Annotated in this window: 69 protein-coding genes and 1 pseudogene (1 of these 70 only partly in view); 62 read left to right on the forward strand and 8 right to left on the reverse strand. The window is 36.9% G+C overall.

Annotation, left to right across the window (positions count from 1 at the left end):
* The 7 genes from BN3004_RS08430 to BN3004_RS03175 form a co-directional block, all read left to right on the forward strand.
* The coding region (locus BN3004_RS08430) for an S-layer homology domain-containing protein (RefSeq protein ID WP_196792474.1) at positions 1–1,285 on the forward strand (1,285 nt) is incomplete at its 5' end.
* Between the two features lie 125 nt (positions 1,286–1,410).
* Complete coding sequence (locus tag BN3004_RS03150; RefSeq protein ID WP_058259821.1) at positions 1,411–1,992, forward strand: hypothetical protein; 582 nt, start codon at positions 1,411–1,413, stop codon at positions 1,990–1,992.
* A 525-nt stretch (positions 1,993–2,517) separates the two neighbouring features.
* On the forward strand, positions 2,518–3,720 hold the full coding sequence (locus BN3004_RS03155) for an ATP-binding protein (RefSeq protein ID WP_058259822.1): 1,203 nt from the start codon (positions 2,518–2,520) through the stop codon (positions 3,718–3,720).
* A gap of 356 nt (positions 3,721–4,076) precedes the next feature.
* On the forward strand, positions 4,077–4,265 hold the full coding sequence (locus BN3004_RS03160) for a hypothetical protein (RefSeq protein ID WP_058259823.1): 189 nt from the start codon (positions 4,077–4,079) through the stop codon (positions 4,263–4,265).
* 364 nt (positions 4,266–4,629) lie between these two features.
* Positions 4,630–5,151 carry a ribosome hibernation-promoting factor, HPF/YfiA family gene (gene hpf, locus BN3004_RS03165; protein ID WP_058259824.1) on the forward strand — a complete coding sequence of 174 codons (522 nt, stop codon included), beginning with the start codon at positions 4,630–4,632 and terminating at the stop codon, positions 5,149–5,151.
* A 1-nt stretch (position 5,152) separates the two neighbouring features.
* On the forward strand, positions 5,153–7,114 hold the full coding sequence (locus BN3004_RS03170; protein WP_058259825.1) for a S9 family peptidase: 1,962 nt from the start codon (positions 5,153–5,155) through the stop codon (positions 7,112–7,114).
* 192 nt (positions 7,115–7,306) lie between these two features.
* Positions 7,307–8,482 (forward strand): ISL3 family transposase, encoded by a 1,176-nt coding sequence (locus BN3004_RS03175; protein WP_058259271.1) that lies wholly within the window; start codon positions 7,307–7,309, stop codon positions 8,480–8,482.
* 187 nt (positions 8,483–8,669) lie between these two features.
* On the opposite strand, the gene BN3004_RS03180 is transcribed toward BN3004_RS03175, so the two are convergent.
* Together BN3004_RS03180 and BN3004_RS03185 are read right to left on the reverse strand one after the other, a co-directional pair.
* Positions 8,670–9,188, reverse strand: coding sequence for a ClbS/DfsB family four-helix bundle protein (locus BN3004_RS03180; RefSeq protein ID WP_058259826.1), 519 nt, complete (start codon positions 9,186–9,188; stop codon positions 8,670–8,672).
* A gap of 67 nt (positions 9,189–9,255) precedes the next feature.
* Positions 9,256–9,483 (reverse strand): BRO-N domain-containing protein, encoded by a 228-nt coding sequence (locus BN3004_RS03185; protein ID WP_058259827.1) that lies wholly within the window; start codon positions 9,481–9,483, stop codon positions 9,256–9,258.
* A 141-nt stretch (positions 9,484–9,624) separates the two neighbouring features.
* Between BN3004_RS03185 and BN3004_RS03190 the strand changes: the two genes are divergently transcribed.
* Entirely contained in the window at positions 9,625–10,308 is a 684-nt protein-coding gene (locus BN3004_RS03190; protein WP_058259828.1) for a trimeric intracellular cation channel family protein, read from the forward strand.
* A 375-nt stretch (positions 10,309–10,683) separates the two neighbouring features.
* A complete protein-coding gene (locus tag BN3004_RS03195; protein WP_058259829.1) occupies positions 10,684–12,225 on the forward strand; it encodes a hypothetical protein in 1,542 nt (513 codons plus the stop codon).
* 55 nt (positions 12,226–12,280) lie between these two features.
* On the opposite strand, the gene BN3004_RS03200 is transcribed toward BN3004_RS03195, so the two are convergent.
* Positions 12,281–13,051 carry a DUF3841 domain-containing protein gene (locus BN3004_RS03200; protein ID WP_082244064.1) on the reverse strand — a complete coding sequence of 257 codons (771 nt, stop codon included), beginning with the start codon at positions 13,049–13,051 and terminating at the stop codon, positions 12,281–12,283.
* Between the two features lie 221 nt (positions 13,052–13,272).
* On the opposite strand from BN3004_RS03200, the gene hutH reads away from it, so the two are divergent.
* From hutH to BN3004_RS03220, 4 genes are read left to right on the forward strand one after another with little or no spacing between them, the layout of a single operon-like run.
* Positions 13,273–14,802, forward strand: coding sequence for a histidine ammonia-lyase (hutH, locus tag BN3004_RS03205; RefSeq protein WP_058259830.1), 1,530 nt, complete (start codon positions 13,273–13,275; stop codon positions 14,800–14,802).
* A 22-nt stretch (positions 14,803–14,824) separates the two neighbouring features.
* The gene (hutU, locus tag BN3004_RS03210; protein ID WP_058259831.1) at positions 14,825–16,864 is read left to right on the forward strand and encodes a urocanate hydratase; all 2,040 of its coding nucleotides are present in this window, start codon (positions 14,825–14,827) and stop codon (positions 16,862–16,864) included.
* Positions 16,842–18,104, forward strand: a complete 1,263-nt coding sequence (hutI, locus tag BN3004_RS03215) for an imidazolonepropionase (RefSeq protein ID WP_058259832.1) — start codon at positions 16,842–16,844, stop codon at positions 18,102–18,104. The genes hutU and hutI overlap by 23 nt, the downstream gene beginning before the upstream one ends.
* Positions 18,094–18,732: a helix-turn-helix transcriptional regulator gene (locus BN3004_RS03220; RefSeq protein WP_058259833.1), complete on the forward strand. Its 639-nt coding sequence runs from the start codon at positions 18,094–18,096 to the stop codon at positions 18,730–18,732. The genes hutI and BN3004_RS03220 overlap by 11 nt, the downstream gene beginning before the upstream one ends.
* Positions 18,733–19,050: 318 nt before the next feature.
* On the opposite strand, the gene BN3004_RS03225 is transcribed toward BN3004_RS03220, so the two are convergent.
* A complete protein-coding gene (locus tag BN3004_RS03225) occupies positions 19,051–20,520 on the reverse strand; it encodes an IS1182 family transposase (RefSeq protein WP_058259270.1) in 1,470 nt (489 codons plus the stop codon).
* Between the two features lie 292 nt (positions 20,521–20,812).
* On the opposite strand from BN3004_RS03225, the gene nrdD reads away from it, so the two are divergent.
* The 7 genes from nrdD to BN3004_RS03265 all read left to right on the forward strand — a co-directional run bounded on the left by nrdD (position 20,813) and on the right by BN3004_RS03265 (position 26,642).
* Complete coding sequence (nrdD, locus tag BN3004_RS03230) at positions 20,813–22,933, forward strand: anaerobic ribonucleoside-triphosphate reductase (RefSeq protein ID WP_058259834.1); 2,121 nt, start codon at positions 20,813–20,815, stop codon at positions 22,931–22,933.
* Positions 22,933–23,442: an anaerobic ribonucleoside-triphosphate reductase activating protein gene (gene nrdG / locus BN3004_RS03235; protein ID WP_058259835.1), complete on the forward strand. Its 510-nt coding sequence runs from the start codon at positions 22,933–22,935 to the stop codon at positions 23,440–23,442. Before nrdD ends, nrdG begins: the two co-directional genes overlap by 1 nt.
* A gap of 183 nt (positions 23,443–23,625) precedes the next feature.
* Positions 23,626–23,916: a 30S ribosomal protein S6 gene (gene rpsF, locus BN3004_RS03240; RefSeq protein ID WP_058259836.1), complete on the forward strand. Its 291-nt coding sequence runs from the start codon at positions 23,626–23,628 to the stop codon at positions 23,914–23,916.
* Positions 23,917–23,927: 11 nt separating this feature from the next.
* Positions 23,928–24,383: a single-stranded DNA-binding protein gene (locus BN3004_RS03245; protein WP_058259837.1), complete on the forward strand. Its 456-nt coding sequence runs from the start codon at positions 23,928–23,930 to the stop codon at positions 24,381–24,383.
* Between the two features lie 17 nt (positions 24,384–24,400).
* Positions 24,401–24,625, forward strand: a complete 225-nt coding sequence (gene rpsR / locus BN3004_RS03250; protein ID WP_058259838.1) for a 30S ribosomal protein S18 — start codon at positions 24,401–24,403, stop codon at positions 24,623–24,625.
* 644 nt (positions 24,626–25,269) lie between these two features.
* A complete protein-coding gene (locus BN3004_RS03260; protein WP_058259840.1) occupies positions 25,270–26,163 on the forward strand; it encodes a copper amine oxidase N-terminal domain-containing protein in 894 nt (297 codons plus the stop codon).
* A gap of 110 nt (positions 26,164–26,273) precedes the next feature.
* Complete coding sequence (locus BN3004_RS03265; RefSeq protein ID WP_058259841.1) at positions 26,274–26,642, forward strand: hypothetical protein; 369 nt, start codon at positions 26,274–26,276, stop codon at positions 26,640–26,642.
* Between the two features lie 64 nt (positions 26,643–26,706).
* Here the strand turns inward: BN3004_RS03265 and BN3004_RS03270 are convergent, their stop codons facing one another.
* The gene (locus tag BN3004_RS03270) at positions 26,707–28,452 is read right to left on the reverse strand and encodes an NADH-dependent [FeFe] hydrogenase, group A6 (RefSeq protein ID WP_349267118.1); all 1,746 of its coding nucleotides are present in this window, start codon (positions 28,450–28,452) and stop codon (positions 26,707–26,709) included.
* 9 nt (positions 28,453–28,461) lie between these two features.
* Positions 28,462–30,525, reverse strand: a pseudogene (locus BN3004_RS03275) (NAD(P)H-dependent oxidoreductase subunit E).
* Positions 30,526–31,075: 550 nt separating this feature from the next.
* Here BN3004_RS03275 and rpsJ point away from each other — a divergent pair.
* The 40 genes from rpsJ to BN3004_RS03480 all read left to right on the forward strand — a co-directional run bounded on the left by rpsJ (position 31,076) and on the right by BN3004_RS03480 (position 54,288).
* On the forward strand, positions 31,076–31,390 hold the full coding sequence (gene rpsJ / locus BN3004_RS03285; protein ID WP_019214284.1) for a 30S ribosomal protein S10: 315 nt from the start codon (positions 31,076–31,078) through the stop codon (positions 31,388–31,390).
* Positions 31,391–31,439: 49 nt separating this feature from the next.
* The gene (gene rplC / locus BN3004_RS03290) at positions 31,440–32,066 is read left to right on the forward strand and encodes a 50S ribosomal protein L3 (RefSeq protein ID WP_058259844.1); all 627 of its coding nucleotides are present in this window, start codon (positions 31,440–31,442) and stop codon (positions 32,064–32,066) included.
* An 18-nt stretch (positions 32,067–32,084) separates the two neighbouring features.
* Positions 32,085–32,705 (forward strand): 50S ribosomal protein L4, encoded by a 621-nt coding sequence (rplD, locus tag BN3004_RS03295; RefSeq protein WP_058259845.1) that lies wholly within the window; start codon positions 32,085–32,087, stop codon positions 32,703–32,705.
* Complete coding sequence (gene rplW, locus BN3004_RS03300) at positions 32,705–33,001, forward strand: 50S ribosomal protein L23 (RefSeq protein ID WP_058259846.1); 297 nt, start codon at positions 32,705–32,707, stop codon at positions 32,999–33,001. Before rplD ends, rplW begins: the two co-directional genes overlap by 1 nt.
* 18 nt (positions 33,002–33,019) lie before the next feature.
* Complete coding sequence (rplB, locus tag BN3004_RS03305; protein WP_058259847.1) at positions 33,020–33,853, forward strand: 50S ribosomal protein L2; 834 nt, start codon at positions 33,020–33,022, stop codon at positions 33,851–33,853.
* A 10-nt stretch (positions 33,854–33,863) separates the two neighbouring features.
* Entirely contained in the window at positions 33,864–34,148 is a 285-nt protein-coding gene (gene rpsS / locus BN3004_RS03310) for a 30S ribosomal protein S19 (RefSeq protein ID WP_058259848.1), read from the forward strand.
* 16 nt (positions 34,149–34,164) lie between these two features.
* Complete coding sequence (gene rplV / locus BN3004_RS03315; protein WP_058259849.1) at positions 34,165–34,500, forward strand: 50S ribosomal protein L22; 336 nt, start codon at positions 34,165–34,167, stop codon at positions 34,498–34,500.
* An 11-nt stretch (positions 34,501–34,511) separates the two neighbouring features.
* On the forward strand, positions 34,512–35,315 hold the full coding sequence (rpsC, locus tag BN3004_RS03320; protein ID WP_058259850.1) for a 30S ribosomal protein S3: 804 nt from the start codon (positions 34,512–34,514) through the stop codon (positions 35,313–35,315).
* An 18-nt stretch (positions 35,316–35,333) separates the two neighbouring features.
* Positions 35,334–35,765 carry a 50S ribosomal protein L16 gene (gene rplP / locus BN3004_RS03325; RefSeq protein WP_058259851.1) on the forward strand — a complete coding sequence of 144 codons (432 nt, stop codon included), beginning with the start codon at positions 35,334–35,336 and terminating at the stop codon, positions 35,763–35,765.
* Positions 35,755–35,961, forward strand: coding sequence for a 50S ribosomal protein L29 (rpmC, locus tag BN3004_RS03330; RefSeq protein ID WP_058259852.1), 207 nt, complete (start codon positions 35,755–35,757; stop codon positions 35,959–35,961). The genes rplP and rpmC overlap by 11 nt, the downstream gene beginning before the upstream one ends.
* 4 nt (positions 35,962–35,965) lie before the next feature.
* The gene (rpsQ, locus tag BN3004_RS03335; protein WP_019214294.1) at positions 35,966–36,220 is read left to right on the forward strand and encodes a 30S ribosomal protein S17; all 255 of its coding nucleotides are present in this window, start codon (positions 35,966–35,968) and stop codon (positions 36,218–36,220) included.
* 28 nt (positions 36,221–36,248) lie between these two features.
* On the forward strand, positions 36,249–36,617 hold the full coding sequence (gene rplN / locus BN3004_RS03340) for a 50S ribosomal protein L14 (protein ID WP_058259853.1): 369 nt from the start codon (positions 36,249–36,251) through the stop codon (positions 36,615–36,617).
* 17 nt (positions 36,618–36,634) lie between these two features.
* The gene (rplX, locus tag BN3004_RS03345; RefSeq protein WP_058259854.1) at positions 36,635–36,949 is read left to right on the forward strand and encodes a 50S ribosomal protein L24; all 315 of its coding nucleotides are present in this window, start codon (positions 36,635–36,637) and stop codon (positions 36,947–36,949) included.
* Between the two features lie 14 nt (positions 36,950–36,963).
* A complete protein-coding gene (gene rplE, locus BN3004_RS03350) occupies positions 36,964–37,506 on the forward strand; it encodes a 50S ribosomal protein L5 (RefSeq protein ID WP_058259855.1) in 543 nt (180 codons plus the stop codon).
* Between the two features lie 13 nt (positions 37,507–37,519).
* Positions 37,520–37,705 carry a type Z 30S ribosomal protein S14 gene (locus BN3004_RS03355; protein ID WP_058259856.1) on the forward strand — a complete coding sequence of 62 codons (186 nt, stop codon included), beginning with the start codon at positions 37,520–37,522 and terminating at the stop codon, positions 37,703–37,705.
* Between the two features lie 21 nt (positions 37,706–37,726).
* Positions 37,727–38,119 carry a 30S ribosomal protein S8 gene (gene rpsH / locus BN3004_RS03360; protein WP_278315531.1) on the forward strand — a complete coding sequence of 131 codons (393 nt, stop codon included), beginning with the start codon at positions 37,727–37,729 and terminating at the stop codon, positions 38,117–38,119.
* A gap of 21 nt (positions 38,120–38,140) precedes the next feature.
* Positions 38,141–38,677, forward strand: coding sequence for a 50S ribosomal protein L6 (gene rplF, locus BN3004_RS03365; RefSeq protein WP_058259858.1), 537 nt, complete (start codon positions 38,141–38,143; stop codon positions 38,675–38,677).
* A 12-nt stretch (positions 38,678–38,689) separates the two neighbouring features.
* Positions 38,690–39,052: a 50S ribosomal protein L18 gene (gene rplR, locus BN3004_RS03370; RefSeq protein WP_058259859.1), complete on the forward strand. Its 363-nt coding sequence runs from the start codon at positions 38,690–38,692 to the stop codon at positions 39,050–39,052.
* A 16-nt stretch (positions 39,053–39,068) separates the two neighbouring features.
* Complete coding sequence (gene rpsE / locus BN3004_RS03375; RefSeq protein WP_058259860.1) at positions 39,069–39,575, forward strand: 30S ribosomal protein S5; 507 nt, start codon at positions 39,069–39,071, stop codon at positions 39,573–39,575.
* An 11-nt stretch (positions 39,576–39,586) separates the two neighbouring features.
* Positions 39,587–39,763 (forward strand): 50S ribosomal protein L30, encoded by a 177-nt coding sequence (gene rpmD / locus BN3004_RS03380; protein ID WP_019214303.1) that lies wholly within the window; start codon positions 39,587–39,589, stop codon positions 39,761–39,763.
* 16 nt (positions 39,764–39,779) lie between these two features.
* Complete coding sequence (rplO, locus tag BN3004_RS03385; protein ID WP_058259861.1) at positions 39,780–40,235, forward strand: 50S ribosomal protein L15; 456 nt, start codon at positions 39,780–39,782, stop codon at positions 40,233–40,235.
* Position 40,236: 1 nt separating this feature from the next.
* On the forward strand, positions 40,237–41,496 hold the full coding sequence (secY, locus tag BN3004_RS03390) for a preprotein translocase subunit SecY (protein WP_058259862.1): 1,260 nt from the start codon (positions 40,237–40,239) through the stop codon (positions 41,494–41,496).
* Between the two features lie 10 nt (positions 41,497–41,506).
* Positions 41,507–42,154 carry an adenylate kinase gene (locus BN3004_RS03395; RefSeq protein ID WP_058259863.1) on the forward strand — a complete coding sequence of 216 codons (648 nt, stop codon included), beginning with the start codon at positions 41,507–41,509 and terminating at the stop codon, positions 42,152–42,154.
* A gap of 8 nt (positions 42,155–42,162) precedes the next feature.
* The gene (locus BN3004_RS03400) at positions 42,163–42,447 is read left to right on the forward strand and encodes a KOW domain-containing RNA-binding protein (RefSeq protein WP_058259864.1); all 285 of its coding nucleotides are present in this window, start codon (positions 42,163–42,165) and stop codon (positions 42,445–42,447) included.
* Positions 42,448–42,456: 9 nt separating this feature from the next.
* The gene (gene infA, locus BN3004_RS03405) at positions 42,457–42,675 is read left to right on the forward strand and encodes a translation initiation factor IF-1 (protein WP_019214308.1); all 219 of its coding nucleotides are present in this window, start codon (positions 42,457–42,459) and stop codon (positions 42,673–42,675) included.
* An 11-nt stretch (positions 42,676–42,686) separates the two neighbouring features.
* Positions 42,687–42,800 (forward strand): 50S ribosomal protein L36, encoded by a 114-nt coding sequence (gene rpmJ, locus BN3004_RS03410; RefSeq protein ID WP_019214309.1) that lies wholly within the window; start codon positions 42,687–42,689, stop codon positions 42,798–42,800.
* A gap of 16 nt (positions 42,801–42,816) precedes the next feature.
* Complete coding sequence (gene rpsM, locus BN3004_RS03415) at positions 42,817–43,170, forward strand: 30S ribosomal protein S13 (RefSeq protein WP_058259865.1); 354 nt, start codon at positions 42,817–42,819, stop codon at positions 43,168–43,170.
* Between the two features lie 14 nt (positions 43,171–43,184).
* Positions 43,185–43,583, forward strand: a complete 399-nt coding sequence (gene rpsK, locus BN3004_RS03420) for a 30S ribosomal protein S11 (protein ID WP_058259866.1) — start codon at positions 43,185–43,187, stop codon at positions 43,581–43,583.
* Between the two features lie 37 nt (positions 43,584–43,620).
* Entirely contained in the window at positions 43,621–44,574 is a 954-nt protein-coding gene (locus tag BN3004_RS03425; RefSeq protein ID WP_058259867.1) for a DNA-directed RNA polymerase subunit alpha, read from the forward strand.
* A gap of 10 nt (positions 44,575–44,584) precedes the next feature.
* Positions 44,585–44,926 carry a 50S ribosomal protein L17 gene (gene rplQ / locus BN3004_RS03430; protein ID WP_058259868.1) on the forward strand — a complete coding sequence of 114 codons (342 nt, stop codon included), beginning with the start codon at positions 44,585–44,587 and terminating at the stop codon, positions 44,924–44,926.
* A gap of 62 nt (positions 44,927–44,988) precedes the next feature.
* Positions 44,989–45,510 carry a HutD family protein gene (locus BN3004_RS03435; RefSeq protein WP_058259869.1) on the forward strand — a complete coding sequence of 174 codons (522 nt, stop codon included), beginning with the start codon at positions 44,989–44,991 and terminating at the stop codon, positions 45,508–45,510.
* 9 nt (positions 45,511–45,519) lie between these two features.
* Positions 45,520–46,473, forward strand: a complete 954-nt coding sequence (locus BN3004_RS03440; protein WP_058259870.1) for a hypothetical protein — start codon at positions 45,520–45,522, stop codon at positions 46,471–46,473.
* Between the two features lie 173 nt (positions 46,474–46,646).
* Positions 46,647–47,822, forward strand: coding sequence for an ISL3 family transposase (locus BN3004_RS03445; RefSeq protein WP_058259271.1), 1,176 nt, complete (start codon positions 46,647–46,649; stop codon positions 47,820–47,822).
* Between the two features lie 436 nt (positions 47,823–48,258).
* Positions 48,259–48,594: a hypothetical protein gene (locus BN3004_RS03450; RefSeq protein ID WP_058259871.1), complete on the forward strand. Its 336-nt coding sequence runs from the start codon at positions 48,259–48,261 to the stop codon at positions 48,592–48,594.
* 70 nt (positions 48,595–48,664) lie between these two features.
* Entirely contained in the window at positions 48,665–49,378 is a 714-nt protein-coding gene (locus BN3004_RS03455) for a class I SAM-dependent methyltransferase (protein WP_058259872.1), read from the forward strand.
* A gap of 4 nt (positions 49,379–49,382) precedes the next feature.
* Complete coding sequence (locus tag BN3004_RS03460; protein ID WP_058259873.1) at positions 49,383–50,567, forward strand: cation diffusion facilitator family transporter; 1,185 nt, start codon at positions 49,383–49,385, stop codon at positions 50,565–50,567.
* Positions 50,568–51,791, forward strand: a complete 1,224-nt coding sequence (locus BN3004_RS03465; RefSeq protein ID WP_058259874.1) for a glutamate-cysteine ligase family protein — start codon at positions 50,568–50,570, stop codon at positions 51,789–51,791. It abuts the gene before it with no gap.
* Complete coding sequence (locus BN3004_RS03470; RefSeq protein WP_489884271.1) at positions 51,781–53,106, forward strand: glutathionylspermidine synthase family protein; 1,326 nt, start codon at positions 51,781–51,783, stop codon at positions 53,104–53,106. The genes BN3004_RS03465 and BN3004_RS03470 overlap by 11 nt, the downstream gene beginning before the upstream one ends.
* Before the next feature lies 1 nt (position 53,107).
* Entirely contained in the window at positions 53,108–53,914 is an 807-nt protein-coding gene (locus BN3004_RS03475; protein ID WP_058259876.1) for a hypothetical protein, read from the forward strand.
* 116 nt (positions 53,915–54,030) lie between these two features.
* The gene (locus BN3004_RS03480) at positions 54,031–54,288 is read left to right on the forward strand and encodes a hypothetical protein (RefSeq protein ID WP_058259877.1); all 258 of its coding nucleotides are present in this window, start codon (positions 54,031–54,033) and stop codon (positions 54,286–54,288) included.
* Between the two features lie 137 nt (positions 54,289–54,425).
* Here the strand turns inward: BN3004_RS03480 and fdxA are convergent, their stop codons facing one another.
* Entirely contained in the window at positions 54,426–54,593 is a 168-nt protein-coding gene (gene fdxA, locus BN3004_RS08225) for a 4Fe-4S ferredoxin (RefSeq protein ID WP_082244065.1), read from the reverse strand.
* Positions 54,594–54,656: 63 nt separating this feature from the next.
* On the reverse strand, positions 54,657–54,917 hold the full coding sequence (locus BN3004_RS03485) for a DUF1294 domain-containing protein (protein ID WP_058259878.1): 261 nt from the start codon (positions 54,915–54,917) through the stop codon (positions 54,657–54,659).
* Between the two features lie 79 nt (positions 54,918–54,996).
* Here BN3004_RS03485 and BN3004_RS03490 point away from each other — a divergent pair, with 79 nt between their 5' ends.
* On the forward strand, positions 54,997–55,692 hold the full coding sequence (locus BN3004_RS03490) for a tRNA1(Val) (adenine(37)-N6)-methyltransferase (RefSeq protein WP_058259879.1): 696 nt from the start codon (positions 54,997–54,999) through the stop codon (positions 55,690–55,692).
* Positions 55,679–56,489 carry the 5' portion of a 16S rRNA (cytidine(1402)-2'-O)-methyltransferase gene (gene rsmI, locus BN3004_RS03495; RefSeq protein WP_058259880.1) on the forward strand. It continues 26 nt past the right edge of the window, so the window shows 811 of its 837 coding nt (coding positions 1–811); it begins with the start codon at positions 55,679–55,681; the stop codon falls past the right edge of the window. The genes BN3004_RS03490 and rsmI overlap by 14 nt, the downstream gene beginning before the upstream one ends.

The following is a 56,489-nucleotide window of genomic DNA, read 5'->3' on the forward strand; positions in this document are numbered from 1 at the left end:
ATTTGACAAATGGACACCAGCTTTAGATAACAAAACAGCAGTAGATAAAGACCTAACAGTAACAGGAACATTTACAAAGGGCGGAACAACACCATCTGATAAATCAGAAACACCTACTATTGATCAACCAACTGAAGGCGACGGCAAAATTACTGGTAAAGGTGTACCAGAAGCTGAAATTGTAGTTAAAGACAAAGACGGCAATGAAATTGGTAAAACAACTGTTGATAAAGATGGCAATTGGAAAGTAACAGTACCAGCAGATAAGCCATTAAAGAAGGATGACGTTATAACTGCAACTCAAACTGAAAAAGGTAAGAAACCATCTGATCCAGCAAGAGAAACTGTTAAGGGTAAAGTAACTCCACCATATTTCAATTATTTAACTCTTACTCTAGACGAAAACTACAGAGGTGGCGAAATTACTCACTACGACGTTTATGAAGATGAATTAATTGAACGTTATTTATACACTCCTCGTAGAAGAGGTTATGTATTTGAAGGTTGGAGCTACAGAAGTGATTATCTTGACGAAGTAAGACCTGGCGACAGAATTTACTACTCAACTACTCTATATGCAATTTGGTCTAAGGATAGGTACTACGATCGTGATGAACGTGAAGAAGAACCTGAAGATACTAGAGAAGTATTAGAGCACAAGGCTTACATGTTCGGTTACACTGACGGAACTGTAAGACCTAACGGCAACATAACTAGAGCTGAAGCTGCTGCTTTAGTAACTAGACTTCTTGGTATTGAATCTATCGGCGCAGCTACTAGACCTATGTTTACTGACACTCCAAGTGCTTGGTACAACAAGGCCATCAACGCGGCTGTTCAAAGGGGTATCATGAAGGGTTACCCTGACGGAAGATTTAGACCTAACGCACCTATTACAAGAGCTGAATTCACTCAAATGATTGCTCAAATTGACAACAAGCCTTATGGTATTGCACCATTCGCTGATGTTAAGGGTCACTGGGCTGAATTGGCTATAGGTAGAGAATATCAAGCTAAGAGAATCATGGGTTACCCTGATGGAACATTTAGACCAAACGCTAATATCACTAGATGTGAAGCGGTTGTAATTCTAAATAAGATGTTCGAAAGAAATTATGATGATATGTCTGCTATTAATGCTATGAACAGACACTTAATCAAGAGTTTCTTAGACTTATCTCAAAGTTTCTGGGGTTACAATGACATGGTTGAAGCAACTAATGACCACGACTTCAAGAGAAGAGTTAAGGGAAGAATTGAAGAGGACTGGACTTTAGTTAAATAATAAAAATTTTGCGTTAAAAGCGCAAGAGAAATAAGATACAATTATAAATAAATAATTGGCATAATGACAAGGCATGTGGGAGCAAATCTCACATGCCTTTGTTATTAGATAAGGAGGGGTGAATTTTGTGGTATCCAAAGGATACTTATGATAAGACTGGGAAGACAGAATATAATACATTATTTAGTTGTAGCTCCTGCAATATAGTTTCTTTAATTACAAGCAAGAAAGGTGGAAATTTAAGTAGCAGCTATAGGGTTTTACTTAAGGACTTTTATTATGCTGGCTTAGATGAGTTACGAACGTATAAAAAAATTGATTTAGCGATTAAATATATGAATAATAATTGTGAATTGAAAACTTTAAGAAATATAAGAAATAAAGTTAAATCAGAGTTAAATTATTCGGAAAGAATTAATGCTATGTATGAACCATCTTTGAATATATTTAATATAATGACAATAATCATAGGTCTATTCGTGCTGATAAGTGATATAATTTTTAATGATAGTAATTTATTTTGGGAAAAGTTTATTGTAATTTTTGGAGTTTATATAATAATGATAATAATAGCATTTGGAAACAAAATCGACAGATACAGCGCTAATAAATATCAACTTTCAACAAAATTTTTAAAATATTTAGAAGCTGAAATTGAAGATATGATTTATATTAAAGAAACTACCGAAAAAAAGGAGATTTATTAAACAATCTATTTCAATTTAAAACCTATTTCCAACTTACAAAAAATGAAAAATATTCGAGTTTTGAAAGTCGCTCAAACATTTTACTATTATGACTGCTTAAGCGGTCCTTTTCAATTATTTACAGTTTTATTATTTAATAATTGGGTATATAATAAAAAATAGCTAGTTAAACGTCTTGGTGCAATTCCAAGTATTGCCATAATTGTAAATGCCTTGATAGATATTATCATTTCAGGTTTACTGTATGATTTCATTAAGTCAAAGGAAGTGATAAATATAGGCACTTTATTATTAATTATAACGGGAGTTTGTGGCGATATCATTTGAGATGTGCGTTAACAAGACTTTTAAAATAGACAAGCTCTCGATTATATTAAGGGGTTACAAATTTGTAGCCCCTTAACTCATTTCATTTAAAATCATTTCCACTTTCAAAACATAAAAATATTGCAAGTTTTGAAAGTCTGTGATATAATACTTTCAAGAAATGAAAAAAATTAAAGTTTTGAAAGTGAGGTGTAAACATTGAAAATTATTGATAGGCCTTTGTATTTAGATAGGTTAAAGAGGCTCTACGGTACTCCTGACATCAAAATTGTAACGGGTTTACGAAGGTCTGGCAAGTCTGAGCTCTTGCGGTCTTTTGTAAATTATTTGAAGGAGTCTTACACTGACACTAATATAATACGTATTGATTTTGGCGATTTAATGTTTGATTCTCTAAAAAATTATAAAAGTCTTTACGATTATGTTGAAAAAATGTATGATGATTCTCTTAAGAATGTTTTAATTGTTGATGAGGTTCAGCTATGTGAGAAATTTGAGCTAGCGATAAACAGTTTTCATAATAGTAAGAACTATGACATTTACCTAACTGGCTCTAACGCTTTTTTATTGAGTTCTGATTTGGTGACTCTTTTCACTGGAAGGTTTATAGAGATTCCGATCTATCCTTTTAGTTTTGAAGAGTATTGCTCTTACTTTGATATAGACAGGGACTATTCTGAACATTTACAGGATTATCTCGCTATTGGCGGGCTTTCTGGTTCTTATGTTTATGATAATAAGGAAGATAGGGCGGCTTATATCAATGATGTATATAAAACTTTGATTAAAAGGGATTTGATTGACAGGTACAATTTAAGTGATGAGGCGCTTCTTGATAACTTAGCAGAGTTTTTGATGGATAATATTTCGAATTTGACAAATGCTAATAATATAAGTAAAGTCTTAAATTATAATAATATTGCGACTAATCACGTTACTATCGGCAACTATATTAAGTACTTGTGTAATGCCTTTATGTTCTACAAAGTTAAAAGATATGATATTAAGGGTAAAAAGTATCTTGGAACAAATGATAAGTATTATTTATCTGATCTTTCATTTCGCTATGCTATCTTAGGTGTTAGAAATATTGATTATGGAAGGGCTTATGAAAATATTGTGGCTATTGAGCTATTAAGAAGGGGTTATGATATATATGTTGGTACGCTTTATCAAAAAGAAATAGATTTTGTCGCTATGAAGGGCGATGAGAAAATCTATATACAAGTTAGTGATGATGTATCTAGTGAAAAAACAATGCAAAGAGAGCTTGATCCGTTATTATCAATAAGGGATGCGTATCCAAAGATGATTCTTTCTAACACAAAGCATCCAATGAGCCTGATTGATGGTGTGAAACACATTGATATAGCTAGGTGGCTTATGAAGGATGAATCTTGATTTGTATATGTATATTTATTTTGCTTAAGTAGTAATTTTGCATTCTTTTGCGCAAAAATCACGCCTTTTCTTCACTACAATCTTTTAATCGCTCCAATGTACTCATCTGTACTATTTCGCTCATAAAAGTTCTCCGTAAAGAAAATTCATTGATTTTATCTGCAAAATAATTGCAAAATTGGGTGAGAGGATTGCTTCTTATAAAAAATATACAAACAATATATAATTAGTTATTTGACATAATAACTGGGCATGTGAGATAAGGCTCATGTGCCTTTCTTTTGCTTAATTCATTTTAATTAAGTATTGCTAAATGCAATACAAAGTGTTATTATACATATATAGGAAGTGATTTTATGTCAAAAATATCAAATGATTATATAAATCTTGAACATGAAGTGAAATTACCAAGCGAAAAACCACTAGTTTATGAAGATTTAAGAGAAGAAGACTTTGATCACGAGATGCAAAAAGCGATGGATGATCTTGATAATGGCAGGACATATACTTCAGAAGAAGTAGAGAAAGAGTTAGAGGATATTTAATACTAGTAAAAAATATTGACAATTAATACATTTTAATCAATATTAACTCAACAGAACCTCCCCACGCTTAATGTTTTCACATGCGGACCAAGGGGAGGACATTTTTACATTACTATATCTATTCCCACTTTCAAAACTCAAATATTTTTAAGGTTTTGAAAGTGACAAAACATTTTACTATCAAGGACTGCTTATGCGGTCCTTTTCTATTGCCATAAGTGTAAACAAAACCATAATCAAAGCCATTCCACTCATAGATTTATAAACTATTTCACACTTTCTCTTAATAAATTCATAAAGTTGTTTTAATTTTTCTATCTCTCGGGTATATATTAAATAGAAAATCAATTAAGGAGGTAAGCTTATGAGAATCGAATTTGTAGGAAAGAACATTGAACTAACTCAAAGTTTAAAGGATGTGGCTGAAAAGAAGTTCCAAAAGCTTGACAAGTTTATTGGCAAGGATGTGGACGCGAAGGTTGTCTTCTCGGCTGTTAGAAACACTAAGTGTGTTGAAGTAACTATCTTCCTAGACAGGACTATACTTAGAGCTGAGGAAGATAGTGACGACATGTACACATCTATCGACAGGGCGGTTGATGTTTTGGAAAGACAGGTTAGAAAGTACAAAACTAAGCTTCAAAACAGATACCAAAAGAACGAGTCGATCAGGTTTGAAAATGTTAAGCCTATGGATGAGCCGGATGAGGCTAAGCTTGTAAAGAACAAGAAATTTAAGGTGGTACCTATGTCTTCTGACGAGGCTATCCTTCAAATGGAACTACTTAGACACAATTTCTTCGTATACCAAAACGCTAAAACTGAAGCCATCAACGTAGTATACAAGAGAAAGGACGGCAACTACGGCCTTATTGAAGTTGAATAATATGAATATTAATATAGATGATTTTAAATTGAACAAACCCATATCCTCGGTGAAGATTTCGCCGGACGGTCGTCACAAGGTTTTCACTGTGACTTGCGTGGATATGGCGGCGAATGAGTACAAACACTCATTTTACATGCTTGATGAAAATGATTCTTTGAAGAGACTGTCTACTAATGACGTCTCTTCTACTTATGCTGTGGACAATGGCGGGATCATTTTCGCAAAGTCTGACGAGAAAAGGAAGTATGCGTCTATCGTTTACCGTCTAAGCTTCAGTGGCGGTGAGAGGGAGGAGCTTTTTAGGTTAAACTACCCGATTAATGGTATTCGCATCATGGATGAGGAAAGGCTAATCCTCTCTATCAGCAATTCTGAGAAGATCAGGCACTTTAAGGACATGGATCAAGAGACTTACGAGAAGAAAGCGGCTGAAATTAAGGAAGAGGACGACTACACTATATATGATGAGATTCCTTTCTACCTTAACGGCGCTGGCTACATCAACAAGATCCGTACTTCGCTTGCGGTCTACAATATGACGAGCGGCGCACTTAAGATTATTACTGATGACTTTACTAGTGTATCGAGCTACGACATAGCCCCTGACAAGTCTGAAATTGTCTACACTTCTGAGTCTTACACTGACAAGGCGCCTGCAAAGAGCCAGCTTTACGTTTATAGCTTTGCTGACGATAAGTCTGTGAAACTTGATTATGGCATGGGTCTTAGCTATTATGGACCTAAGTTTGCAGATGGCGATGTTTTTGTCTTCGCGACTGACCAAGAGGCTCATGGAATGAATCAAAATATGAAGGTCTACCTAATTGATAAGAGCAAAGAAGATATTAAGTGTATTAATGATGACTTCGATATGTCTTTGGGCTCATCTGTGGGCAGTGACCTTCGTTATGGCGGCGGCTACTCATTTAGGGTGATGAAGGACAAGCTTTACTTTATATCAACCCTTGCGAATAGCGCAGACCTATTCGCCATTGACAAGGCGGGTAAATTGGAAAGGCTAAGTAAAGTAGTAGGCTCTGTTGATGAGTTTGACGCCTGTGATAATGGCGGCATCTACGCTATAGGCATGTTGGACTACAATTTACAAGAAGTTTATAAATTTGAAGAGGATAAATTTAAGAAAGTGACTGCCATAAACGAGGCTTTACAAAAGACTTGGGGCGCTGAAAAATATGACAAGATCACGTTTAAGAATGACGATATAGATTTCGAGGGCTTTGTAATTAAGCCGGATGGATACAAGCCGGGCAAGAAATATCCTGCGATACTTGAGATTCACGGCGGTCCAAAGACTGTTACGGGCGAGGTTTTATACCACGAGTACCTTTACTTTGCAAAGCAAGGCTACTTTGTCTTCTTCACTAATCCGAGGGGATCGGACGGCCGCGGCAATGATTTTATGAACATCAGGGGTAAGTACGGCACTATCGACTACGACGATTTGATGAAGTTCACTGACACTGTTTTGGAAAAGTACGAGGATATCGACAGGGACAACGTTCATGTGACTGGTGGCAGCTATGGCGGCTTCATGACTAACTGGATCATCGGCCATACCAACAGATTTAGGTCGGCTGCGTCGCAACGCTCTATATCGAACTGGCTAAGCTTTTTCGGCGTATCGGATATAGGCTACTATTTCGCGACTGATCAAAATTTGGCAGAGCCATTCGCATCGCATGAAGCGCTATGGGAACGCTCTCCACTTAAATACGCGAGCGAGGTCAAGACGCCGACATTATTTATTCACTCGGACGAGGACTTCAGATGCCCTCTAGAGCAAGGCGTGCAAATGTTTACAGCGCTTAAGTACTTCGGAGTCGACTCGAAGATAGTTATCTTTCACGGCGAAAACCACGAGCTAAGCCGCTCTGGCAAGCCAAAGCACAGACAAAGAAGACTTGACGAGATAATCACATGGATTAAAAAGAGATCATAATATAGAAAAAGCCTGGTTACTTTTGTAACTAGGCTTTTTGCTTGGATATGTTTTTTAAATTGGCTGTATAATATCTATTGGGGAGTAAAACCTCAATAGATATTTTTTTGATAAAATTACAAAAAAAAGTTGCACTTGCACACATTTTATCCTATACTTAAAATACCACTACAACATAGGAGGTGTGTACAAGTGCAAGAATATAATACCATAAATTTGCTAGCTTGTAAAGATGTAGTTGTTAACAATTTTAAAGAAGGTGAAAATGTAGTAGTTATAGAAGCACAGACAAAAAAGTTAAAAAGCTGCCCATACTGTGGTTCTAAACATATCTGGGTTCATGATCACAGAACTCAAAAGATAAAAGATACACAGATGCATGGTAAAAAATGCATAATAAACCTAAGAAAAACTAGGTACAACTGTAAGTGCTGCGGGAAAAGAATTGATAGCAAAACAGAACTAGTAGCAAAGAAAATGACCATGACAAAAAGACTAGTAGCATCCATAGCTAGAGAGTTTAGAGAACTTTACTCAATAAAGTCAATATCAAGAAGATACTCAGTAAGCACATCAACAGTTACAAGAGTCCTATCTTACCTATCAGTAGAGAGAAAAAGTCTTCCAAAAGTACTTTTAATAGACGAGTTTAAAGGCGACAGCGGTTCATACAAGTATCAATGCTCACTTCTAGATGGCATAACACATGAAATCATAGACATAGTTAAAAGTAGGCAAGAAAATATTTTGTTTGAATACTTTAAAAACATACCAAAAGAAGAAAGAGAAAATGTAAAGATATTTGTTAGCGATATGTCAAAAACATTTAAAAACGTTAAAAACGCATACTTTAAAAACGCAGTACACATAGCAGACAAATATCACTTCGTAAGACAAGTCTCTTGGAGCTTAGAAAACGTAAGAAAGAGAATACAAAAAGATACATCAGCAGAAATGAGAATATACCTAAAAAGAAGTAAAAGCATACTTACAAAACCAATGCCAAAACTTAATGATGATCAAAAGCGAGAAGCAGCTCTAATGCTAGAGATAAGCGAAGAGCTAAGACTAGCATATGGCTTAAAAGAATCCTTCTATCAAGAAGTTCTAGTGCAGAAAAACAAAGAACAAGCACAATACAAGGTAAACGCATGGATAGACATATGTAAAAAATCAAAACTTAAAGAGTTTAAATCATGTATAACAGCCTTTACAAACTGGTCTGATGAAATTACAAACTCATTTGACTACAAACATTCAAATGGAGCACTAGAAGGAAAACATACAAAGATAAAGACACTAAAAAGAAACAGCTTTGGTATGAGAAACTTCGAGAGGTTCAGAAAAAGAATAATGCTTTTAGACTAAAATATATATATAAAACATCATAAAAACCTAATAAGCCTATATAGGTTTATTAGTCATGCAAAAATTACATAAATTTGTGTTATTTTAAGTATATAAATTAAAAACGTGCAAATGTTAGTTTTAACATAAAAAGAGAGACTTAAATCAATAAGTCTCCCCAATATTTGACATAGAGCCTTTAAATTTCTTATAGAGCAAGCTTTTTCCACTTGCGGATTTTCGTTCTAAAAGTGCCAAATGGAGCGACTGTATTTACGTGAATAAACTTGTAAACTTCCCATGTAGCTGTTTTTGTTGCTTCATCAGCCCACTTCCTCATATGAGGCTTAAATAATTCATCATCGCTTAATGAGTCAATCATTTCACATATGGCAGCAACATTGTCAATTAGCTTATCTTTTAGTTCACTAAGAGATAGACTTGCATACGTATCAGTAAAGTATTGGTATAGTTTGCCGAGCTCATTCCATTTGAATTTATCTGATGGAGTTTTTGCTTCAATGCCATTTCTTTCATCACGCTCCCATTGTAATAAGAGAGATGTCCATCCGAGCTGATAGGCAAGGTTCTCAGCAGGCGTTCTATCTACTTCATCTACTCGTGTATCCTTTAGATTTTCTGGAATATTTCCAAATTCAGCGATGTATTTTTCAAAGCTTTTATTGATTTCTGATTTTAATTCTTCTTTATTTTTATAAGTTCTCATTTTTTCTTCCTTATTATTATAATATTGGTAATACGTTTCTTCGGTTTGTGATAATTTGTCATGAACTCTATATTTTACCGTCAGCAGCTTCCATTTTCAACTGGATACAATTTGTAGCCAGTTCATTTCCTTCATTATTTAGCCTTGTCTTCAAAACGCTCCAATATTTTTGCGGATTATCACTTTCTGTAAGTACACCTAAAATATCAACAATAGAAAAGTACCACTCTTCTTTTTCGTTATCCCATGCTGAACGTATTTGTCTTCCTTCAAATAATTTAATTTCGTTATCCATTTTACACCTCAATAGTATCTTTTAAAATAAATTCATATCTATATTTATATTATATCATATTTATAAGTTTAAAACATTTACAATATTTCCATAGATAAAAAACGAATTTTGTAGTATAATCATTAGAGGAGGAGATTCTAGGTGAATTACGAAAAATTTTACTACATAGCAGAAATCATCGGTACCGTGGCCTTTGCCTCATCGGGCACGCTTGTCGCAATCAGAAAGGGCATGGACGTCTTTGGCATCGTGGTTCTTGCGATAATCACAGCTATTGGAGGCGGTGTCATTCGTGACATCACCGTAGGTATCACGCCGCCCATGGCATTTAGAGACAACACATACACAGTAGTTGCCATCGTTACTGCGCTCGTTTTGATACTATTTTTGTCGAAAAAAATCAAATTTCTAAGATTAAATACAGTTAACAGAAACTTTATGATTAAATACACACAAGTCGCGTCAGTGCTCGACGCCATCGGCCTTGGCCTGTTCACAGTCAGCGGCGTAAGCGTCGCCATGGTCAGAGGCTACTCGAACAACCCATTTTTGATGATCTTCGTCGGAGTCATCACCGGTTGCGGCGGCGGAGTTTTGAGAGACCTTCTTTCAGACACCATCCCGATTATATTCACGAAAAACACCATATACGCAGTTGCCTCGCTTTTGGGCGCAGTCGTGTTTATAGTTTTGAGACCATATGGAGCGAACTTCTCCTTCTTTATGGGCGCCCTAACCACTGTTGTTATCAGACTTCTGTCGATGAAGTATAGGTGGAGTCTGCCAGACGTTTCATCTGACCTTGTCGATGGGGACGACGCTTAAGCAAATTTAATACAGATTTTACTTTAGAAAGCTTTGTTTATGCATGAACAAGGCTTTTTCTATGCGAATGGCTGGGCCACTGTGTATAAAACTGTGGATAAGTCTGTGGATAGATTATAAATCACAAGAAAATAGCTTTGTCAAGTGCTATTTTTGTGAAAAATGCCTGTGGATATTGTGGATAAGCTTGTGTATAAATGTAAAATAGCAATTTCCAGTGTGGATATCTATGTGAGTAAGTAAATTATTAAATTTTTTAAATATTTGTAAGCTTAGTATTAAAAATATTTATAAGGAATAAGACCATTTCCATTGCTTTTATATTTCTTTAGTAGTATAATAAAGTTAATAAATCTATTAAGGAGGAATTATATTATGAAGAAGAAAATTTCACTGTTACTTGCTATCTTAATGCTTGTAACACTAATCCCAACAGCATTTGCTGAATCAAAAACAGTAGATGCAGTCAAAAACACTAAAAAGGTGACACTTGACGGAGAAGAAGTCATGGTCGGCGCATACGACGTAGAAGGCTACAACTACTTAAAGCTTAGAGACGTAGCAGCAATACTTAACGGCAAAAAATGCCAATTCGATGTAGGATATGACAAGCCAACAAAATTAATCACAGTTGAATTAGCAAAAGGCTATGAAAAAGTTGAAGGCAATTTAGTCGAAATTAAGGACGAAAAAGCAAAAGCAATCGTATCAGTTAAGAAGATACTTGTTAATGGCGAAGAAAAAGAAGTAAAAACAGCACTAATTAACGAAAACAATTACATGCAATTAAGAGACCTTGGTACACTTGTAGGACTAGGTGTTGGATACGACAAAGTGAACAAAGTTATCCAGCTAAAGAGTGATGCAGAAGCAAAAGAAGAATCTCCTCGTTATGTAATGATTAAGTCTAAGCTTTATAAAGATACAGGCGAAATCAACAAGAATATGACTTGTGGAACTATGGATGGAAAGATATTAACAACTGTTGATGCTAAAGAAATGCCTAAAAAAGATAATGAATCAAACTTTGGTATTGGATATGAATATCAAATTGGCGGCGAAGATGGCAGCATAACAGTAGAGATTGATGACAAGTGCTTAATTTTTAAAGAAGTAAAAGAAGAAGAAAAGACTGAAGATAAAAAAGATGAAAAGAAAGAAGAAAAGAAGGAAGAAGCTAGTGAAAAAAATATAAAAGTGCTTAAGACTGATAATTTTGATGAGCTTGAAACTACTAAATTAGATGCTATAATCAAGCTTCATGATATGTTTGCAGCTTATACTAAAGATGATTACATTGTTGGAGGGAGTGCGATTTTAGATGCAATACCATTCTCTGAATATATGATTACTTTAAAGAACATGGCTAAGCTAGTTGGTACTGATATTTACCTAGAAGATCGTACAGTTAGTAAGAGAATAGAAGAAATTGATGGCAAAAAATATTATGTTGCTGAGATTAAATATGCTAATGGCTCTTCTATAATACAAAAATTACCTTTTGAACAAGATGGCGATAACATCACTATGGCAACTACTGCCGGTATTATGGCTTTAATTGCTAAAGATTATGAAAAAGATTCTATATTAAAGAAAGGATCAGAATTTATCACTACTAAAGTAAAAGCTTTCCATGACGCTTTATGTGACAAGAATTATAAGACAGCTGCTGAAGCGCTTAATGAGTTAAACTTTAAAGCTGATGAAGAAAATGTTAAGAAGACAGCTGAACTAAGACTTAAAAATGCAAAAGAGCTTGGCGAAGAAGTTTTTGTAAAGGATTATGATTTTACATTTAAAGAATATGAATCTGGTGTTGTATGTAAGTTTAAATACAAGAACGGAGCAAGCTTTGAAGTATATATTGGTGATCAATTCTCTGGTTTAGGAACTTTTGTTTTACCAAAAGAACAATAGTTGATAGTATCAATTAAATCAAAAAATTGGGAGCGGAAAGCTCCCTTTTTTAGTCTTATATACTAAATCCATTAGCAAATTGAATTTTGCGAAATATTTTGATGAATAAGGCGAAGTACAGTGAGTGAGCGACTGAGCTGTACAAGTGCGTACGCGGAAGGAACGAGCGAGCGAAACGAGCCGCATTCGCAAAATAGACGCAAAATTTACTTATCCAAGTCTCTTCCATATCCTTCACCACTTCAAAAAAGTCATCTCCCGGATAAATTATATGCTTAATCCACTCTTCCTTGATCTGCCAAAGATTTGCCTGAACGACGAACTCGCTTCTATCGGTAATCTCGAAGATCCTCTCCCAGCTATTTACAATTTTCTCTCTTATATCGTCATACATCTCATTATATTTTCTATCAAATATATTGAAGCTGTGGTCTATGCCGCGCGACTTGAGCTCTTTTTCAAAGCGTTTTTCATCACCCGCATCAAGTGGCACGTACTGATTATTTAAAACGAGGTCCCACTTAGCTCCATCGAAGTAGATGACTTCGCTCTTCGGAACTGTCATCGCATAAACTACTTCTTTGTGAATGGGCTTGAGGCAGTTCTCTTTCGAGACGCTGCACCATATTGGGTAGCTGATCTCGTCTGGTTTAGGAACTATTTGCGAAGCCATTTTCACGAAGTAATCATATTTTTCTAAGAAAAAGTCCGAAATGTCTTTCATATGTAAGCCGACATAGAGCCTTTTGTTTTGTATGACGCCTTTGTTTTTTAGCTCGTATATGCTATTCTCATGTTGTCTTGTGTAAAGATTAACGTATTCCATGTTTATCACCTAAGTATTTATACCCAATATTTCGATTTTGGAATTTTAATCCTTGACTATAAATAATTTCTATGATATAATACTTAAGGATGAGGTGAGGGGTATGATGTACATACATTTTAATTTTATTGCTCACAATTTTAATAATAATAGATAAGAGGAACGCCACGTGCGTTCCTTTTTACTTTATCAGAGTACTAACTTAGTAAAAGGAGGATATTATGGACAAGATCGTTATCAATGGAAATGACCTTACTATCGAAGATGTTGTAAAGGTAGCAAGATGTCACGCAGAGGTTGAAATCTCTAAGGATGCAAAGGAAAGAATCATTGCATCAAGAAAACTTGTTGACAAGTTTGTTGAAGAAGAAAGGGTTATCTACGGAATCACAACTGGTTTCGGTAAATTCTCTGAAGTACATATCTCTAAGGATATGACTAAGAATTTACAAAAGAATTTAATTATGTCTCACTCATGTGGTGTTGGCGAATTATTTGACGAAGACATCGTTAGAGCCATCATCTTATTAAGAGCTAACTCTTTATCAAAGGGTTATTCTGGTGCAAGACTTGAAACTATCGAAACACTAGTTGCTATGCTAAACAAGGGTGTTACACCATGTATACCTGAAAAGGGTTCACTAGGTGCATCTGGAGACTTAGCTCCACTTGCTCACATGGTTTTACCTATGCTTGGTCTAGGCGAAGCTTTCTATGAAGGCAAGAAGATGACTGGTAAGGAAGCTATGGACAAGGCTGGTATCGAAACTATTGAATTAACTAGCAAGGAAGGCCTAGCTCTTATCAATGGTACTCAAGTACTAACTGCTGTTGGTACATTAACTTTATATGATGCTATGAAGCTTGCAAAATTAGCTGACGTTGCTACATCTCTTACAATGGAAGCTATGGGCGGCATCATCGATGCATTTGATGAAAGAATCGCTGACGTTAGGAAGCATCAAGGCATGTATGACACTTCATACAATGTAAGAGCGATACTTGAAGGATCAAAGAACATCACTCGCCAAGGCGACTTAAGAGTACAAGATGCTTACTCACTAAGATGCGTTCCACAAATTCACTGCGCTTCAAAAGATACATTCAATTTTGTAAAGAATAAAGTTGATATCGAAATCAACTCTGTTACTGACAACCCAATCATCTTCCCTGATGATGAAGCAGTTATCAGTGCTGGTAACTTCCACGGCGAACCAATGGCTCTACCATTTGACTTTTTAGGTATTGGTATTAGTGAAATAGCTAACGTATCCGAAAGAAGACTTGAAAGACTAGTAAACCCAGCATTATCAGAAGGTCTACCAGCTTTCTTAGTTAAGGAAGGCGGAGTAAACTCTGGCTACATGATAGTTCAATACGCTGCTGCAGCTCTTGTTAGCGAAAATAAGGTTTTAGCTCATCCAGCAAGTGTTGACTCTATCCCAAGTTCAGCTAACCAAGAAGACTTAGTATCTATGGGTACTATAGCTGCTAGAAAGGCTAGAGAAATCTATCTAAACGCAAGAAAAGTTGTAGCTATGGAAATGTTTGCTGCATGCCAAGCTATTGACATAAGAGGAGACAAGGGTCTTGGTAAAGGTACTAAGGCTGCTTACGACGAAGTAAGAAAAGTAATAGACTACATCGACAAAGACAAGGTTATGTACTTTGAAATCAATAAGGCTGAAGAATTATTAGCTGATGACAAGGTTCTTAACGCTGTTGAAGAAGCTGTAGGAGCACTTAAATAGATATTAAGTAAGGAGGTTACTTATGAAATTTGATGTTAAAGATGCTATGACAATCAAGCTTGATCCAGTTTTACCTGAAATGCATAAGATTGATCCAAAGGTTAGAAGAGCACCTGTAAGGGATTTAACTCTTTCAAAGCATGAGATCGAGCTAGCTTTAAGGAATGCACTTAGATACATTCCAGAAGAATTACACGAAGAATTAGCTCCAGAATTTATGGAAGAGCTAATGACTAGAGGAAGAATTTACGGTTACAGATTTAGACCTGAGGGCAATATCAAGGCTAAATCCATTGATGAATACAAGGGTAAATGCATCGAAGGTAAGGCAATACAACTAATGATTGACAATAACCTTGACTTTGACGTAGCACTATACCCTTATGAACTTGTTACTTACGGTGAAACAGGACAAGTTATGCAAAACTGGATGCAATACAGACTAGTTAAGAAGTACCTAGAAAATTTAACTGATGAACAAACATTAGTTATGGAATCAGGTCACCCACTAGGATTATTCAGAAGCCACAAGACTTCACCAAGGGTTATAATCACAAACTCATTAATGATAGGTGAGTTCGACGATCAAAAACATTGGCACAAAGCAGTTGCTATGGGCGTTGCAAACTACGGACAAATGACTGCTGGCGGCTGGATGTACATTGGACCACAAGGTATAGTTCACGGCACATACAATACAGTTCTTAACGCTGCTCGTCTAAAATTAGGCGTTCCACACGATGGCGACTTAAGAGGCCACATCTTCATTTCATCAGGTTTAGGAGGAATGAGTGGTGCTCAAGGTAAGGCAGCCAAAATTGCTAACGGTGTTGGCGTTATCGCTGAAGTTGATATCTCAAGAATCAATACAAGACTTGAACAAGGCTGGATAGATGAATGTTCAGACGACCTTGACCAAGTATTCAAATGGGCTAACGAAGCAAAAGAAAGCAAAACTCCTAGAGCAATCGCTTACCATGGCAATATCGTAGACCTACTAGAATACTGCGTTAAAAACAACGTTCATGTAGAACTACTTTCTGACCAAACATCATGCCACGCTCAATACGACGGCGGCTATTGCCCACAAGGCTTAACATTTGAAGAAAGAACAAAGATGCTTGCTGAAGATAAAGAAGGCTTCTGCAAATTAGTTGACAAAACATTAAAGCATCACTTTGAATTAATCAAAACACTAGTAGATAGAGGAACATATTTCTTTGACTATGGTAACTCCTTCATGAAATCAGTTTTTGATGCAGGCGTTAAGGAAATAGCTAAGAACGGCATTGACGAATCAGAAGGATTCATCTTCCCAAGCTATGTTGAAGATATCATGGGACCAATGCTATTTGACTATGGTTACGGACCATTCAGATGGGTTTGCTTATCAAATAAGGAAGAAGACCTAATCAAGACTGACCACGCAGCTATGGAATGCATCGACAAGGACAGAAGAGGCCAAGACCTTGATAACTACATCTGGATCAGAGATGCTGAAAAGAACCAATTAGTAGTTGGCTCACAAGCAAGAATTTTATACCAAGACGAAATCGGTAGATTAAAAATTGCTCTTAAGTTCAACGACATGGTTAGAAAGGGCGAAGTAGGTCCAATCATGCTAGGCCGTGACCACCATGACGTATCAGGTACTGACTCACCATTTAGAGAAACATCAAACATCAAAGACGGCTCAAACATCATGGCAGACATGGCTACACAATGCTTCGCAGGTAACTGCGCAAGAGGTATGTCCATGGTAGCTCTACACAACGGCGGCGGCGTTGGTATAGGTAAATCAATCAACGGCGGCTTCGGTATGGTTCTAGACGGATCAGACAGAGTAGATACTATCTTAAAGGCAGCTATGCCATGGGACGTTATGAGCGGTGTAGCAAGAAGAAGTTGGGCTAGAAACGACCACTCAATCGAAACAGCAATACAATATAACAAGGATCACAAAGACACTGACCACATTACTATTCCTTATCTAGTAGACGACAAGATTATAGAAAAAGAAATGGCAAAGGTGGATGAATATGAAGCAAAGCGTCATAATTAAAAATATAGCTTCGCTTTTAGCAACAAAGGCTCATGGCACAGTCAGAGCTGGTAAAGCACAAGGCGAAGTAGAAATAATCAAAAACGCATATATAATAACAGAAGACGACAAGATAAAAGCACTAGGTACTATGGATGAGTACAAGGCTATGAACATAGATGAGAGCGGGGCTACAGTCATCGACGCGACAGGTAAATTAGTTACACCAGGTCTTGTAGACTCACATACACACCTTGTTCATGGGGGCTCGAGAGAAAATGAGCTCTCCATGAAACTTCATGGCAAGACATACATGGACATAATGAACGCAGGTGGGGGCATACACGCTACACAAAGACATACTAAGGAAGCAAGCTTCGAAGAGCTTTATGAAAAAGCGAAAAAATCACTAGACATCATGCTAAGCTATGGAGTTACGACAGTTGAAGCCAAATCAGGCTACGGCATAGAAGACTTCGATACAGAGCTAAAGCAATTAGAAGTAGTGAAAAAATTAAACGAAGATCATCCAATCGATTTAGTATCAACATTCATGCCATGTCACGCAATGCCAGATGAGTACAAAAATGACAGAGAAGCCTTTATTAATAAGGTTATCAATGAATACAATCCAAAAGTTATGGAAAAGGGCCTCGCAGAATTTGCTGACATCTTCTGTGAAGACGGTGTTTACACTATAGACGAGTCAAGAAGAGTACTTCAGGCATCAAGAGATGCTGGCTTTAAGCTTAAGATACACGCAGACGAACTAATTAGCTTCGGTGGAGCTGAACTAAGCGCTGAACTAAAATGCGTTTCAGCAGACCACTTGATCGGAGCTTCAGATGAAGGTATCAAGGCTATGGCAGCTAATGGAGTCGTAGCAAACGTACTTCCATCGACAGCATTTAACCTAAACACAGGCAAATACGCAAGAGCTAGAAAGATGATAGAAGAAGGCTGCCCAGTAAGTATCTCAACAGACTACAATCCTGGCTCATGCCCATCTGAAAATATTCAATTAGCTATGCAAATAGCCTCAATCAAAATGAGAATGACAGCAGAAGAAGTATTCAATGCAGCAACTATAAACGCTGCAGCAAGCGTACTTAGAACGGAATCCATAGGTTCGCTTGAAGTAGGTAAGAAGGCCGACATCGCCATCTTTAACTGTGAAAATATTGATTACTTCGTATATCACTTCGGTATAAACCACACTTATAAAGTGATTAAGAGCGGAAAAATAGTTTATGGCGCTTAAATCATTTAGAGTATTAATAGTTGGCGGTTCAGATATATACGCCCTAGGCGTAGATGCTTCTCTATCAGCTTTTAACGATATGCATGTCGTTGAGAGCTTTAGAGATGCATCTGATGCTCAAGACTACTTAACAAGGAAGAGCGTAGACTTTGTTATATACGTCGATGATGAGCTGGATGAAAGTAAAAGGATAGTCGATCTACAAAGACTAGCCTTTAAGGACAGGCGCTACAGAATACTCTTTATGACAAACAGACCAAGCCTCGAGATGATTATCTCACCAAAAGACTTTCACCTAGACGGCATCATGGACAAAGAGCTTAAAAGAGATGAACTTAGAAAGGCACTTCTTGACATGAGAAAAGGGGTAGTAGTCGTGTCGAAGAAAAAGAACTTCAGCGTTAAGACGGAACAAAAATTGGGGGATTTTTTGGACCGCAAGGAGCTCTACGACACACTAAGCTCACGCGAGAAGCAAATCCTACTAAGCATAAAAGAGGGCTTAAGCAACCAAGAGATAGCCGACAGGTTTTACATCACTTTATCGACTACCAAAACGCATACGAGAAATTTGTATAAAAAGTTGGGAGTTAAGTCACGCTCCCAGGCTATAAAATTCTTAAATTAGTTTCGCATTCAAGCGCGCCCTTGCGCTCGTTCCTTCCTTAGCAATGCTCATGTACGCTTAGTACATTCCGCTTGCTTCGTCGGTCCACTTCGCACAATCATCTCGCTTGCTCTGCAAAACTTGTGAATAAAAATAATTTTATCTAATAAATTAGTGAATAAAGAAAATTTTATTTCATACAATTATTAAACTTGCAAAAAAATACAAATAAACAATAAATTTAATTAATTTACGTGAAGCATATATGAGCGGAAAAGCTTTGCGTAAAGTCATTTTAAACTTCTTTTTTTAGGATGCACCTATGTATATGGGTGCATCTCAGAGTGAAGACAAACCCAGGAATTTTTTCCTGGGTTTGCTTATTTTTATTAAATTTAGTAAAAAATCAAATTTTTTATGTATTTTTGCAAATAAACGAGTAAATACCTCCTTATTTGGATCCATCCTATACATCATTAGTGCTAGTTTTTTCATATTTAAGCATGCAAAAGTAAGCGCAGCTTTCATATCCATCTTAGCTTTGCCCTTCATGTTTGTATATCTAAAACTATGATACTCTTTTGCGCTTCCAAATTGTCTTTCTATTGTTTCTTTTCTTCTTGCGTATTCTTTCTTGCCTTGATTTGTATATCTATATTCTTCTGTTATGTCAAGGTAGTCTTGCCATATATGTCTTGTTATTACTTTTTGTTTGTTTTTACTATGTGTGCATCTATCTATGTTAGGACAGTTCTTGCAGTCGTTTATATCACTTTTATACTGTCTGTATCCTTCTCTATCTGTAGTTTTGTAATTTAAAAGTTTTCCTTGTGGACATATGTAGCAGTCATAATATTCGTCGTATATGTAGTCTCTTTTGTAGTATGGATTTTCTATTTGTAAGTTTCTCTTTTGTCTTGTATATGGAAATACTGGGAGTATTTTATCGTCTATTAATGTTTTTGCTATGGCTGGTATTTTGTAACCTGCATCCATAACTATCTTTTGGGGTTTCATCTTTTTTAGTTTTTCTTCATAGAATGGTAAAAATGTTGTGCTGTCATGTAAATTTCCTGGAAATGATTTGTATGCTAGTATCCAGCCGTTTTTATCGCATGATGTTTCTACGCAATAGGCGAATACTTCTTTATGTTCTCCTTTGTGAAAGAGGCCGCTTTCTGGATCTGTTGTTGACTGAACTATCGTTTGCCTCTCTTTATCTTCTTTCTCTTTTAAGGGCTTTTTTCCGTTTTCTTCTCTTTCTTGTGCTATTTCTTTGTCTAGCTGTGCTTGATATCTTCTTGCTTTTTTCTCTATTGTTACTTTTTTGTTTTTATGTCTGTTTGCATGTGCTTTAACATGTGTTGAGTCTACGAATTGAATCTTCTCATCCACAAAACCTTGTTCTAGTGCTTGGTTTAATATGTTTTGGAAGATGTTTTCAAATATGTCTGTATCTTTGAATCTTCTTCTATAGTTTTGGCTGAATGTTGTAAAGTGTGGAATCTTGTCGTAGAAGTCATATCCTAAAAACCATCTGTATGCAATGTTTACTTCTATCTCTTTTATTGTTTGCCTTATGCTTCTTATGTTGAATAGGTATTGTATGAATATTATCTTCATTAGCACTACTGGATCTATGCTTGGTCTTCCGTTATCTAATGAGTATTTATCTTCTACTAAATCATAGATAAAGTCAAAGTCTATATACTTATTGATCTTTCTTAGTATGTGTTCTTGTGGAACTAATTCTTCAACTGAAATTATTTGTGCTTGATCTGTTTTTGATTTACTATTTTTATGTAACATTTTATCACCTTCTATGTATTATATATACCCAATAGATGTGTATTTTAAGAGGTTTTCAAGTAAAAAAGTAGGCGTATTTTTATAAAAATACGCCTACTTTGTCAACAGTCTGAGAAGGCAATTGCCTTCTTTTTTTGTGCCTATCGCATAATGATACAGCTATTTAACTTACGAAAATATATGAAGAAATCTTAACAATTTATTTATATTTTACTATTGCTAATCGCCACTATATGTAGTATAATAATATTTGCGAAGAGGAGAAGCAATCAAAATATTGTGGAGGTATGAGATGTATATATTCAAGAGAAGCGGCGAAAAAGTGCCATTTGACGAATCTAAAATTGTTGTAGCTATTAAAAAAGCGATGAATTCTTCAACAGGGGTATATGAAGAAGGTCTTGCTGAAAAGATAGCTGACGAGATCAAGAGGGAAGCTGTTGTAGCTGAGAGACCTCTTTCGATTTATGATATCGAAGACAAGGTTTACTACAAGCTTATCGAGAACAAAAATCCGGCTACTGCCAGAAGTTATGAGAACTACAAGGCTGTTCAAGCTTTCAAGAGAAAGATCAATACTACTGACGAGAGCATTATAGGTCTTCTTGACAGAAAAAACAGCGACTTAATGAAGGAAAACTCTAATAAAAACGCTCACATCGCATCTACTCAAAGAGATTTGATTGCTGGTGAAGTATCTAAGGACATTGCTAGAAGGTTAATGATTGATGATGACCTTCTTCAAGCGCACGATGAAGGCTCCATCCATTTGCACGATATGGACTACATCATCCAACCTATGTTTAATTGCTGCCTTGTTAATATGAAGGACATGCTTGACAACGGCACTGTGGTTAATGGCAAACTGATTGAAAGCCCAAGATCGTTCCAAGTTGCCTGCAATGTCATGACGCAAATCATTGCACAAATCGCATCAAACCAATATGGTGGCCAATCCATTGACATAAAATGTCTTGCGAAGTACTTAAGACGCAGCTATGACAAGAATTTGAAGCTTGCTAAGGAAATGTTTGATGACGAGGCAAAGCAAGATGAATTAGCAAGAAAACTTACTCAAAGGGATCTTGAAAGCGGCATACAAACTATACAATATCAAATAAATACACTTATGACCTCGAATGGTCAAGCGCCTTTCGTTACTCTTTTCATGCACATGGAAGATGATTTTGAGTACGCGGACGAGCTTGCGATGATCATCGAAGAGATTTTGAAGCAAAGAATTCAAGGCATCAAGAATGAATGCGGCGTTTATGTGACACCTGCTTTTCCAAAGCTTGTTTATGTGCTTGATGAAAACAACGTTCACAAGGACTCGAAGTACTATTACTTAACTCAAACTGCTATTAAATGTACTGCGAAAAGAATGTACCCTGACTATATCTCTGCTAAAAAGATGAGAGAAAATTACGAAGGAAATGTTTTTGCGCCTATGGGCTGCAGAGCATTTCTATCGCCATGGAAGGATAAGGACGGAAATTACAAGTTTGACGGCAGATTCAACATGGGAGTTGTTTCTCTAAACTTACCGCAAATAGCTATCGTTAGCGGCGGCGATGAAGAGAAATTCTTTGAAATTCTTGACAAGAGACTTGACCTATGCAGAAAGGCTTGTCTGCTTAGATACGATATTTTAAAGAATGTTACAAGCGATTCATCTCCAATTCACTGGAGACACGGCGCTATCGCTAGACTTAACGAGCATGAGCCAATCAGACCACTTCTTGAAGGTGGTTATGCCACAGTAACTTTGGGCTACATTGGTCTTTACGAAGCGACTTATCTAGTTCGCCACACGCCTCACACTGATGAGCACGCGACTGATTTTGCTCTTAAGGTTATGAGAAAAATGAATGAAAAATTACAAGCGTGGAAGAAGGAAGATGACCTTGGTTATGCGCTTTACGGCACTCCTGCTGAAAGCCTTTGCTATAGATTTGCGAAGAAAGACCTTGAAAGATTTGGCGAGATAAAAAACGTTACTGACAAGGGCTACTACACAAACTCTTTCCACGTTGATGTTAGAGAGCATATATCTGTATTTGATAAGTTTAAGTTTGAAGCACAATTCCAAGCACTATCAAAGGGCGGCTGCATCAGTTACGCTGAAATACCTAACATGGGCCATAACCTAGAAGCGCTTGAAACTATAGTTGATTACATTTATGACAATATTCAATATGCAGAATTCAATACAAAATCCGACTATTGCCACGTTTGCGGTTATGATGGCGAGATTATAATTAATGATCATAACGAATGGGAATGCCCACAATGTCACAACAAAGACCAAGCTAAGATGAATGTTACAAGAAGGACATGCGGCTACCTTGGCGAAAACTTCTGGAATGAAGGAAAAACTAAGGAGATAAAGCAAAGGGTACTTCACATATAATGAATTACGCGCAAATTAGGAAATACGACATAGCGAACGGCCCAGGCGTTAGAACGACTATATTCTTAACGGGCTGCACCTTGAATTGCAAAAACTGTTTCAATAAAGAGTACCAAAACTTTAATTTCGGAAGCGTCTTTGATGAAAAAGCCTTTGATGAGATTATTGACTGCTTAAATGATGACAATATCCGCGGTCTATCGGTTTTAGGGGGCGAGCCCTTTGATAATCTTGATGGACTTAATGATCTTATCAAAAACGTGAGAGAGAGGTCTGAGAAAGACATTTGGGTCTACTCCGGCTACACATTTGAAGAGCTAGTTCAAAAAGACGGGGCTATGGACGTCTTGAAGAATATAGATGTTTTGGTGGACGGACGCTTCGTAGAAGACTTAAAGGATTTGAAGCTAAAGTTCAGAGGCTCCTCTAATCAAAGAATCATCGATATGAAGAGGACGCTTGATGAAGGTAAAATTTTACTCATGGATAAATATATGAAGGAAGATTGATTATTCAGTCTTCTTTTTTTATGCTTAATTTTACAAAGTGGCAAATCCATTAACATAGACTTGATAAATAGAAATTTATTTTTGTAAAAAATTCTTGACAAAGAGGGGAATTTATTGTATACTTACAAGGTAACCTTGCTCTTTATTTATTAAAGAGCCATAAGTCCAAAAGGAGGTGGAAAGATGAAAAAATATGAAGCAATGTATGTTTTTTATCCTGAAACAAGTGAGGAAGCTAGAAATAAATTCCTTGATAGGGTAAAATCAATAATCGAAGCTGAAGAAGGTAAAGTAACTAACACTGATGATTGGGGCCTAAGAAAATTAGCATACCAAATCAAATTCAAAACAGAAGGCTACTACTTCTTAATGAACTTTGAAGCAGAAGAAGACACTATTCTAGAACTTACTAGAGTAGCAAGAATCACTGACGTACTACTACGTCACATGATAGTAACAGACGAAGATAAATAAGAGGTGAAGAGATGAACGTATGTAGTTTAATCGGAAGATTAACAAGAGATCCTGAGCTTAGATACACACCTAACACAAATCAAGCAGTTATCACATTTACTATAGCTGTTGATAAGGGCCTATCTAGAGAAAAAAGAGAAGAAATGGAAGCAAAAGGCATGCCAACAGCAGACTTTATTTCCATCGTAGCTTGGGGAAGAACTGCAGAGAATATCAGTAATTATGTTTCAAAGGGCAACATGGTTGGAGTAACAGGTCGTATTCAATCTAGAACATACGAAGCTAAAGACGGTACAAAAAGGTACGTAACAGAAGTCATAGCTTCATCCGTAGAGTTCCTAGAAAGAAAGAACATCACATCACAAGCTCCAAATCAATCACATGAAGATTACTTCAATTCAGACGAAGATTTTTCAAACATTGACGACGGCTTTGCTCCTGGAAGCAATAGGGATATTCCATTTTAATTAAAGGAGGGAATATAATGCAAAGAAGATTCAGACCTAGAAAAAAAGTATGTGCTTTCTGCCAAGAAAAGAATGAACACATCGACTATAAAGATGTAGCAAAACTAAGAAAATACATCACAGAAAAGGGTAAAATCTTACCAAGAAGAATAACAGGCACTTGCGCTAAACACCAAAGAGAAATCACAAGAGCTATTAAGAGAGCTAGACAAGTGGCACTATTGCCTTACACTCAAGATTAGTACGTTTACGTGCTAAAATTGCGGTATAGCGAAATAATTAAATTATTGAAATATTTAGGATTTTCATTAAGCTCCATGCAAATGGAGCTTTTTTGACGGGAAACGCAAATCTCATCATAGCGTAAAGGTTCTAAGTCCATGCACCAAGAGAACGAGTGAAACGAAGTTCGATTGGATATGCATGCCTTATGCCAGAGTTTACAAAGGTATGGAGCGTAGCGAACATAGCTTTGAATAAACTTACGGCTCGGCTGTTTACAGTCGGGGTTCTTCTTTTATCTACGAAATCACTGTATAGCAAAATAAATAAATTATTAAAAGCTTTCACTTTGGTGGGAGCTTTTTTAAAAGCGCTTCGCCTAATCCATCGTAGTGCAAAGCACCAAGGTTACCGGGTACCCGCCCGATGCGAAGCATCGTGGAAGGGTGGGGTTCTTCTTTATAACAAAAAATCACTATAAATTTTTGAAATATACAGAAATTTTTGAATATAAAAATTATTAAAGCTTTCACTTCGGTGGGAGCTTTTTTTACTATCTTTCTTACAAATTTGTTAAAAATTACGAAAATCCATTTACTTTTGATTGCGCGGGTATATAATATATATAAGTAAAGTAATAAAAAGTGATAAAAGGAGGTTTATTATGAAAAAGTTTTTATCATTTATTTTAGTATTTGTACTAGTTTTATCAATGTCTATGAACATTTCTATGGCGAAGCTTGACGAGACTGGTGTGAAAGAAATTAGTTTTGGAACTGATAGGGGACCTGAAGATGCCATTATTAGAATTGCTGACAAAACTTATCCTATTAAGAACGGAACTATATTATTTATCAACGGAGAAATAATTCCTGAAGCTGAAGTTGTTATGGACGGTGGCAAGGCCATGCTACCACTAAGGCTTATTGCTGAAAAGCTTGGTTACGAACTAGGCTGGAACGGCGCTGAGAAAAAGGTTACGCTTAAAAAAGCTGATAAGAGCATTGACATTGCCACTACTAAGAATGAAATGGCTAAGCTTATCAATAATACTACTTATGTATCTAGCGATTTCGTTGAAAAGAATCTTGCTGAAAGCGCTATAGTGACTGAAAGCCTAGGCAAGGACTTCGAAAAATTCTATGATACACAGATGCCTATAACTCAAGATAAGACTATTGAAAGAAGCTTAAGAAATGTCATCATCGATGAAAAGCATGAGTACAAGGACAATATTAGTTCGGATGACGCGATGAAGCTAGTAAAAGAGAAATGTCTTGAAGGTCTAAATAACTTTGCAAAGACTTTGAAGGAAAAAACTAAGGACGAGCCAAATAGATTTGACGATGACATAAAATTAATAGAAAAAGATATCAATAGAATGATCTACATTGGAGAAGTATCTAAGTTTTATAGATACACAATAGGACCTTATGATGTTTTATATGACAGAACAGATGGCAAAATCTACTTCCAAATATATTCATCAGAAACTTATATCAAGGAAATGGATGTAAATGATGAAAATCTGTATATGCCAATATTTATAGTAGGATAGCAATATTCAATTAAGCTCCATTAATTTGGAGCTTTTTTCACGTCTACACAATTTGCAAAAATGATTTTTTAGTATTATAATATAAATAGTTTATTAGGGGGGGTGTCAAAATGACGGAACTTAATAAAATAAATTCAAAGGGCAAAGTAAGTAAGATATATAATTACACTGTTTTAGGCATATATGCTGCAGTTTTGCTAGCGTATGTAATTTTTAGACTTATGGGTAATGATGTAAAAGCAGCTAATATCTTTCTTAATGGTGTATTTCTGAGTTTAATATTTGCTCTAGTGGGATTAATATTTATTAAGAAAAACACTTTTACTTGGATAAACATTATCTTGCCTGTATTAATAAATCTACCATACTTCTTAGGTCTTGTAGCTGTTACGCATGCTTTGGATATTATGGGGATTGCATCTTATTACTTGGAGCAAGTGATTAATTCACCAATAAATTTAATAAAAGCGTTTTTCTAAATTTTGCGCATAAAAATGCAGCTACATCATCATGTAGCTGCATTAATTTTTATCTATTATCTAATTACATTTTTGGATCGGCTTCGTAGTGTGTGTGTAAAAGTTCGTGTGCTAATTCGCCGCCAACTTCGCCAAGGTATTCATCATACAATTGTTTGATTTTTGGATTGGCGTGTGACTTTCTAATTGTCTTGTGCTCGTCTATATTGTATATGGCTTCGGCTCTCTTCTTAAGTGTTGAGATTTTGCCGTTGTGGAACGGTTGACCGCCTCCACCTATGCATCCGCCTGGGCAAGCCATAACTTCTATAGCGTCGTATTCTTTTTCGCCTGATTTAACCATGTTTAGTAGCTTTCTTGTATTACCAAGGCCATTGGCAACGGCGATTCTAATTTTTCTTCCGTCTATATCTATGCTTGCTTCCTTGATGCCGTTTAGGCCTCTAAGTGCAGTGAATTCAATCTCTTCAAGCTCTTTTCCTGTGATTGTTTCGTAAGCTGTTCTGCATGTTGCTTCGATAACGCCGCCTGTTGCTCCAAAGATAGCGCCTGCTCCTGTTGATTCACCCATCGGGTCGTCGAATTCTTCATCTTTAAGGTCTTTAAAGCTGATACCTGCTTCTTTAATCATAGCGCCTAGTTCTCTTGTTGTAATTACTATATCAACATCGCTGTGGCCCTTATTTTTAAGCTCGTCTCTTGCTGATTCATACTTTTTCGCAAGGCAAGGCATGATTGATACGACTACCATATCCTTAGGATCTACATTAAGCTTTTCAGCAAGATAAGTCTTTGCAACGGCTCCGAACATTTCGTGAGGGCTCTTGCATGAAGACGGTATGTCTATCATATCTGAGAACTGTTGTTCCATAAAGTTTACCCAACCAGGGCAGCAGCTTGTAAGTATCGGCATCTTGCCGCCTTTTGTAAGTCTTTGAACAAATTCGTGTGCTTCTTCAACTATAGTTAGGTCGGCTGCGAAGTTTGTGTCGAAAACTTTGTCAAAGCCAAGTTTTCTAAGTGCGCTAACCATTTTCCCAGTGACTATAGTTCCTGGCTCCATGCCAAATAGCTCGCCTAGAGCAACTCTAACTGCTGGAGCTGTTTGAACAACAACGTATTTCTTTGGATCTGAAAGTGCTTTCCACACTTTTCTAATATAGTTCATGCCGTGAAGTGCGCCTGTAGGGCAGACTGTAACGCATTGACCGCAGAAAGTACATGTTGTTTCGAACATGCTTCTGTTAAATGTTGAGCCGACGTGGCAGTCAAAACCACGGCCAACCTCAGCAAGTGCGCCAACTGTTTGCACTTCGTTACACATTGTCTCGCATCTTCTGCAAAGTATACACTTTTCCGGCTCTCTGACCATTGAAAGGCTTCTCGAGTCAATAGGTATATGTCTTCTTTCTCCTTGATATGGGATATCTCTGATGCCTAGGTCTTGTGCTAGCTTTTGCAATTGACAGTTTAAGTTCTTAGCACAAGTCAAGCAGCTATTTGGATGGTCTGACAATAGCAGTTCAACTATAGTTCTTCTCGCGTTTATGGCAAGAGGCGACTCAGTCTTTATCTCCATGCCTTCTTTGACAGGTGTCGCGCAGGCTGGAAGTAGCTTGCCGCTTTTAAAGTCTTCAACCATACAAACCCTGCATGAAGCAAGTTTATTTACAAATTTTATATCGTGTAAGTCCATGTGGCAAAGTGTAGGTATCTTTACGCCAATGTCCTTAGCAGCGTCAAGTATTGAAGTTCTCTCTGCAACAGAGACATCAACGCCGTTAATTTTTAAATTTATCATCTTAGCCATAAGTACCTCCTAAACCAATTCTACTGCCTTAACTGGGCAGACGTTCATGCAATTGCCGCACTTGATACACTTAGCTGTGTCAATTACGTGTTTTTCCTTAACATTACCTTCGATGCAGTTAACAGGGCAGTTTCTAGCACATTTTGTGCAGCCTATACACTTATCTGTGATGTGGTAGTTAAGTAGGTTTTTGCACTTCTTAGCTGGACAAGTTTTGCTTTCACCAACGTGCGCCATATACTCGTCTCTGAAATATGTCAATGTTGATAGTATCGGGTTTGGAGACGATTGACCAAGTCCGCAAAGTGATGCTTTGCTCACGATGATGGATAGATCTTCAAGCTTTTCTATGTCTTCTTCACTACCATTTCCTGAAGTTATCTTTTCTAATAGCTCTAAAAGCCTTTTGTTACCAATTCTACAAGGCGTACACTTACCACATGATTCGTCAACGGAGAATTCTAGGAAGAATCTTGAAACGTCTACCATGCAGTCGTCTTCGTCCATGACAACCATACCGCCGGAGCCCATGATTGAGCCGATGGCTTTAAGAGACGCAAAGTCAACCTTTGTATCGAATAGCCTTTCAGGTATACAGCCGCCTGATGGTCCGCCTGTTTGAACAGCTTTGGCCTTTTTGTCATCTTGGATGCCGCCGCCTATTGCAAAAACTATGTCCCTGATTGTCGTACCCATAGGTACTTCAACTAGGCCAGAGTTTTTAACCTTACCAACAAGTGAGAAAACCTTAGTTCCTGGCGAGTCTTCAGTGCCGATGGATGTGAACCAGTCTGAGCCATGCTCAATGATTTGAGCGATGTTAGCGAATGTTTCAACATTGTTGATAACAGTTGGCTTGCCCCATAGACCACGTTCAGTAGTTCTGTACTCTTTATTTCTTGGCATACCACGCTTTCCTTCGATAGATTCCATAAGAGCAGTACCTTCGCCGCAGACAAAAGCGCCTGCGCCTAGACGAAGCTCGATTTGGAAGGAAAAGTCTGTTCCTAAAATATTGTCACCTAATAAATTGTTTTCATTTGCCTTTTTTATGGCAATCTTTAGGCTCTCAACAGCCTTTGGATACTCAGCTCTAACGTAGATGAAGCCCTTTTGCGCGCCAATAGCGTAGGCACATATGGCCATGCCTTCTAAAACGCTGTGTGGATCCTTTTCAAGAACGGATCTGTCCATGTAGGCACCTGGGTCGCCTTCGTCTGCGTTACAAATTACATATTTAATGCCTTCTGGCTGATTAAAAGCAGCTTCCCACTTTCTTCCAGTAGGGAAACCCGCACCACCACGGCCCCTAAGGCCAGAAGCTTTTACTTCTTTAATTACATCTTCTCTTTTCATATTAAGCGCCTTCTCTAAAGAGAAATATCCGCCTAAAGCTATGTATTCATCTAAGGACGATGAGTCGATTATGTCACAGTTCTTTAGAACGATACGTTTTTGCTTTTCGAAAAACTCACCCTTTTTAGTAATTTTGTCACCGTCAATATTAAAAGAGCCGTCCTTTTTAAGTCTGTCAAGAAGAAGATCTTTAGTTTTCTTTTGAATTTCTAATAGATTTTCCTTATTCATATGCTACTCCTTATATTTATTAATAATTTCAGTGACTTGACTCTCTTTGACATGGTCGTAGACGTCCTCACCAACAGTTACAACAGGTGCCAAAGCGCATTCACCAACACATCTAGTCTCAACTATAGAGAAAAGTCCGTCCGCAGTTGCTTCGCCCTTAGCTACATTTAATTCCTTTAAGAAATCATCCAAAAGCTTGTCAGCTCCCTTAACGTAGCAAGCAGTACCTAAGCAGATGCATATAGAGTGCTTTCCTCTAGGTTTAAAAGTGAATTGACTGTAGAACGATGCAACGCCATAGATTTCGCTGCTTGGCTTATTTAATTTAAGAGCCATAAAGTCTACAATCTCTTCAGGTATGTATCCAAAGAGTCTTTGTGCTTCTTGAAGAACAGGCATGACAGCCCCTTTGTCATTCTTCTTTTCTTCTACAAATTGTAAGAACTCGTCGAATTTCGCACGATCTTTATTAAAACAAAAAGCCATAATTTACCTCCTTTGTATTTTTATCCTCACAAATCTATTTTATTATATAAAGGCCCCTTTGTCAATTAGTAAATATTTATATCAGAGATCGTTTATACTATAAAAATCAATATATATTTTCTTCTTTAGCAAAGAGCAAAATCGATTTACGCGTGAATCGATATTTATCTTTGACAAATTACACGGCATATATAATAGGAAGATTTAGTATATTAGCTATGCCATATATATGGCAAAAAATATTCTGCTATATATAAAGGAAGAGAAAAAAATTAAAAAAAGTAAAAATATTTTTAAAAAAGCCTTGACATAGAGGAGCTAATTATGTATAATAGATGAGTGCTTAAATCAAATGGCTATGACTAAGAAAGGTTGCGCATCATGTTTTTTGTTGCGTGATGTGGTAATTTCCCTAGTTTCATGCAAGTCTACTCAAAAAAGAAGTAGGCGATTGATTGGCATATTTTATTTACGCTTAGAGAAAACGCACGGCTGCGTGTGTAAGAGTTGACTCTCTAAGAGGTAAAAAATATTACATGGAGGTAATTAAATGTCAAGCAAAAAACAAAAAATCAGAATCAGACTTAAAGCTTACGATCACACACTTTTAGATCAATCAGCTCAAAGAATTGTTGAAGCTGCTAAAAAGACAGGCTGTAAGGTATCAGGACCAGTTCCACTACCAACAGAAAAGCAAATCGTAACTATTTTAAGATCAGTTCACGTTAACAAAGATTCAAGAGAACAATTCGAACAAAGAACTCACAAGAGATTAATCGATATCCTTGAACCAAACGACAAAACTGTAGACGCACTTATGAAGATGAATGTGCCTGCAGGTGTAGATATAGAAATAAAACTATAATCTATAAGATTTTATTTAAAATCCGCTGTAAATTATGGAGGTGCAGTTAATGAACGGAATTTTAGCAAAGAAAATTGGAATGACACAAGTTTTCGAAGAATCAGGAGACTTAGTTCCAGTTACTGTTCTTCAAGCCGGACCTATGGTAGTTGTTCAAAAGAAAACTGTTGAAACAGACGGTTACAACGCTATAGTAGTTGGTTTTGGAGAAATCAATGAAAAGAATGTAAACAAACCTCGTAAGGGTCAATTCAAAAAAGCTAATGCTAGCTACAAAAGATACCTTAGAGAGTTTAAAGTAGACGATGTAGAAAAATACAACTTAGGTGATGAAATCACTGTTGAAATCATGGATGGCATCGAATTTGTAGATGTTATCGGAACATCAAAAGGTAAAGGTACTCAAGGTGTTATAAAGAGACACGGCTTCGGTAGAGGTAGAGAATCACACGGTTCAAAATTCCACAGAATGCCAGGTGGTATGGGTGCTGCAACATGGCCAGGAAAAGTATTTAAGGGCCATAGAATGATGGGCCGCATGGGTAATGAAAGAACAACTGTTCAAAACCTAAAAGTAGTAAGAGTAGATAAAGAAAACGGAATTATCCTAATCAAAGGTGCTGTACCAGGACCAAAGAAAGGTTTAATTACTGTTAGAAAAGCAATAAAGAAATAGCGCTAAAGGAGGATTAAAATGCCAAGTTATAAAGTTTTAAACATGGAAGGTAAAGAACTTGAGACAATTGAATTAAATGATGACATCTTTAATCAAGAAGACAACCCTCATCTTATTTACCAAGTAGTAGTTAATCATTTAGCGAACAAACGTCAAGGAACTCAAAGCACTTTAACAAGAGCTGAAGTTAGAGGCGGTGGAAGAAAACCTTGGAAACAAAAAGGTACAGGTAGAGCAAGACAAGGAAGTACAAGAAGCCCTCAATGGAAAGGCGGCGGAGTTGTATTTGCACCAAAGCCAAGAAGCTACGGCTACAAACTTCCTAAGAAGTTAAAGAGACAAGCTTTAAAGGTAGCTCTTTCAAACAAAGTTCGTGATAATGAGCTTATTATAGTAGATGATATAAAATTACAAGAAGTTAAGACAAAATACGCTTTTGAAGCACTACAAAATCTTAACGCAAAGAAAGCATATATAGTTACTAAAGATAACGATAAAGATACACAAAGAGCTTTTAGAAACATACCATTCACAATGATTAGTGAAGCAAGAAACATAAACGTATATGACATAGTAAGACATGACAGCATGATAATTACAAAAGCTTCTTTAGAAACTATTGAGGAGGTGTTCAAATAATGCTTAATCCACATGATATAATCATAAAACCCATAGTAACAGAAAGATCTATGAGAGATATGGAAGAAGGTAAGTACACTTTCAAAGTAGACAGAAGAGTAAACAAATCTGAAATCAAAAAGGCAGTTGAAAACGTTTTTGATGTAAAGGTTGAAAAAGTAAACACAATGAACATGCAAGGTAAGTTAAAAAGACAAGGCGCTCACGAAGGAAGAAGACCTAACTGGAAAAAGGCCATTGTTACACTTAAGGAAGATTCAAAGAGAATTGAATTCTTTGAAGGCATGGCAAATTAGTGATAGGAGGGAAATTTAATGGCTATAAAAACATATAAACCAACTACTCCGTCCAGAAGAATGATGGCATCACCTGCTTTTGAGCTTATCACAAGAGATAAACCAGAAAAGTCACTTGTAGAAAGCATTAAGAAAAACTCAGGTAGAAACAACACTGGTAGAATCACATCTCGTCACAGAGGCGGGGGAGCTAAGAAGATATACAGAATTATCGACTTTAAGAGAAATAAAATAGGCGTTGTTGGAACAGTAGCTCACATCGAGTACGATCCAAACAGAACAGCAAACATCGCACTTATTCAATACGAAGATGGCGAAAAGAGATACATCCTTCATCCAGTAGGATTAAAGGTAGGAGATAAGATCGAAGCTGGCGAACATGTCGACATCAAAGTAGGTAACGCACTTAAATTAAGAGACATCCCAGTAGGTACTTTAATCCACAACATTGAAATGAAACCTGAAAAAGGCGGACAACTAGCAAGAAGTGCTGGTTCATACGCACAACTTATGGGTAAAGAAGGTAACTACGCACAATTAAGATTACCATCAGGCGAAATGAGAGTAGTTTTACTTGATTGTATGGCAACTATAGGCCAAGTAGGTAACCTTGACCACGAACTAGTTAACATGGGTAAAGCTGGTAAGAAGAGATTAACAGGAAGACGCCCTCACGTAAGAGGTTCAGCGATGAACCCAGTAGACCATCCACATGGTGGTGGTGAAGGTAGAGCACCAATAGGTAGACCATCACCAATGACACCTTGGGGTAAACCTGCTCTAGGACTTAAGACTAGAAAGAAAAAGAAACATTCTGATAAGTATATAATCAGAAGAAGAAACGACAAGTAGGAGGGTTTAAATGGCAAGTTCGATTAAAAAAGGACCTTTCGTAGACGAACACTTAATGAAAAAAGTTGAAGCTATGAACGAAGCCAACGATAAAAAAGTTATTAAAACATGGTCAAGACGTTCAACAATCTTCCCTGAATTCATAGGACACACAATCGCAGTATATGACGGTAGAAAACACGTTCCTGTATATATAACAGAAGATATGGTAGGACACAAACTTGGAGAGTTCGTTTTAACAAGAACTTTCAGAGGCCACGTTGATAAAGGCGACAAGAAAGCAACTGTAAAATAATAGAAGGAGGATATAAATGGAAGCAAAAGCAATAGCTAAATATATTAGAATATCTCCTAGAAAAGTACATTTTATATGTAACGAAATTAGGGGAAAAGATATAGATGAAGCTCTTTCTATTTTAAAGTTTACACCAAAGAAAGGTGCAAGAGAACTATTAGCAGTACTTGAATCTGCAATAGCAAACGCTACAAACAATTTTGATTTAGATAGAGACAAACTATATGTTAAGGATGCACAAGCAACTGATGGACCAAGAATGAAAAGATATAGACCAAAGGCTCACGGTTCAGCTTATCCAATACTAAAGAGAACTGCACACTTATCAGTTGTAGTATCAGACGAGAAATAAGGAGGTAAGAAATGGGCCAAAAAGTAAATCCACATGGACTAAGAGTCGGAATTATTAAAGATTGGAGCTCAAATTGGTATGCCGACAAGAAAAGTTTCTCTGACAATTTAGTTGAAGACTACAAGATAAGAGAATTTTTGAAAAAAGAGCTTTACCAAGCAGGAGTTTCAAAATTAAAGATTGAAAGAACAAGAAAGAAAATAAAAGTTACTATATACACAGCAAAGCCAGGTATCGTAATCGGTAGAGGCGGAGAAGGTATAGAAGCACTTAAGAAGAAAATCGAAAAACTTACTACTAAGACAGTTTTAGTAAACGTTGAAGAAGTAAGAAAACCAGATTTAGATGCTCAATTAGTAGCAGAAAACATTGCTTTCCAACTAGAAAGAAGAATTACATTTAGAAGAGCAATGAAAGGCGCTATCCAAAGAACAATGAAAGAAGGAGCTAAGGGTATCAAAACTCAAGTTTCCGGAAGACTTGGTGGAGCCGACATGGCTAGAAGCGAAGGTTATTCAGAAGGAACTATCCCTCTACAAACACTTAGAGCAGACATCGACTACGGTTTTGCAGAAGCAAACACAACATACGGCAAGATCGGTGTAAAGGTTTGGTTATACAAAGGAGAAGTACTTCCAGAAGTAACTGACGAAAGAAAGAAAAACTTTAAAAAGAGAAGTCAAGACGACAGAAAGAGAGACTTCAAAAAGAGAAGAAGAAATAACAACCAAAATACAGGCTTCAAAGACAGAAGAAACAATAACAACAGAAGAGACTTTAAGCCAGAAGCACAAGACGCTAATAAAGAAGATTAGTAAGGAGGAAAACATACTATGTTAATGCCTAAAAGAGTAAAGCATCGTAGAGTTCATAGAGGCAGAATGAAGGGTAAAGCATACTCAGGTAACACAGTTACTTACGGCGAATACGGCCTTCAAGCACTAGAACCAACATGGATGACAGCAAACCAAATAGAAGCTGCTCGTCGTGCGATGACAAGATATATAAAAAGAGGTGGAAATGTTTGGATCAAAGTATTTCCAGACAAACCAGTAACAAAGAAACCTGCAGAAGTACGTATGGGTTCCGGTAAAGGTGCTCCTGAGTATTGGGTTGCAGTAGTAAAACCAGGAAGAGTATTATTCGAAATGGGTGGAGTTTCTGAAGACGTAGCAAGAGAAGCAATCAGACTTGCAGCAATGAAACTTCCTATAAAAACTAAATTTGTAGTTCGTGAAGAAGGTGGTGAAGCTAATGAAGGTTAAAGAAATACGTGATTTAACAACTGAAGAATTAAATCAAAAAGAAAAAGAACTTAAAAAAGAACTTTTTAACCTAAGATTCCAATTAGCTACCGGACAATTAGAAAACCCAAAGACAATTTCTCAAGTTAGAAAAGACATTGCTAGAGTGAAAACAATTGTCAGAGAAAGAGAACTTTCTCAAGTAAAGGAGGCTTAAATCAATGGAAAGAAATCTTAGAAAAGTTAGAACAGGTACAGTAGTTTCTGATAAGATGGAAAAGACAATAACTGTTGCAGTTGAAACAAAAGTTAGTCATCCTATATATAAGAAGAGAGTAAACAGAACTACTAAATTTAAGGCTCACGACGAAAACAACGAAGCAAGAGTTGGCGATTTTGTAAAGATTATGGAAACAAGACCACTATCTAAGACAAAAAGATGGAGACTCGTTGAAATTATAGAAAAAGCAAAATAGTCCTTTTATAGGAAGGGAGGTTAATAAATTGATACAAGCTGAATCAAGAATGAGAGTAGCTGATAACTCCGGAGCCAGAGAGGTACTAGTAATTAAAGTCTTAGGTGGCAGTAAAAGAAAGTATGCCGGAGTGGGCGACATCGTGGTTTGCACTGTAAAGAATGCAACACCAGGAGGCGTTGTTAAAAAAGGAGACGTTGTTAAAGCTGTTATAGTAAGAACAACTCAACCAATAAGAAGACAAGACGGATCATATATAAGATTTGATGATAACGCAGCAGTTATCGTAAAAGAAGATAAAAATCCTGTAGGAACTCGTATATTTGGACCTGTAACTAGAGAACTAAGAACTGGTGGTTACATGAAGATCATATCACTAGCTCCAGAAGTTCTTTAATGAAGGGAGGTTAAATTATGCACGTTAAAGTAGGCGACAAGGTAATTGTTATTGCCGGTAAAGATAAAGGAAAAACAGGTAAAGTTCTAAAGACATTACCTAAGAAAGACCGTGTCGTAGTTGAAGGAATAAACATTCAAACTAGACACCAAAAAGCTCGTGGACCTCAAGAACCAGGTGGTATCATTAAAGCAGAAGGAGCAATACATGTTTCTAATGTTATGGTATATAACGAATCACTTAAAAAAGGTACAAGAGTAGGCTATAAGGTTTTGGAAGACGGCAAGAAAGTTAGATACATGAAAGCCGACGGAGAAACATTAGACAAATAAGGGAGGTAGAACGGATGGCTTCCAGACTGGAAACAAGGTACAAAGAAGAAATTGTGCCTCAAATGATGGAAAAATTAGGATATGATAATATAATGCAAGTTCCTAAGCTAGACAAAGTTGTTATAAACATCGGTTTAGGACATGCGAAAGAAAATCCAAAAGTTCTTGAAAATGCCTTAAGAGAGTTAGAATTAATAACTGGACAAAAACCAGTTGTTACTCACGCTAAAAAATCTATAGCTAACTTTAAGCTAAGAGAAGGCATGAAGATTGGATGTAAAGTAACACTTAGAAGAGACAAGATGTACTACTTCTTAGACAAGTTAATGAACATCGCTCTTCCAAGAGTAAGAGACTTTAGAGGTGTTAGTAGCACTTCATTCGACGGTAGAGGAAACTATGCATTAGGTATTAAAGAACAATTAATCTTCCCTGAAATCGTATACGATGAAGTAGATGAAATCAGAGGTATGGATATAATAATTGTTACTACAGCAAATACTGATAAAGAAGCAAAAGAGTTCTTAGAGCTTCTTGGAATGCCTTTTAGAAAGTAAAAGGAGGAAGTAGATGGCTAAAAAATCAATGGTTGCTAAGCAACAAGGTAAACAAAAATATAAGGTAAGAGAGTACAATAGATGCAAGATTTGCGGAAGACCTCACGGTTACCTTAGAAAATATGGAATTTGTCGTATATGCTTTAGAAAATTAGCATATAAGGGAGAAATTCCTGGCGTAAGAAAAGCAAGCTGGTAGAAGGAGGAGTGATGTAATATGATGACGGATCCAATCGCGGATATGCTTACAAGAATCAGAAATGCTAACTCACAAAAACACGATTCAGTAGATATTCCGAAGTCAAGAATTAAACAAGAAATCGCTCAAATACTTTTAGATGAAGGATATATAAAAGGCTTTGAAGTCGTTGAAGACAACAAGCAAGGCATAATAAGAGTTGAACTAAAATACCTTCCAAACAAAGAAAGAGTAATTTCCGGTATAAAGAGAATTTCTAAACCCGGACTTAGAATATATGTAAATTCAAACGAAGTGCCTAAAGTATTAGGTGGATTAGGTATAGCAATACTTTCTACATCCCACGGTCTTATGACAGACAAAAAAGCTAGACAAGATAAAGTGGGCGGAGAAGTAATCTGCTATGTATGGTAAAATTAGCTAGGAGGAGTAATAATGTCAAGAATAGGTCTTAAACCTATTACAGTACCTCAAGGCGTAGAAATTAAAGTTAATGACGGAGTAGTTACTGTAAAAGGACCAAAGGGCGAACTAAAAGAAAACATCTCAAAAGATCTTACAATCAAAGTTGAAGATGGCATCTTAAACGTAGAACGTCCTAACGATGAAAAGAAAATTAAAGCTCTACACGGCCTAACTAGATCACTAATCCATAATATGGTTATAGGTGTAACAGAAGGTTTCTCAAAAGAACTTACTATTATAGGTACAGGTTATAGAGCACAAAAGAATGGAAATAAATTAGCTTTAACACTTGGTTTTTCACATCCACTTGAACTAGAAGATCCAGAAGGAATCACAGTTGAAGTGCCTGAACAAGACAAGATCATTGTTAAAGGTTTAGACAAACAAAAAGTAGGACAATACGCTGCATACATCAGAACATTCAGAATGCCTGAGCCATACAAAGGAAAAGGTATCAGATACACTGATGAGTATGTAAGACGTAAAGTTGGTAAGACTGGTAAGTAGGAGGAGAATTAGATGATAAACAAAGAAGCAAAAAAAGTAAGTCGTCAAAAAAGACACTTAAGAATCAGATCTAAGATTTCCGGTACTCAAGAAAGACCAAGACTATGTGTATTTAGAAGTGATAAACATATATACGCACAACTTATAGATGACGTTAACGGTGTAACACTTGCACAAAGCTCAACACTTGATAAGTCTTTAAACTTAGAAAGAACATCAAACATTGAAGCAGCTAAAGCAGTTGGAACAAAGATTGCTGAACTTGCTAAGGAAAAAGGCATAGAAGAAGTAGTATTTGACAGAGCAGGTTACATCTACCATGGTAGGATTAAAGAACTAGCTGAAGCAGCTAGATCAGCAGGTCTAAAATTTTAACGAAGGAGGGGAATTGATGGAACACTTAATTATTGATGCAGCAACTCTTGATCTTGAAGAACAAGTTGTTTCTATAAACAGAGTTGCAAAAGTAGTAAAGGGTGGTAGAAACTTTAGATTCTCGGCCTTAGTTGTTGTTGGAGACAGACAAGGACACGTTGGTGTTGGTATGAGTAAAGCACTTGAAGTACCTGAAGCAATCAGAAAGGCAGTTCAAGACGCTAAGAAGCACCTAGTTGAAGTTCCTATAGTTGATACAACAATCCCACACGAAATAAAAGGCATTTATGGCGCAGGTAAAGTATTCTTAAAACCAGCTCCTAAGGGATCAGGTGTTAAGGCATCAGCAGCTATCCGTGCCGTATGCGAACTTGCAGGTATTGAAAATATCTCTGCTAAACGTCTTGGATCAAACAATCCTCGTAACATTGTAAACGCTACAATCAACGGACTTACAAATTTAAAGAAAGCCGAAGATGTTGCTAAAGCAAGAGGAAAATCTGTAGAAGAAATATTAGGATAGGAGGTTTAAGTATGAACACAATTAAAATTAAACTTAAAAGAAGTTTTATAGGTAAACCTTCTGATCATATAAAGGTAGTTAAAGCTATAGGTCTTAGAAAGATAGGACAAGTAGTAGAAAAGAACGATACCCCACAAATTAGAGGGATGATACACAAAGTAGACTACATGCTTGAAATCGTAGACTAATTAAGGAGGTGTAAAGATGAAGCTAAATAATTTACAAGCTCAAGAAGGCGGAAAGATCGGTAAAAAAGCTGCTCGTAGAGGTAGAGGTATTGGATCAGGCCTAGGCAAAACTTCTGGTCGTGGTCAAAAAGGACAAAAGTCTAGATCAGGCGGCGGAGTAAGACCAGGCTTTGAAGGCGGTCAAATGCCATTATTCAGAAGATTACCTAAGAGGGGCTTTACAAATATATTCAGAAAAGAGTATGCAATAGTTAACATCTCCAGCTTAAATGTCTTTGACGATGGTGAGACTGTAGATACACAAAAACTTATCGAAAGAGGCTTAGTTAAGAAAAGCTTAGCAACAGCCAATGGTGTTAAGGTTTTAGGTAACGGAGAATTAGAAAAGAAAATCAATCTTAACGTTGAAAGAATAAGTGAAAGTGCTAAAGAAAAGGTTGAGGCAAAGGGCGGAAAGGTAGAGGTGAAATAAAATGTTTAAGACTCTAAAGAACGCATGGGCAATTAAAGAGATTAGATCAAAGATACTTTTCACACTTGCTATGCTATTCATTTATAGACTTGGAAACTTTATTCCACTTCCATTTGTAAACAGAGATGCTCTTCAAAGCTTCTTTACAGCAAACAACTCAAGCCTTTTAGGCTTTCTAGATATGATGGCCGGTGGAGCGCTATCCAGATTAAGTATATTTGCGTCAAACATCTATCCTTACATCAACGCATCCATCATCATACAACTTTTAACAGTAGCTATACCAAAGCTAGAAGAACTAGCTAAGGAAGGCGAAACTGGTAGAAAGAAAATTAACAGATATACAAGATACTTAACTATAGTATTAGCTGTAGTTCAAGGTATCGGTACAGTATTTGGACTATTAAGAGGAACAATCACTGGCGGAACTTGGGCAAAATTACTTATGGTACTTTGCTTAGTAGCTGGTACACAATTCTTAGTATTCCTTGGTGATCAAATCACTGAAAAAGGCGTTGGTAACGGTATTTCCCTTATCATCTTCCTAGGAATCATCGCAAGACTTCCTGAGACAGTAATCCAATACTTTAACTTAACTAAAGCTGGACAATATAACCTAATCAACGTTATAGTTATGGTTATCGCTATGATAGCTATAGTTGCTTTCGTTGTATTAATACAAGAAGGCGAGAGAAGAATTGGCGTTCAATATGCCAAAAGAGTAGTTGGTAGAAAGATGTATGGCGGACAATCAACACACATCCCTATCAAAGTAAACATGGCAGGCGTTATGCCAGTTATCTTCTCAACATCATTCCTTGGAGCTTTCCAAACAATCGGAATGATTACAGGAGGTTCATTTGGTAAGTTTATGGAAACATATTTAGGATATAATTCAGTAGCATTTGCTATATTAAACATCTTACTAATTATATTCTTCACATTCTTCTATAACGAAATACAATTCAATCCAATTGAATACTCAAAGAATTTACAACAAAACGGTGGATTCATCCCTGGTATCAGACCAGGTAGACCAACTAGCGACTACTTAGCTAAGATCGTTAGAAGGATTGGTCTTGTTGGAGCTATCTCACTTGCATTATTAGCAACACTACCAATAATACTTGGATCAATATTAAAGATGCAAACACACTTTACAGGTACAGGTATTATCATCGTAGTAGGTGTTGTTATTGAAACAATCAAGCAAATCGAAGCTCAAATGATGATGAGACACTACAAAGGTTTCTTAAGCTAGGAGGTTAATGATGAGATTATTAATTTTAGGACCTCCAGGAGCTGGTAAAGGAACTCAAAGTGATAAGATAGTTGAACATTATAATGTAAAACATATTTCTACAGGAGATATGTTCAGAGAAAATATTAAAGGCGGTACAGAACTAGGTAAGAAGGCAACAGAGTACATGGACAAAGGACTTTTAGTTCCAGACTCACTTGTAAACGATATGGTCATGGATAGACTATCTAAAGATGACCTTAAGGAAAACGGCTTCTTACTAGACGGTTACCCAAGAAATATAAGCCAAGCTGAAGCACTTAAAGACATGCTTACTAAGCTTGATATGCCACTAGATGCAGTTATCAACATAGAAGTACCTTCTAAATTCTTAATCGATAGAATCACTGGAAGAAGAGTGTGCCCTAAGTGCCAAAGAAGCTATCACATTGCTAACAACCCACCAAAGGAAGAAGGCATATGTGATTATGATGGCGAAGCTCTTATTACTAGAAAGGACGACAACGAAGAAACTGTTAAGAACAGAATCGATGTTTACGACAAAGAAACAAAGCCTTTAGTAGACTTCTATACAGCTGAAGGCATTATATTGAATATCGATGGAACTCTTTCTATTGATGAGACTTTTGAATCGATAAAATCAAAATTGGGTAGATAGGTGTAACGATGGAATCTACAAAAGATATTGTAGTAGGACAACTGGTTAAATCTAAATCCGGAAGAGATATGATGAGACTGTTTTTAGTATACGAAGTAGTTGATAATGAGCACGTGCTTTTAGTCGATGGAAAAGTAAGAAAGCTTGAAAAGCCTAAGCTTAAGAAGATCAAGCACTTAATCGTATATCATACAATAGTTGAAGACTTTCAAAAGAAAGTAGAAGAAAATTCAAAATTAACAAACAGTCAAATAAGAAAGTATCTAGAACCTTTCTTGATAGAAGAACATTAGGAGGACAAAATGGCTAAAAAAGACATTATAGAGCTTGAAGGAGTAGTAGTCGATGCACTACCAAACGCTATATTCAAGGTAAAACTTCAAAATGAACATATAATTACATGTCATATCTCTGGAAAGTTAAGAATGAACTATATAAGGATTTTACCCGGAGATACAGTAAATGTCGAGCTTTCTCCATATGACTTGGAGAGAGGTCGTATAACTTGGCGTAAGAAGTAAGGAGAGATAAAATGAAGGTAAGACCATCAGTTAAAAAAATTTGTGATAAATGCAAAATTATCAAAAGACACGGAAAAGTTATGGTAATTTGCGAAAATCCAAAACATAAACAAGTACAAGGATAATAGGAGGTGTAGCTTAATGGCAAGAATTGCAGGTGTTGATATCCCTAGAGATAAAAGAGTTGAAATATCATTAACATATATCTATGGTATTGGTCTTTCAACTTCACAAAAAATATTAAGTGAATGTGGTATAGATCCAAACACAAGAGTTAAGGATCTTACAGAAGCAGAAGTAAATGAAATAAGAGACAAGATTGATCACATTAAGGTTGAAGGTGACCTAAGACGTGATGTTGCTCTAAACATAAAGAGACTTCGTGAAATAAACTCATACAGAGGAATTAGACATAAAAGAAATCTTCCAGTAAGAGGACAAAGAACAAAGACAAACGCTAGGACTAGAAAAGGCCCTAAGACAGCTAAAAAGTAAGGAGGTAGAAGTAAATGGCAGCAAATAAAGGTAGTAAAACTAAAACTAAAAGAAGAGTTAAAAAGAACATCGAAAAAGGCCAAGCTCACATTTCTTCATCATTCAACAACACAATGGTAACTATTTCCGATATGCAAGGAAATGTTTTATCATGGGCTAGTGCTGGACAATTAGGCTTTAGAGGTTCTAGAAAGTCAACTCCATTCGCAGCACAAGAAGCAGCTGAAACAGCGGCTAAAAAAGCGATGGAACACGGTCTAAAAACTGTAGAAGTTTATGTAAAAGGACCAGGAGCTGGTAGAGAAGCAGCTATAAGAAGTCTGCAAGCAACAGGACTTGAAGTTAACATGATCAAAGATGTTACGCCTATACCTCATAACGGTTGCAGACCACCTAAGAGAAGAAGAGTATAATTTTGTATATACTTTTTAGTCTAAGGAGGGGTTAATTGTGATTGAAATAGAAAAGCCACATGTGCAAGTACAAAGTGCTACAAGTGACGGAACTTATGTAAAGATGATTATAGAACCTCTTGAAAGAGGCTACGGAGAAACACTTGGTAACTCATTAAGAAGAGTACTTCTTTCCCTATTACCAGGTGCAGCTGTAAACAAAATCAAGATAGAAAACGTTTTACACGAATTTTCTACCATAGATGGAGTATTAGAAGACGTAAGCGAAATAATATTAAATATTAAGAGCTTAGTTTTAAAATACACAGGAGATGAGCCGCAAAAACTACTTATCGATCAAAAAGGACCGAAAGAAGTAACAGCTAAAGACATAATCGCATCACCTGAAGTTGAAGTAATAAATCCAGATCATCACATAGCAACTATAAATGAAGATGGAAAATTAAGTATTGAAATGGACCTTGTAAGAGGCAGAGGCTATGAACTAACAGATATATACAGAACTGGCGACGAAACAGAAGCAGAGATAGGCATTATACCTATAGACGCATCCTTCTCCCCAGTAAAGAAAGTTAATATATCGATAGACAATACAAGAGTTGGACAAATAACAGACTTTGATAAATTAACACTCGAAGTATGGACTAACGGAACTATAAAAGCAGTAGAAGCTGTAAGTTACGCAGCAAAGATTATCACAGAACACATGGGACTACTTATGGAATTATCCGACGGTATCGAAGATGTTGAAGTAATGATTGACGTTCCTAACAAGAAGAAAGACAAAGCACTTGATATGCAAGTAGAAGAACTTGATCTTTCAGTTAGAAGCTACAACTGCTTGAAGAGAGCTAATATAAATACAGTTCAAGAGCTTGTTAACAAGACAGATTCAGAAATGATGAAAGTAAGAAACCTTGGAAAGAAATCACTTGAAGAGGTAAAGAATAAGCTTGCAGAACTCAACTTATTTTTAAAGGAAGAAGAATAGGAGGAAGCTTATGGCACAATACAGAAAATTAGGCCGTAGAACCGACCATAGAAATGCTATGCTTCGTAACTTGGTAACATCACTTATAAAAGAGGGAGAAATAAAGACTACAGTTACACGTGCAAAAGAAACTAAAAGAATGGTTGACAAGATGATCACTCTTGCTAAGAGAGGCGACATGCACGCAATCAGACAAGCACAAAGCTACATCTATGACAAGGAAGTAACAAAAAAGTTATTTACAGAAATCGCGCCTAAGTACGCAGATAGACAAGGCGGCTACACAAGAATTTATAAACTTGAACCAAGAATTGGTGATGGCGCCGAAATCGCATTATTAAGATTAATATAATTTAGATGTATATAAAGTGGGCTTAAATAGTCCACTTTTTTACCGCATAAATTTGGAGAAATATGAAAGATTTAAATAGTAAAAGAATCGTTTCCACTTGGAAAGGTGGCAAAACAGAGCAGCTTTGCATAGAGCCGATAGATGCCACCCTACAAGAGAGAAACTTCGACCTAAGGATATCATCCGCGACCATAGACCTAGAGCGCTCAGAGTTTTCAGACTTCACAGGCTTTAGGCGCTACCTAATGAAACTTGAAGGAGACATCACACTTTTGATAGATGATAAGACCATCATCATAAGAGATGACGAAGCCTTTGAATTTATGGGAGACGAAAAAGTCATCTCCATTAGCAAAGAGCCATCACGCGACTTCAACGTCATCATTAAAAAAGATAAAAAAGCAGATATATCCATAAAAGAGAATGAAAAATTGAATACAAATAGAGGAGAATATATATTCTCACTCGAAAAAGCTAAAATCAACGACATAGATGTGGATAAATATTCATTATACGAGACAGATGACAATGATGAAACTATAGACCTACAAGGCAAATTTATTCACATAATAATACATCAATAGGAGAGAAATATGAAAAAATATAAACAAATACTAGCGTTAGCACTAGTTTTAATGCTAACAATGACATTATTCGCATGCAATAAACAAGAAAATAAAGAAACAGAAGAAAAAACAGAAGCTATAGACAAAACAGAAAAGACAGAAGAGGCAAAGACAGAAGAGACAGAAAGCGAAGCTACAGAAACAGCCGAACTTCCACAAGACGCACTTAGCGTAGAAATTAAGAAAGCAGAAGCACTTGATGACAAGTATGAAAACGCTTATGCATTACTAGATACAGCCGATGAAGCAAATAAGGCAAAGTACGATGAACTATATCCAAACGACCCATACAAGCTAGACATCGAACTTAAAGAAGCAGACGAGCCAAACAAGGCAAACTACTTAGGACTTTTAGAAAACATAATCTATATGGATAGAAAATTAGATGAAGCAACAGAAGACAAACCATACGACACAAAGAGAAACAAAGGCGAATCAGTATTAACATACGTACTAGCAAACGAAGAAGGCAAAGATCCAGTATTTTATGCAAATAGAGATCTATACAACTTCTTAAATCTTGAATTAGAAACAGGCGATAAGCTAAGAATTAAAGACTGGTCACTTCTTATAGAAGAGCCAACACAAGTAATCTTAGGTTACAATCAAAAAGACAGATACGAATTAGGCAAAACATACGAAATCGACTACTTTGGTACAAAGCTAAATATTATGCCAGTAGGCGTAGCTAAAGAAGGCACAAGCTATGTCAATGGCAATGGCGAAGAGATATCATTAGACAACACAATCATCGCCCCACTTAAGTACAGCGACTCAAAAGAAATGCTTAACGAAGATCAATACAAAGAAATCATCGATAAAGCACTAATACTTTCACCAGAAGCAGATAAGGCAATGTATTTAGGTAACTATATTAGAGGCGAGTACAAAGCAGTACATTTAAGTGATCTACTTAAATAAAATAGATTCAGAAGAAACAATTCAATCAAAACAATAATTATAGGCTGTATAATATCTATTGGGGAGTAAAACCTCAATAGATATTTTTTTGATAAAATTACAAAAAAAAGTTGCACTTGCACACATTTTATCCTATACTTAAAATACCACTACAACATAGGAGGTGTGTACAAGTGCAAGAATATAATACCATAAATTTGCTAGCTTGTAAAGATGTAGTTGTTAACAATTTTAAAGAAGGTGAAAATGTAGTAGTTATAGAAGCACAGACAAAAAAGTTAAAAAGCTGCCCATACTGTGGTTCTAAACATATCTGGGTTCATGATCACAGAACTCAAAAGATAAAAGATACACAGATGCATGGTAAAAAATGCATAATAAACCTAAGAAAAACTAGGTACAACTGTAAGTGCTGCGGGAAAAGAATTGATAGCAAAACAGAACTAGTAGCAAAGAAAATGACCATGACAAAAAGACTAGTAGCATCCATAGCTAGAGAGTTTAGAGAACTTTACTCAATAAAGTCAATATCAAGAAGATACTCAGTAAGCACATCAACAGTTACAAGAGTCCTATCTTACCTATCAGTAGAGAGAAAAAGTCTTCCAAAAGTACTTTTAATAGACGAGTTTAAAGGCGACAGCGGTTCATACAAGTATCAATGCTCACTTCTAGATGGCATAACACATGAAATCATAGACATAGTTAAAAGTAGGCAAGAAAATATTTTGTTTGAATACTTTAAAAACATACCAAAAGAAGAAAGAGAAAATGTAAAGATATTTGTTAGCGATATGTCAAAAACATTTAAAAACGTTAAAAACGCATACTTTAAAAACGCAGTACACATAGCAGACAAATATCACTTCGTAAGACAAGTCTCTTGGAGCTTAGAAAACGTAAGAAAGAGAATACAAAAAGATACATCAGCAGAAATGAGAATATACCTAAAAAGAAGTAAAAGCATACTTACAAAACCAATGCCAAAACTTAATGATGATCAAAAGCGAGAAGCAGCTCTAATGCTAGAGATAAGCGAAGAGCTAAGACTAGCATATGGCTTAAAAGAATCCTTCTATCAAGAAGTTCTAGTGCAGAAAAACAAAGAACAAGCACAATACAAGGTAAACGCATGGATAGACATATGTAAAAAATCAAAACTTAAAGAGTTTAAATCATGTATAACAGCCTTTACAAACTGGTCTGATGAAATTACAAACTCATTTGACTACAAACATTCAAATGGAGCACTAGAAGGAAAACATACAAAGATAAAGACACTAAAAAGAAACAGCTTTGGTATGAGAAACTTCGAGAGGTTCAGAAAAAGAATAATGCTTTTAGACTAAAATATATATATAAAACATCATAAAAACCTAATAAGCCTATATAGGTTTATTAGTCATGCAAAAATTACATAAATTTGTGTTATTTTAAGTATATAAATTAAAAACGTGCAAATGTTAGTTTTAACATAAAAAGAGAGACTTAAATCAATAAGTCTCCCCAATATTTGACATAGAGCCTAATTATAAGGCATGTGGGATTATATCTCACATGCTTTTTCTATATATAACGCTCGTTATATGTCAATCGCTCGTCGTATGCCATATGCCCGTCATATGCCATCATCCCAGCATATACCATCCGCCCGGCGTATATCATCCGCTCGGCGTATATCATCTGCGGCGCTTAGAACTAGCTAATTAGCAATTGTTTACACAATTTAGCATATTATATTGTTTTAATAATCATGGCAATGGGTAATTATACATAGGTGATTTTATGAATTTTGAATCTATTATTGATGATGCTATAAAGAATAATAAGGCGCTTCGTGGCTCTTTCTCGGGCCCTATTAACAAGGACGGGTCCAAGGTGAAGATTAAGACCATAGTCATGAAGAGTGAGGCGCATTTACAAATTGAAAAGTTCATTGAAAAGAAGGCTTTTCACGAGAACATTGCCATGGGCGAGGCGAAGGCGAAGCTATTAGCCCTAATGAATGAGTACAAGCAGCTCTTTATAACTATTGACGCGGACTCTTATCAAGTTTTTAACAATAAGGGAAAGATCAAGGCCATAAGCACGAAAACTGAAAAAAAAGGCGAAGGCGCTTAGCCATAACAATAAGAAAAACTACATAATTAACGAGGGTGACAAGGTCGACTTCCTTATCTACCTTGGAGTGATGAGCGAGGACGGCAAGGTCTACAATAAATACTTTGACAAGTTCAAGCAAATCAACAAGTACCTTGAGATTTTTGACAAGGCGCTTGATAAGATTGATACTTCGAAAAAGATACGCATACTAGATTTTGGCTGCGGCAAGGCATATCTCACTTTTGCGGTTTATTATTACCTTAAGAATATTAGAAAAGTGGACTTTTACATTGAAGGTCTTGACTTAAAGGAAGACGTTGTTAATGATTTAAATAGGATTAAGGACGCTCTTCACTATGAGGAGATAAATTTTGTGTGCAAGGACATTAAGGACTACGACAAAAGTGACGACATCGACATCATGCTTACCTTGCACGCCTGTGATATAGCGACTGACATCGCTCTAAAGAAGGCGGTAGAGTTAAATGCGGCGCTTATACTATCTGTTCCGTGCTGCCAAAAGGAGCTTTTCCCGAAAATCAAATCTGATGATTTAAATGGCGTTCTTAAGCACGGCATACTCAAGGAGAGGGTCGCAGCCATAGTCACTGACTCACTTAGAAGTCTTTACTTAGAGAAGAATGGCTACAAATCAGAAATTATTGAGTTCATTGATATGGATCATACGCCAAAAAATCTTATGATAAGGGCCTTTAAAGACAAGGCAAATCCACTCGCGGAGGAAGAATACAAAAGAATCAAAGAGATATTCGGCTTAAAAAATATTTTCATAGAAGGTTAAAGAAATGATAGAGAAATTAATTTATTTTATAAACAGACCAAACACAAACACGCGTGATCCGCTATTTAGAAAGAAGACAGGCTACTTCGTTTCGATTACAGGTATCATATTTAACATCTTACTGAGCGTTTCGAAGGTAATTATTGGTCTCTTCGTTCACTCCATCGCCATTATGGCGGACGCGGTAAATAACATCTTCGACACGATATCGTCGGTGGTGACTCTTCTTGGCTTTAAGCTTTCTGAGAAGCCCGCGGACAGGGAGCACCCGTACGGACACGGCAGGATTGAGTATATATCAGGCCTACTCATATCCATCATTGTAATCATTATCGGTCTGCAATTCATCAAGTCATCAGTTTTAAGGATACTTAATCCGGATGTGGTTAAATTTGATAAACTTAGCTTCATCATCATGATTCTTTCAATACTTGTAAAAGTTTTCATAACTATACTGAATAAAAAAGCGGGAGAGATGATTGACTCTAAGGCGATGAAGGCAACTAGCATTGACTCGCTTGGTGATGTCTTTACGACTATGGTTGTCATAGTGCCGATGATTAGCTCCTTATTTACTGACGTTCAAATCGACGGCTACTTCGGCGTACTCGTTTCACTGATGATTATTAAGAATGGTATTGAGATGATAAAGGAAACTATTGGCCCGATACTTGGCGAGGAGCCGGACAAGGACCTTATCGAAAAGATTTACAAGGACCTTGAGGCAGAACCACTGATTAAAAATGTACACGATTTTCACGCCCATAATTATGGCCCTGACAATGTATATATCTCGCTTGATGTCGAGATGCCAGCTCACTTAACGATTGAGGAAGCGCATAATGTTATTGACAGCTGGGAGAGGACTCTTGAGGAAAAGTACAATATAAACATCATTATACACGTCGATCCATACATGGAAGAGGACGAGTGCACTGAGCTTTACAAGAAGCTTGTGGAGAGCGTTAGAGATGACAAGAATGTTGTTGCGCTACATGACTTTAGAGTTCTGAATGGCAATTGCGGCAAGGACATAGTTCTACTGGATATAGTTCTTAATGATATGCATGGTAAGGACAAGGAAGCGCTTGCTGAGGAGATGAAAGAGCGTTTTGAAAGAGATGTTTCGAGTGAATATGACTATAGACTTAGAATAATACCGAATTTTACGAATATAGGGGATGAGTAAATGATACGAGATAAGATTATTGACTATATACGAAGCGGCGAGAAGGCTGAAAAGGACTACGCCATAGGCTTTGAGATAGAAAATTTTATAGTGGACGAAAATGATAAGGCAGTCACTTACTGGGACGACGGCGGTGTTAAGGACATACTTGAGGACTTAATCAAAATCGGCTACGAAGCAGTTTATGTCGATGGCGTTTTGCTTGGCGCGACAAAGGGCGAGACGGCTATCAGTCTAGAGCCGGGTAGTCAATTTGAGCTGTCTATAAAAAAGGCGTGGCGCATCAAAGAGCTTGAAGACGAGTATTTTAGACGCATGAAGGAGATAAATGAAGTCGTAGAAAAAAGAGGCTACAATATCTTACAAAGGGGCTACCATGTGAAGACCAAGATTGACGAGATCAAGATACTGCCTAAGGAGCGCTACGATCTTATGTATAAGTACTTCAATGAGACCGGCACTATGGGCCACAATATGATGAAGGGTACAGCTGCTTCTCAATCCTCGATTGACTACAAAGACGAAGAGGACTTTAGACGCAAGATGAGAGTATATAATGCACTCAGCCCAGTTTTCTACGCCATTTTCGAAAACGCAAACATTTTCGAGGGCGAGGCATATAAGGAAAACGGCTTAAGAATGACTATCTGGAAGAATACTGATAAGGAGCGCTGCAGCATAATCAAAGAGGCCTTTGACGATGATTTTTCTTACGCATCATATGCTGACTACATTGTAAATAGGCCTTGCATCTTCATTCATAAGAACGGCGAGGACATTTACACAGGACACACTAAGATTAAGGACATGGAAGGGATAGACGAGGCAGACAAAAAGCTCGTTGAACACGTTTTAAGCATGTTCTTCCCGGACACGCGCGCGAAGAAATATATCGAGATAAGGATGATGGACTCCGTTCAAATAGACTACTTACTTGGCTTAGTCGCTTTAATCAAGGCTACAAGCTACCAAAATTTGGACAAGGTCTATGAGATGATAAAGGATGTCACTTATGACGACGCTCTAAAGGCGCTTGACTCATTTAAGGAGAGCGGTATAAGAGGCAAATTAAAGGACAGAAGCTTTTTAGATATAGCAAAAGATTTGATTTCACTTGCAAAGTCATCTTTGGGTGATGAAGCGCATTATTTAAACGCGCTAGAAGAAGTGATAGATTCAGGTAAATCGATAAGGGAGGTAAATTTTGAAAAATATGGATTATAATACCATTGGCAAAAGATACATTGACATAGTTAAAGAAGATCCTGAGAAATATTATAAAGATTATAAAAAACTATTAGATAAGGTGGCAAATTCGACGGCAAAGTACAAAGGCGAGCCGGTTCCTGCCATTTACCAGCCATTCTTCGTATCGGAAGAGGACGAAGAGACTTTTGAATACATCTCTGAGATGATGATGAGGATTTCTGACAAGGTGACTAAGGCTTACGTCGCTATATCATCTTTTAGAAATACTTTTGATTTTGATGACAAGATGAAGAGGCTCTTGATACACAAGCCGCTTCTGTCGACATTTGTGCCAATTTGCCGCTACGACATATTTTATAAATCGCGCGATGAATTTAAATTCTGCGAGCTAAATACCGATGGCTCCTCTGCCATGAACGAAGATAACGAGGTCGCTCCATTCATGCTTGAGCTTGAAGCGATGAAGGAGATGGAAAAGCGCTACGGCTATGAATTTTCATACTACGAATTATTTGACTCGTGGGTAGATGAGTTCAAGGAGCTTTATACACAAACGACTGGTGAAGAAGATTTTAATCTAGCCATAGTTGACATTATGGAGAGCGCTTCGCATGAAGAATTCGAGCGCTTTAAGAGAGCTTTCGAGAAGAAGGGTATCAAGACAATTATCTGCGACGCGAGAGATATCAAGCGAAAGGACGGCCACATATATGCAGGTGAGTTCAGGATAGACGCTGTCTATAGAAGGCTAGTTACTTTCGAAGCGGTAGAGCATTGGGACGAGATACAAGACTTTATTGACGGTTACCTAAACGATGAATTCGTGATGGTGGGATCATTCAAGAGTCAAGTTATGCACGACAAGAGGATATTCATCAAGCTATTCGAGGACCGCGTAAAGCGTTTCTTGTCAAAGGACGAGCTTGAATTTATTGAAAAACACATTCCATATACAGCGATGCTGACTAAAAAAACTGCGGACGAAGTGCTAAATAACAAGAACAAGTACATCATTAAACCGGTTGATAATAACGCATCGAAGGGCGTTTTCGTCGGCAAGGACCACTCGAAGAAGGACTTCGCCGCCATACTTAAGAAGTATGCTGATACAGGTTACATCTACCAAGAGTACATTGAGCCGTACAAGAGGGACGTCGTTTTATTTGACGAGGACGGTAAGCCAGTTGTGAAGAAGCTTAAGTCCATAGTCGGCCTATTTATATATAACAAAAAATTTAAGGGCCTTTACACGCGCTATGGCACTGGAAATATCATATCGAGCTTGCACCAATATTATCTTGGTGTAAATATCAAGGCAAAGGAGTCTTAAGATGAAAAAGAAATTAATATTGCTAATGACTATGCTAATGGCGGTGGCCATGCTATTCATAGGATGCAATAAAAATAAAACAGAAGAGCCAAAAGAAAATACTAAGCAAGAAGAAAAAACTGAGAGCCGTGACAATGGCGAAGAAGAAATGAGCGAAGAAGAGAAGAAAAACAATGAATACGCTGAACTTGTTAAGAGGACTAAGGGCATATCGGGTCTTGTAGAAGGAGACTTAGTTACTCAATACGTAAAAATTGCCAAAGCAGAGGAAGATGCGGATAAGCTTACGCTGCTACTATCATATGCCGAACTTGCTTACATCTATGAGGACCACGTTTTTACGAACACAGCTGGTATGCAAATGCCTCTAAAACTTGTTTATGAGAAGAAGGGTGATGACTACGAGCTAAAAGAAAAGATTAGCCCTGAAGATGGAGAAGGATACGAAGATTCTTTACTCAAAATGGTAGACGGAGATAAAAATATTGCCCAAGAGATTGCTAGTGATGCCATGATTGGTAGCTTCGGCGAAATCATGAAAGACTTATACAAAAAGGCTGAAGAAGCAGGACTAAAAGATTTTACACTAGACCTTGACAATGTTCCTGGCTATCCAAAGGACGAGTCTTTATTCTTAGAAGACGTTCCAAACGTGCATAAGAACAGCATAGTCATAGTTAATAAAGAAGAGTATGAAAAAGCAAAGAAAAACGAAGCAAATGAGAATTGGCCTCACGTAGAAGGCTTAGTCTACGATAAAGAAACAAAGATTGCGATAAAAGAAATTATTGACAACTTTACAAAATAGAATAAATATTTTAGCCTTGTCTATTGACAGGGCTAAAAATTTTTTTTAAAAGCTTGTATTTTTAGTGAGTTTAGGTTATAATATTAAATGAAGACAAACTAGAAAGGAAGTGCAAGATGAAAGAGTTAGAGCTACAAGTTATGAGATCAGAATCATCAAACGGCTTATACATAGAGCTTGGTCAAGGAGTAATTGACTTTACCAAGGCAATCAAGGCTAAGATATATTTATCGGTTGACGATAAAAAGGTAGAAGCAAGTATGATTAAATTCCCGAAGGATATATATGTAATACCGCTTAAAGAAAGACAGCTTAGAGTACTGAAAGTCGAAGAGGGTAAGACATATACTTTTAAAATTGAAAATAGAAGATAATTATAAATAGAGAGGCAAAACTTAGATGTTTTGCCTTTTTACTTTATATAGAAGCGTGATTTATTTTATGCATGAATCGATTTTGGCAAAATAAAAAGGCCTCACACGCGTGAAGCCTTAGTCCAATGCTCTTATGTCTAGTTTGGTTGTGGAGCATCTACTGGACAAACGCTGTTGCATTGACCGCAGTCGATGCATTTGTCTTCGTCAATTATGTAGATATCGCCTTCTGATATAGCGTCAACTGGACATTCTGGTAAACATTGTCCGCATGCTATACATTCTTCTGAAATTTTGTATGCCATTCATTATCCCTCCTTTGTATTTTCATTATAATTTATAAATATTCATTTGTCAAGTGATTAGTATCACATTATATAGCTTTTGTAAATATATAGCCAAATGACTGCTAGCGTCGGCATTATAGTCAGAAACTTAATTTTTTGCGTCTTATGTCTGAAGATTAGCATAGAGACTACACCTAGTGGCGCGCCGCCAATTGCTGCGAGACCCAAGAGCACTTTCTCAGGCGTTCTGTGCTTGTAATTGCCACTCGCCGCCTTGAACTTGTCGATGGCAAAGGCCAAAAAGCAAATTACGTTTATGCCGTAGAATAAATATTTAAGCATAATATCACCGTTAATTATATACCCAAAATTGTTTGTTTTTACTCAGAATAAATGATATAATACTTATAAGGAGGCTTATATGGATCAAGTATCAGGCACAAATTTTTACATATATCAGGACAAGGACGATTTTTCTTTTGGGATAGACGCAGTCCTTTTATCTGACTTTGCTAAGGCTAAGAAGAATCACATCGACCTTTGCACTGGCAATGGCATAGTCGCTTTAAGGCTAGCATATTTATATAAAGATGCGAGTATTGTCGGAGCTGATATTGATCATAAGGCGATAGAACTTTTTAAGAAGTCCATCGCCATAAATAAGCTTGATGAAAGAGTCACAGCTATGGAAATGGATATAAGAGAAGTAGAAAAGCACTTCAAGAAAAATGCTTTCGATAGCCTTTCAGTTAATCCGCCTTATCTAAATCCCAAGGACAACATAGCCTCGGGCGACTACAAGAGGCAGGAGCTCTTACTAAACTTAGATGATATAGCAAGAGCCGCGAGCTATTTACTTAAGCCATATAGCAAGATATTTATGGTTCATAGACCGGCTAGGCTTGTTGACATAATTTCGAACTTCAAAAATCATGGCATTAATCTTAGAAGATTAAGAGCTGTAAAACCATTTGCAGAGAAAAAGGCTAATATGATTTTACTAGAGCTTGAAAAATCTGAAAAAGTGGGCTTTGATTACATGAATGAGCTAGTCGTTTACAAAGCGGATGGCACTTACACAGAGGAAGTAAAGGAGATTTACAATGGACATGAATAAAGGCACTTTATATATAGTCGCAACGCCCATAGGTAACTACGAGGATATCACTTTGCGTGCGCTAAACGTATTAAAGTCTGTTGACTACATTGCTTGCGAAGACACAAGGCACACGGGCGTCTTACTAAAGCACTATGAGATAAAAAAGCCGCTCTTTGCTTATCACAAATTTAACGAGACGGATAAGTCATCATACATACTCGAACTTTTGAGTGAGGGCAAGAGCGTTGCCATAGTCTCTGATGCGGGCTCGCCTGGCATCTCCGACCCGGGTGTGATTGCGGCGCGTGCTGCGAGAGAGGCGGGCTACACTGTTACAGCCATACCTGGTGCGACAGCCTTTGTCACATCGCTTATGGCGAGCGGCCTTGACCTTAGTCACTTCGCCTTCATTGGCTTTGCGCCTCAAAAGGATGCGAAGCGCAAAAAGTTTATGGAAGGCTATAAATCATACGCCATGCCGCTAATTTACTACGAAGCGCCTCATAGGCTCATCGCTTTTTTAAATACGGCGCTTGAGGTTTATGGCGACAGAATGATTTTCATAAGCCGCGAGCTAACAAAAGTTTTTGAAGAGAATTTATATATGCGCATTAGCGAGGCCATAGCCCACTTTACTGAGAATGAGCCGCGTGGCGAGTTTATAATAACTATTACGGGCATTGATAGTGATGATGGTGGCGAGACCATGGACATAAATGAAGCGGCAAGAGCACTTATTGACGAAGGCCTAAGCATGAAGGACGCCACTAATAAATTAAAGGAGCTTGGCTTTAAGAAGAATGACGCCTATAAGG

It is taken from the genome of Fenollaria timonensis (genome assembly GCF_001457835.1).
Lineage (GTDB): Bacteria > Bacillota > Clostridia > Tissierellales > Peptoniphilaceae > Fenollaria > Fenollaria timonensis.

Coding starts and splice junctions, on each gene's coding strand:
- rplE (WP_058259855.1), top strand. CDS start 36,964: ATGGCTTCCAGACTGGAAACAAGGTACAAAGAAGAAATTGTGCCTCAA.
- rplP (WP_058259851.1), top strand. CDS start 35,334: ATGTTAATGCCTAAAAGAGTAAAGCATCGTAGAGTTCATAGAGGCAGA.
- BN3004_RS03180 (WP_058259826.1), bottom strand. CDS start 9,188: ATGAGAACTTATAAAAATAAAGAAGAATTAAAATCAGAAATCAATAAA.
- BN3004_RS03475 (WP_058259876.1), top strand. CDS start 53,108: ATGAAAAAGAAATTAATATTGCTAATGACTATGCTAATGGCGGTGGCC.
- rplO (WP_058259861.1), top strand. CDS start 39,780: ATGAAGCTAAATAATTTACAAGCTCAAGAAGGCGGAAAGATCGGTAAA.
- rplC (WP_058259844.1), top strand. CDS start 31,440: ATGAACGGAATTTTAGCAAAGAAAATTGGAATGACACAAGTTTTCGAA.
- hpf (WP_058259824.1), top strand. CDS start 4,630: ATGAGAATCGAATTTGTAGGAAAGAACATTGAACTAACTCAAAGTTTA.
- BN3004_RS03260 (WP_058259840.1), top strand. CDS start 25,270: ATGAAAAAGTTTTTATCATTTATTTTAGTATTTGTACTAGTTTTATCA.
- BN3004_RS03195 (WP_058259829.1), top strand. CDS start 10,684: ATGAAGAAGAAAATTTCACTGTTACTTGCTATCTTAATGCTTGTAACA.
- rpsQ (WP_019214294.1), top strand. CDS start 35,966: ATGGAAAGAAATCTTAGAAAAGTTAGAACAGGTACAGTAGTTTCTGAT.
- rpsM (WP_058259865.1), top strand. CDS start 42,817: ATGGCAAGAATTGCAGGTGTTGATATCCCTAGAGATAAAAGAGTTGAA.
- BN3004_RS03245 (WP_058259837.1), top strand. CDS start 23,928: ATGAACGTATGTAGTTTAATCGGAAGATTAACAAGAGATCCTGAGCTT.
- BN3004_RS03185 (WP_058259827.1), bottom strand. CDS start 9,483: ATGGATAACGAAATTAAATTATTTGAAGGAAGACAAATACGTTCAGCA.
- rplQ (WP_058259868.1), top strand. CDS start 44,585: ATGGCACAATACAGAAAATTAGGCCGTAGAACCGACCATAGAAATGCT.
- rplW (WP_058259846.1), top strand. CDS start 32,705: ATGCTTAATCCACATGATATAATCATAAAACCCATAGTAACAGAAAGA.
- BN3004_RS03160 (WP_058259823.1), top strand. CDS start 4,077: ATGTCAAAAATATCAAATGATTATATAAATCTTGAACATGAAGTGAAA.
- BN3004_RS03435 (WP_058259869.1), top strand. CDS start 44,989: ATGAAAGATTTAAATAGTAAAAGAATCGTTTCCACTTGGAAAGGTGGC.
- hutI (WP_058259832.1), top strand. CDS start 16,842: ATGAAGCAAAGCGTCATAATTAAAAATATAGCTTCGCTTTTAGCAACA.
- hutH (WP_058259830.1), top strand. CDS start 13,273: ATGGACAAGATCGTTATCAATGGAAATGACCTTACTATCGAAGATGTT.
- rpmC (WP_058259852.1), top strand. CDS start 35,755: ATGAAGGTTAAAGAAATACGTGATTTAACAACTGAAGAATTAAATCAA.
- secY (WP_058259862.1), top strand. CDS start 40,237: ATGTTTAAGACTCTAAAGAACGCATGGGCAATTAAAGAGATTAGATCA.
- BN3004_RS03450 (WP_058259871.1), top strand. CDS start 48,259: ATGAATTTTGAATCTATTATTGATGATGCTATAAAGAATAATAAGGCG.
- rpmJ (WP_019214309.1), top strand. CDS start 42,687: ATGAAGGTAAGACCATCAGTTAAAAAAATTTGTGATAAATGCAAAATT.
- rpsF (WP_058259836.1), top strand. CDS start 23,626: ATGAAAAAATATGAAGCAATGTATGTTTTTTATCCTGAAACAAGTGAG.
- BN3004_RS03465 (WP_058259874.1), top strand. CDS start 50,568: ATGATACGAGATAAGATTATTGACTATATACGAAGCGGCGAGAAGGCT.
- BN3004_RS03400 (WP_058259864.1), top strand. CDS start 42,163: ATGGAATCTACAAAAGATATTGTAGTAGGACAACTGGTTAAATCTAAA.
- infA (WP_019214308.1), top strand. CDS start 42,457: ATGGCTAAAAAAGACATTATAGAGCTTGAAGGAGTAGTAGTCGATGCA.
- rpsJ (WP_019214284.1), top strand. CDS start 31,076: ATGTCAAGCAAAAAACAAAAAATCAGAATCAGACTTAAAGCTTACGAT.
- rpsH (WP_278315531.1), top strand. CDS start 37,727: ATGACGGATCCAATCGCGGATATGCTTACAAGAATCAGAAATGCTAAC.
- BN3004_RS03220 (WP_058259833.1), top strand. CDS start 18,094: ATGGCGCTTAAATCATTTAGAGTATTAATAGTTGGCGGTTCAGATATA.
- fdxA (WP_082244065.1), bottom strand. CDS start 54,593: ATGGCATACAAAATTTCAGAAGAATGTATAGCATGCGGACAATGTTTA.
- nrdD (WP_058259834.1), top strand. CDS start 20,813: ATGTATATATTCAAGAGAAGCGGCGAAAAAGTGCCATTTGACGAATCT.
- BN3004_RS03470 (WP_489884271.1), top strand. CDS start 51,781: ATGGATTATAATACCATTGGCAAAAGATACATTGACATAGTTAAAGAA.
- BN3004_RS03480 (WP_058259877.1), top strand. CDS start 54,031: ATGAAAGAGTTAGAGCTACAAGTTATGAGATCAGAATCATCAAACGGC.
- BN3004_RS03270 (WP_349267118.1), bottom strand. CDS start 28,452: ATGGCTAAGATGATAAATTTAAAAATTAACGGCGTTGATGTCTCTGTT.
- rplX (WP_058259854.1), top strand. CDS start 36,635: ATGCACGTTAAAGTAGGCGACAAGGTAATTGTTATTGCCGGTAAAGAT.
- rpsK (WP_058259866.1), top strand. CDS start 43,185: ATGGCAGCAAATAAAGGTAGTAAAACTAAAACTAAAAGAAGAGTTAAA.
- BN3004_RS03170 (WP_058259825.1), top strand. CDS start 5,153: ATGAATATTAATATAGATGATTTTAAATTGAACAAACCCATATCCTCG.
- rpsC (WP_058259850.1), top strand. CDS start 34,512: ATGGGCCAAAAAGTAAATCCACATGGACTAAGAGTCGGAATTATTAAA.
- rpsR (WP_058259838.1), top strand. CDS start 24,401: ATGCAAAGAAGATTCAGACCTAGAAAAAAAGTATGTGCTTTCTGCCAA.
- BN3004_RS03440 (WP_058259870.1), top strand. CDS start 45,520: ATGAAAAAATATAAACAAATACTAGCGTTAGCACTAGTTTTAATGCTA.
- BN3004_RS03485 (WP_058259878.1), bottom strand. CDS start 54,917: ATGCTTAAATATTTATTCTACGGCATAAACGTAATTTGCTTTTTGGCC.
- rpsS (WP_058259848.1), top strand. CDS start 33,864: ATGGCAAGTTCGATTAAAAAAGGACCTTTCGTAGACGAACACTTAATG.
- rplR (WP_058259859.1), top strand. CDS start 38,690: ATGATAAACAAAGAAGCAAAAAAAGTAAGTCGTCAAAAAAGACACTTA.
- BN3004_RS03225 (WP_058259270.1), bottom strand. CDS start 20,520: ATGTTACATAAAAATAGTAAATCAAAAACAGATCAAGCACAAATAATT.
- BN3004_RS03460 (WP_058259873.1), top strand. CDS start 49,383: ATGATAGAGAAATTAATTTATTTTATAAACAGACCAAACACAAACACG.
- BN3004_RS03455 (WP_058259872.1), top strand. CDS start 48,665: ATGAGCGAGGACGGCAAGGTCTACAATAAATACTTTGACAAGTTCAAG.
- rplB (WP_058259847.1), top strand. CDS start 33,020: ATGGCTATAAAAACATATAAACCAACTACTCCGTCCAGAAGAATGATG.
- rplV (WP_058259849.1), top strand. CDS start 34,165: ATGGAAGCAAAAGCAATAGCTAAATATATTAGAATATCTCCTAGAAAA.
- BN3004_RS03395 (WP_058259863.1), top strand. CDS start 41,507: ATGAGATTATTAATTTTAGGACCTCCAGGAGCTGGTAAAGGAACTCAA.
- rplF (WP_058259858.1), top strand. CDS start 38,141: ATGTCAAGAATAGGTCTTAAACCTATTACAGTACCTCAAGGCGTAGAA.
- BN3004_RS03355 (WP_058259856.1), top strand. CDS start 37,520: ATGGCTAAAAAATCAATGGTTGCTAAGCAACAAGGTAAACAAAAATAT.
- BN3004_RS03265 (WP_058259841.1), top strand. CDS start 26,274: ATGACGGAACTTAATAAAATAAATTCAAAGGGCAAAGTAAGTAAGATA.
- rplD (WP_058259845.1), top strand. CDS start 32,085: ATGCCAAGTTATAAAGTTTTAAACATGGAAGGTAAAGAACTTGAGACA.
- BN3004_RS03490 (WP_058259879.1), top strand. CDS start 54,997: ATGGATCAAGTATCAGGCACAAATTTTTACATATATCAGGACAAGGAC.
- nrdG (WP_058259835.1), top strand. CDS start 22,933: ATGAATTACGCGCAAATTAGGAAATACGACATAGCGAACGGCCCAGGC.
- hutU (WP_058259831.1), top strand. CDS start 14,825: ATGAAATTTGATGTTAAAGATGCTATGACAATCAAGCTTGATCCAGTT.
- rpsE (WP_058259860.1), top strand. CDS start 39,069: ATGGAACACTTAATTATTGATGCAGCAACTCTTGATCTTGAAGAACAA.
- BN3004_RS03200 (WP_082244064.1), bottom strand. CDS start 13,051: ATGGAATACGTTAATCTTTACACAAGACAACATGAGAATAGCATATAC.
- rpmD (WP_019214303.1), top strand. CDS start 39,587: ATGAACACAATTAAAATTAAACTTAAAAGAAGTTTTATAGGTAAACCT.